Genomic DNA, 56898 nt, shown 5'->3' with positions numbered 1-56898 from the left:
CGTCGTTCCGCGAGGCCGTCGTCGACGTGCTCCTCACGAAGGCGCTCGCCGCGTGCCGGGACACCGGTGTCGACCGCCTGCTGCTCGGGGGTGGGGTCGTCGCGAACGCACGGTTGCGCGCCGTCGCCGAGGAACGCTGCGCTGCCGCCGGGGTCGCGCTGCGGATCCCACCGTTCGACCTCTGCACCGACAACGGGGCCATGATCGCCGCGGTCGGTGCGCGCCTGGTGGCAGAGGGGCACGCGCCGAGCGACCTCGGCATCGCGGCGGACTCCACGCTGCCGGTGACGACCGTCCAGGTCTGAGTCGCGCGGCCGGGTGGCGCACGCCGACGCCTGAACCGGCTCCCGGCCCGTGTGGGAGGATGCTCAGCAGGCACCGACCGACCGGGTGCCGGGAGGGGTGGACGGTGTCCGATCAGAACCAGTGGCCGAAGCCGGGCGAGTCGAGCGGGGGAGACGACGGCCGGCAGCAGCAGGACGGGCAGTCGGGCAGCCAGCAGCCCGCGAACCCCTCCGCGCAGCCGTCGCAGGGCACCCCGTACGGCCAGGGCCAGCAGGCGTCGGGCGCCCCGTACGGTCAGGGCCAGCAGCCGTCGGGCAACCCGTACGCGCAGCAGTCCCAGCAGGGCAACCCGCACGCGGCCTCGGGGCCCCAGCACAACCCGTACGCACCGCAGTCGCAGCAGGGCAACCCCTACGCGCAGCAGTCCCAGCAGGGCAACCCGTACGCGCAGCAGTCGCAGCAGGGCAACCCGTACGCGCAGCAGTCGCACCAGGGCAACCCGTACGCGGCCTCGAGCCCCCAGCAGAACCCCTACGCGCCGCAGCAGGGCGGGAACCCCTACGCGTCGCCGTACGCCACGAGCGGGTACCAGCCGTACGCCCAGCGCCCGAAGACGAACACCCTGGCGATCCTGTCGATCGTGTTCGCGTTCGCCGGGGTCGTCATCTGGCCGATCGTGATCCTCACGAGCCCCGCCGGCGCGATCATGGGGCACATCGCCCTCGGGAAGATCAAGCAGACGGGTGAGGGTGGCCGTGGACTGGCCCTCGCCGGGGTCATCGGCGGGTGGGTGCTGACCGGGCTCTACGTGCTCTTCGCGGTGATCTTCATCATCGCGATCGCGTCGAGCCACTCGTCCTCCGACCCGTACGGCTACGACTCGGGCGCCTTCATCCGCTGACCCGCGCCGCGCTGCACGGCTCCGTTCCGCGAGATCGACAGACCCCCGCCGATGTTCGGCGGGGGTCTGTCGCTGCCGCGGACGTGAACACGACAGCGACAGCGACAGCGACAGCGAGAGCGCCTCGCGCCGACCGCCCGCGCAGCCTCGTGCCCCGCTACCGCCCCGCTACCGCCCCGCGGCCGAGCCGGCCACGTCGGTGAGGCGCTCGCACAGGAGCGCGGTGTGCCGTCCCTCCAGACGGGTGAGCACGAGCGTCACCGACCGCCGCCCCCGCAGCCGCAACCGCTTCCGGAACTGCGCCGGGTCGACGTCGACGCCGCGCTTCTTGATCTCGACGGTGCCGACGTCCTCCGCCGCCAGGCGTGCCGACAGCTGCTTCACGTCGAGGGGCATCGTGTCCAGCACCCGGAACCCCTGCGCGAACGGCGTCGTCACGGCACGGTCCGACGTGACGTACGCGATGCCCTCGGAGAGCATCCGGCCTCCGATGGACCGCGCCAGGTCACCGATCAACCGCCCACGGATGACGGCGCCGTCCGGCTCGTACAGGTAGGCGCCGACGGGACCGACCTCGACGTCCTCGGCGTCCGCCGGGCCGGTGAGCTCGGCGATGCCGTGACCGCCGATGACGGTGGCCGCGCGCCGGACGCCGTCACGGGCGAGGGGCCCGGACCACAGGACGAGCTCGACGACCTCGCGGTCGACGGACACCCACTGCGCCTCGAGCGTGTCCGGGATCAGGTCGCGGTCGATGCCCGGGCCGAGCTTCACGCCCGTCGGGGTCGTCGTCGCGGCGGCGAACACGGTGTCGAGCGACGGCGACCAGTCGTCCGGGTCGGCCAGGCGCCTCGTGTTCGCGTGCCCGGCCGTGCGTCGCGCGGGGTCCATCCAGACGCCGTCGACCCGGGACAGGTCGAAGGCGGCCGCGTCGCCGAGCTCGACCCGGGCGTTCGGCCAGAGCGCGAGGTTGTGCGTCGCGACCGCCGCGGTCACCTCGTCGCGGTCGACGGCGATGACGTCGAGGTCGAGCGCGGCCATCGCCATGGCGTCGCCACCGATCCCGCAGCCGAGGTCCGCGACCCGGGTCAGACCGGCGGCGGCGAAGCGACCGGCGTGCTGCGCGGCGACCTGCAGTCGGGTGGCCTGTTCGAGGCCGGCCTCGGTGAAGAGCATCCGCGCGGCGAAGTCCCCGAACTTCGCGCGGGCCTTCTGGCGGAGCTTCGCCTGGGTCAGCACGGCTGCCACGAGCCCCGGGTCGTGTCCCTCGCCACGGAGCCGGGAGACCACCCGGACGATCTCGCCCCCGTCCGAGACGCCGGGGGTACGGTCGAGCAGGGCCATCCCCTCGGGGGTCAGCAGCTGGGCGAGGTCGGCGGCTTCCACCCGTCGATCCTCCCAGGTCGCCGGGGAGGCCCGACACGTGCTGGCACTCGGATTGACCGAGTGCCAGACTGTCCCTAGAGTTGTGGTTGGCACTCTCCTGTGCGTAGTGCCAACCGGTTCCCATCTGTACCGAGTCAGTACCGAGAAAGAAGAGGTCACCGTGGCCGTCACCATCAAGCCGCTCGAGGATCGCATCGTCATCCGCCAGGTCGAGGCGGAGCAGACCACCGCTTCCGGTCTCGTCATCCCGGACACCGCGAAGGAGAAGCCCCAGGAGGGCGAGGTCGTCGCCGTGGGTCCGGGTCGCATCGACGACAACGGCAACCGCGTGCCGCTCGACGTCGCCGTCGGCGACAAGGTCATCTACTCGAAGTACGGCGGCACCGAGGTCAAGTACTCCGGCGAGGACCTGCTCGTCCTCTCGGCGCGCGACGTCCTCGCGGTCATCGAGCACTGAGACCAGCAGCTCTCGTCACGAACGCCCCGTCCGGCTCGCAGCCGGCGGGGCGTTCGTGCGTCCGGGCGCGTGTCGCTGCGGCGCTCCCGGCCCGTCCCGGTGGTCGGCTTGGAGGCGCGCTGTCCGCCCGCAGCGTCCGCGCCCCTTCCTAGGATGGTTCCGTGAGTGAAGCGACCCCGGCTCGTCCGGCACGCAGCGAGGCATCCGTCGGCGTCGTGCAGGCGATCGTCGCGTACGGACTCTGGGGACTGATGCCCCTGCTCTTCGCCGCGATGGCCCCCGCCGGCGCGTTCGAGATCGTCGCCTGGCGGATCGTCTTCGGCCTGGTCTTCTGCGCGGTGGCGATCGCCGTCACCCGGTCGTGGCTCCGCACCCGCTCCCTGCTCGCCCAGCGCCGGGTGATGCTCGTGATGGGACTCGCGGCCGTGCTCATCCTGGTGAACTGGACCGTGTACGTCGCCGCGACGACGACGGGCCACACGGTCGAGGCGGCGCTCGGGTACTTCATCAACCCGCTCGTCACGATCGCCCTCGGCGTGGTCGTCCTCCGCGAGCGCCTGCGTGCGGCGCAGTGGGCGGCCGTCGGCATCAGCGTCGTCGCGGTCGTCGTCATCGCGGTCGGCTACGGGCAGGTGCCGTGGATCTCGCTCGCGCTGGCCTTCTCGTTCGGGTGCTACGGCCTGGTGAAGAAGCGGGTCGGGGGCACCGTCGACGCGCTGAGCGGCCTGACGATCGAGACCGTCTGGCTGGTCCCGATCGCCGTGGGGGCGCTCGTCGTGCTCGGCGTCACGGGTCTCGGCGGCGGGGTGACCTTCACGAGCGAGGGGTGGCCGCACGTCCTCGTCACGGTGCTCACCGGGCCCGCGACCGCGGTGCCGCTGCTGCTCTTCGCGTCGTCCGCCCGGCGGGTGTCCCTGTCGACGCTCGGCCTGACGCAGTACCTCGCGCCGGTGATGCAGCTCCTGGTCGGCGTGGTCGTGCAGCACGAGGCGATGCCGCCCGCGCGGTGGATCGGCTTCGGGATCGTCTGGGTCGCGCTCGTGGTCCTGACGGTCGACAGCTTCGTGGCGGCCCGGGCCGCGCGGCGGCGGACGCTCGCCCCTGCGGCGGCCGAGCCGGCCTGACGGGCGCGAGCCGCGCCTCCCGTCCGGGTCGCATCATCTGCGGACCGGTGCGCTGTGCCGAGGCTCGGCGATGCGGACAGTTCCGCAGCCCCGCGCCCGCGGAACTGTCCGCGGACGCGAGTCTCGCGGGGACGACGTCGGCCCCGGACCTGCATGAGGTCCGGGGCCGACGTCGCGTGCTGCGTGTTACTTCGAGACCGAGCCCTGGATGGCGGTCTGGTACACGGGCTTGTTGTCGCCGTCGAACTTGTAGATGCCGATGTAGGCGCTCGACGGGTCGTTCTTGCTGTCGAACGGACCGATGCCGGACGGGCCGGTGTACTGGATGTCCTCACCCTTGTCGAGCAGGTCCTTGCACGCCTTGAACGTCTCGCACTTCGTGCCGCCGTCCGCACCGGACACCGCGGCCATGTTGGCCTGGATGGTGCCCGAGTCGGTGCCCTTGCCCTTCACCGCGGCCAGCGCAGCGAGGGTCGTGGCGTCGTAGGACTCGGCAGCGTACGAGTAGTCAGCCAGCTCCTTGCCCGAGGACTGCTTGTAGAAGTCCGACAGGCGCTGCTTCAGCTCGTCCTTCGGGCTGGCGCCGGGGATGGTGCCCTGCGCGCCCTCGAGGGTGCCCGGGTCGAAGTCCTTCGAGTAGTCCGCGGTGTTGCCGTCGGACATGTAGATCTTCGACATGTCGGCGTTCTGCGACTTGAGCTCCGGGATGATCGACTTCGTCTCGTCGAAGGCGAGCACCACGATGGCGTCCGGCTTCGCGGCGAGCGCAGCGGTGACCTCGGACGAGAACGTCGTCTGTCCGGGCGGGAACTCCTGACCCTTGCCCTTGCCGCCGTAGACGACCTGGCCGCCCGAGTCCTCGATCGCCTGCTGCACGGTGTCGCGGAGGCCCGTCCCGTAGGTGTCGTTGAAGACCAGGAACGCGACCTTGGCGTTGCCGTCGCCCGTGACGAGCTGGCCGAGGGCCGAGCCCTGCACCGAGTCCGGCGGCGCGGTCCGGTAGTAGTGCGACGAGTACCCGGACAGGTCGGTCGCGGTGTTCGCCGGCGAGATCTGCACGATGCAGTTGCTCGTCAGCTGGTCGATGACGTTGAGCGTGACGCTCGACGACTCGGCGCCGATGACGACCGGCACCTTGGCGTTGACGAGTTTCGTCGCGGCCGAGCTCGACACGGTCATGTCGTTGCTGTCGCCCGAGTCGGTCGCGGGGTCGATGCTGACGTCCTTGTCGAGCACGCCTCCGGCCGAGTTGATGTCCTCGACCGCGAGGCCGACGCCGGACTCGGCGGGCGGGTTGAGGTACGACAGGGTGCCCGTCAGCGGGAGGATCGTGCCGATCTTCAGCGCGTCGGTACCGGGGGTGTCGGGGGCCTTGCAGCTCGCCGCCGGGTCCTTCTTCGCACCGCCGGCGGAGGCGGAGGAAGTGGTCTCGGCGCTGCCGCTGGTGGAACACGCGGCGAGGAGGAGCGCTGCCGCTCCCGCCACTGCCAGTGCCGTGGTGGCACGGGTGGTTCTGGTCATCCGTGGAGCCCTTTCTCTGCGCGGAGGCCCAACCGCATCGGGTCGAGCGCGGTCTCCTCCACGTGGGTTGCCGAGAAAACTAGGGCCGAAGTGTTTCGCGTGTGTGTCCGAGATCATCACCTGGACGTTTCGTTACACACCCGTGACGAAACTGCGGAGGTGCACGGGAACCCCTGATGAGGAGTCCGTCCGGACGGTCCTCGCGCTCGCCGAGGCCCGTGCGGACCGTTCGGGATCGGCTGGAGCGCTCCCGCGCGGGCTCGTCCGCGTCGTTCTGTGCAGGGGGCGCGGACCCGGGGGAGCACTGCGGCGGTCGCGCGTACGGTCCGGCCCATGAGCGACGCAGCTTCCACCACCACCTTCCGTCCCACGCGCGCGATCGTCACCGGCGCCGAGTCCGGCATCGGCAAGGCCACCGCGGTGGCGCTCGCTGCCGCCGGCATGGACGTCGGCATCACCTACCTGTCCGAGCCCGAGCGCGCCGAGGAGACCGCCGCCGAGGTCCGACAGGCCGGACGGCAGGCCTTCGTCGAGCAGATCGACGTGACGCAGCTCGACCTGGCGGGCGCCGTGATCGACCGCCTCGTGGCGCAGCTCGGCGGCGTGGACGTGATCGTCGCCGATGCGGGCACGGGCGACAACGCGCCGTTCCTGGACATCACGCTCGAGCAGTGGCGGCACACCGTCGCCACCGACCTCGACGGGGCGTTCGTCACGATCCAGGCAGCAGCGCGGCACATGGTCGGACAGGGCACCGGCGGGCGGATCATCGGCATCACGAGCGTCCACGAGCACCAGCCCCGGTACGGGTCGAGCGCGTACGACGCAGCGAAGCACGGGCTCGGTGGGCTCCTGAAGACGATCGCGATCGAGCTCGCTCCGTCCGGGATCACGGCCAACGCCGTCGCGCCGGGCGAGATCGCGACCCGGATGACCGGTGCCGAGGACGAGGACCCGCACACGATCTCCCGGCCGGGGGTCCCGCTCGGCCGGCCGGGCAACGCGTGGGAGATCGCAGCCGCGGTGGCGTTCCTGGCCAGCCCCGCGTCGTCGTACATCACGGGGGTGTCCCTGCCCGTCGACGGCGGCATGCTCCAGATGGGCCCCCACGGCGGCAGCCACATCACCTCCGACGACTGGCGGAGCGCGTAGGCGGCGGGGGCGGCTCCCCGTCGCGGCCCGGGACGCCGTCATTGGCTCGAGACGCCCTGAACACGCTGAGACGCCCTGAACACGCTGAGACGCCCGCGAATCCGACGGTGTCTCGGCAGTTCGGCGGCGTCTCGGGTGGACACCGGCGTCTCGAGGAGCCACAACGCCCTCCAGACGGTGGCGTCTCGGCGACGGAGCGCCGAGGGACTCGATCACCGCGACCGCTCGGCCCAGCCGCGCCCGAGCGGGAGGCCCGCCGCGAGCAGCACGGGCGCCAGGAGCCCCGGGTCGAGCGCTTCGCGCATGCCCCACCGTGCGAAGCCCCTCACCTCGGGTAGTCGTCGCAGTGCGTCCTCGCGGCGCTTCTCCGTCCACAAGGCCTCACGGTCGTCGTACTTGACCCGGCCGTCGAACTCGCCGACGACGCCGGCGTCAGGCCACCAGAAGTCCACCCGGAAGCGTCCGGCGTCGGTGTCGAACTCCCGCTGCAGTACCGGTGGAGCGACTCGGAGTTCCCGCATCGCCACCCTGCTGACCGATTCGCCCGGGGACTCGGCGGCGCCGTCCGCGAACTCGAGCGCCGTCCGGGCCACACGCGAACCACGTGTCCCCGCACGGGCCGCGAGAGCACGCTCGAGGTCCGGGAGCGACGCGGCCCCGTCGTGCAGCACGTGGTCGAGCACGAGGACCGCGTGTGCCAGGGGTGCGACGTGCACGATGTCGACCACCGTCCGGAGCAGGCACGTCACCGGGACCCCGGCTGCATCGGCGACGTCGCCCTCCGACAGGTCACCGGTGTGCCGCACGACGCCTCGGCCGACGTGCGTCTTCCGGAGCGCAGGGTCGATCACGTGCAGGCGCCAGTCCCAGCGCCCGAGTTCGGGGAAGCCCCACAGCGCCCCGGCGGACCGGTGCGAGACGACCGCTGGACGGTGCAGCGCCGCGGCCCGGGTGCGCACCACGAGTCGCCGGCGTCCACGTTCGTCCAGACCGTCCCACGCCTCGCGCTCGACCGCCGCGCCGTGGAACAGGCGCACCGGGTCGCGGAGGTCCGCCGGACGACCGGCGAGGACGGGAGACGGCGTGACTGACATGCGCGGCAGTCTCGCGTGACCACGTGGCGGAAGAGCGGCGACAGCGTGCGTTGTGGAGGGCCTCCCGGCCGTCACCCTCGGTGCAGGAGCGAGCGAGACGCCACCGTCAACGCGAAACGCCCCCGGATCGCCGAGACGCCGCCGGATTCGGCGGCGTCTCGACGCAACGGGGGCGTCTCGCGCAGAAGCGCGAGAGGGGAGGAGTCCGGGGTCAGCCGCGGTAGTTCGGGGCCTCGACGACCATCTTGATGTCGTGCGGGTGGGACTCCTTGAGCCCGGCCGCGGTGATGCGGACGAACTTGCCGCGGGCCTTGAGCTCCGGCACCGTGCGGCCACCGACGTAGAACATCGACTGCCGCAGTCCGCCGACGAGCTGGTAGACGGCGTTCGCCACCGAGCCGCGGTAGGGGACCTGGCCCTCGATGCCCTCGGGGATGAGCTTCTCGTCCGAGGGGACGTCGGCCTGGAAGTAGCGGTCCTTCGAGTACGAGGTCTTCTCGCCGCGGGTCTGCAGTGCGCCGAGGGAGCCCATCCCGCGGTACGCCTTGTACTGCTTGCCGCCGACGAAGACGAGCTCGCCCGGGCTCTCGTCGGTGCCCGCGAGGAGCGACCCGAGCATGACGGTGTCAGCACCGGCGACCAGGGCCTTCGCGATGTCGCCCGAGTACTGCAGACCGCCGTCGGCGATGACCGGCACGCCGGCCTCACGCGCGGCGAGCGACGCCTCGTACACGGCGGTGACCTGCGGGACGCCGACGCCGGCGACCACGCGGGTGGTGCAGATCGAGCCCGGCCCGACGCCGACCTTGACGGCGTCCACGCCGGCGTCGATGAGCGCCTGCGCGCCCTGTCGGGTCGCCACGTTGCCACCGATGACGTCGATGCCGGCGAACGACGGGTCGGCCTTCAGGCGGCGGACCATGTCGAGCACGCCCTCGCTCTCGCCGTTGGCGGTGTCGACGACGAGCACGTCCACGCCCGCGTCGCGCAGGGCCTCGGCGCGCTGCCAGGCGTCGCCGAAGAAGCCGATCGCGGCGCCGACGCGCAGGCGGCCCTCGTCGTCCTTCGTGGCGTCCGGGTACTTCTCGCTCTTGTCGAAGTCCTTGACGGTGATGAGGCCGCGGAGCTTGCCGTCGGCGTCGACGAGCGGGAGCTTCTCGATCTTGTGCTGCGCGAAGATCGCGACCGCGTCCTCGGGGTCGATGCCCTCGGGCGCGGTGATGAGGGGCGCCTTGGTCATGACGTCGCGGACGAGGGTGGTCGCCGTCTCGAACGGTGCGACGAAGCGCATGTCACGGTTCGTGATGATGCCGACGAGGGTGCCGTCCGACTCGACGACCGGCAGCCCGGAGACGCGGAACTGCCCGCAGACGGCGTCGACCTCGGCCACGGTCGCGTCCGGGGTCGTCGTCACGGGGTTGGTGATCATGCCGGACTCGGACCGCTTGACCTTGTCGACGTACGCGGCCTGGTCCGCGATGGACATGTTGCGGTGGAGGATGCCGATGCCGCCCTGACGGGCCATCGCGATCGCCATGCGCGCCTCGGTCACGGTGTCCATCGCAGCCGACAGCAGCGGGACGTGCACGTCGATGCGCTTCGTGAGCCGGGACGTCGTGGACGCCTCGCTCGGGATGACGTCGGTGTGCCCGGGCAGGAGCATGACGTCGTCGTACGTGAGTCCGATGAATCCGAACGGATCCGGCTGGTCCATGGTTCCCCTTCGTGGGCGAGGTGAAGTGGTGGCACCGGGGCGCGTCGTCGGGTTCCCGATGGGCCATGGTAACGCGCGGGACACTCCCGCCATTCCGTCGTCCCCCGACCGTCCGGGCACGGCGGGCGCCGCGCGCGGGCCGACAGCGGTCCGACGACCCGTTCCTGAGAGTCCTGTACCGGCTGGACGGGCGGATTTCCGCGGATCGACGGGGTCTCGGTCACGAATGCAGCACGATTTGTGCAGGAGACGTGCTGGAAACACGGGGGACACAAAAAATCCCTATGGTCCTCGACTATCCGAACGAGAGGCTCATCCGTGGGTTCCATCACTCCGCCGGGGTCAGCGCTCATGCGCCGATTCCGCCGTGGGGCACCAGGTCGCAACCGCCTGGTCCTCGCCGCAGTACTCTTCCTCGCTTTCCTCGCCACCTTCGCGGTCGACTGGGCAGTGTCGCCCGCAGCCGACGCGGCGACGAGCAGTCCCTCCGCCAGCAGCAGCCCGAGCACCGGCGCACCGGCGAGCTCCGGCCCCTGCACGGTCAGCCCCACGAACGGCTGCATCCGGGGCACCATCCTCGACTCCGAGCGGAAGCCCGCGACCGGGGTCGACGTCGACGTCGCCGGGGCCGGCGGGTTCGCGCAGACCGCGACCACCGACGACGCCGGGCGCTGGTCGGTGTCCGTGACCACGGCGGGGCAGTACACCGTCAGCGTCGACCAGGACTCGCTGCCGAAGGGGCAGTACCTGACGAACGCCGCCGACGCCGAGCGCAAGGTGAACGCCACGCTCAACGCCAACGTCGGCCAGATCTTCCAGCTGTCCGACCAGCAGGGCGCCACCACCAGCGACGACACGAGCAGCGTCAGCGCCGCACGCGCCTGGCAGCAGCTCGCGTCGGGCATCCGGCTCGGGCTCCTCATCGCCCTCGCGTCGGTCGGCCTGTCGCTCATCTACGGCACCACCGGCCTGTCGAGCTTCTCGCACGGTGAGCAGGTGACCCTCGGTGGTCTCCTCGCCTACGTCTTCGCGAACCAGCTCGGCTGGAACATCTGGGTGACCGGCATCGTCGTCACGCTGCTCTGTGCGGCGACCGGGTACCTGCAGGACGCCGCGATCTGGAGGCCACTGCGCCGCCGTCGGATCAGCCTCACCCAGCTCATGATCGTCACGATCGGTCTGTCGATCGCCGCGCAGTACGCCTTCCAGTACTTCTTCGGCGCCTCGACCGTCCGCATCCAGCAGGGCAACCCCGAGACGGTGACCTTCGCCGGTCTCACGCTGACCGTGCAGTCCTACGTCGCGATGGGCATCGCGCTCGTCGTCCTCGTCGGCACCGGCCTGTTCCTGGCCAAGACCCGCTTCGGCCGTGCCACCCGCGCCGTGTCGGACAACCCGGCGCTCGCCGCGGCGTCCGGCATCGACGTCGACCGCGTCATCCGCTTCGTGTGGACGCTCGCCGCCGGCCTCGCGGGCCTGTCCGGCGTGATGCTCGGCCTGGTGCTCAACGGCGTGAACTGGCAGACCGGCCTCCAGCTGCTGCTGCTCATGTTCGCGTCCGTCACGCTCGGCGGTCTCGGCACCGCGTACGGCGCCCTCGTCGGCTCGATGATCATCGGCATCGTCGTCGAGCTCACGAACCTCGTGCTGCCGGGTGACTTCAAGTACGCCACGGCCCTCGTGATCCTCATCCTCATCCTGCTGTTCCGGCCGCAGGGCATCTTCGGTCGCGCCGAGCGCATCGGCTAAGGGAGCACCGACATGGACTACATCCTGAACCTGCTGTCCTCGCTGACGCAGGAGGCCCTCGCCCCCACCACGGCGGCGTTCGCCCTGGCCGCGATCGGCCTCAACGTGCACTTCGGTCTGACCGGACTGATCAACATGGGCCAGGCGGCGTTCCTGCTGCTCGGCGCCTACGGCTTCGCGATCTCGATCACGAACGGCCTGCCCTTCGTCATGGCGGTGCTCGTCGCCCTGGCGGTCGCGATCGTGTTCGCGGTCATCCTCGGCATCCCGACCCTGCGGTTGCGCGGCGACTACCTGGCGATCGTGACGATCTCCGGCGCCGAGATCATCCGCATGGTCGGACGCTCCAGCCTGCTGACGAACACCACCGGCGGCTCGAACGGCATCGCCGGGTCGAGCTACCGCGACCCGTTCAACGCCCTCAGCCCGCTGCCCGACGGCACCACGAGCATCCTGTGGTTCACGTACTCGAACAACGGCGTCAACGGCTGGTGGATCCGCATCGCGGCCTGGGGCCTCGTGGCGCTCTTCACCCTCGTGCTCTTCCTGCTCATGCGCAGCCCGTGGGGTCGCGTCGTGAAGGCCATCCGCGAGGACGAGGACGCCGTGCGGTCCCTCGGCAAGAACGTCTACTCGTACAAGATGCAGGCGCTCGTGTTCGGCGGCGCGCTCGGTGCGCTCGCCGGGGTGATCTACGTGCTGCCGAGTTCCGTGCAGCCGGACGCGATGGGCCGTTCCATGACGTTCTTCATCTGGACCGCGCTGATCCTCGGCGGTGCCGCGACCGTGTTCGGTCCGGTGCTCGGGGCGATCCTGTTCTTCGTCGTGCGGCTCTTCGTCCGCACCCTCGCCGGGGACTTCATCCCCGACTCGATCATGAACGCGCAGCAGGCGGAGCAGTTCTCCTACGTGCTCGTCGGCGTCGCGCTCATGCTCCTCATCGTGTTCCGGCCACAGGGACTCCTGGGCAACAAGAAGGAGCTGTCGTTCAGTGTCTGAGACCTACACCCACACGAAGTCCGACCCGATCCTGACGGTCGACGGCGTCACCCGGCACTTCGGCGGCATGACCGCGGTCGACGTCGACCACCTCGAGGTGCAGCGCGGCACCATCACCGCCCTGATCGGCCCGAACGGTGCCGGCAAGACGACGTTCTTCAACCTGCTGACCGGCTTCGACAAGCCGAGCCCCGGCGCGACGACCCGCTTCAACGGCGACACGCTGCAGAAGACGAGCGCGACGCACATCGCCAACAAGGGCATGGTCCGCACGTTCCAGCTCACGAAGGCGCTGAGCCGCCTCACCGTGATGCAGAACATGCTGCTCGGCGCCCGCGACCAGCCGGGCGAGAACTTCTTCGTCGGCCTCGTCCCGGCGCTGTGGCGGAAGCGCGAGCGCGAGATCACCGCCAAGGCCGAGGACCTGCTCGCCCGCTTCAAGCTCCTCGAGAAGCAGGACGACTACGCAGGTTCCCTGTCGGGCGGGCAGCGGAAGCTCCTCGAGATGGCCCGCGCACTGATGTCCGACCCGACGATGATCATGCTCGACGAGCCGATGGCGGGCGTGAACCCCGCGCTCACCCAGTCGCTGCTCGGACACATCCAGTCGCTGCGCGACGACGGCATGACCGTGCTCTTCGTGGAGCACGACATGCACATGGTCCGGCACATCTCCGACTGGGTGGTCGTGATGGCCGAGGGCAAGGTCGTCGCCGAGGGCCCGGCCGACACGGTGATGGACGACCGCGCCGTCATCGACGCGTACCTCGGTGCGCACCACGACACCGACCTGGGCGACGACTCGCTCCTCACCGAGGAGACCTACGAGGAGCTGGCCGACGAGGTGGCCGAAGAGGAAGCAGCGGACGACCACCCGAAGGCGGACGACCGCAAGCAGGACGAGCAGGAGGCGACCCGATGACCGACGCAACGAACGCAGCTGACGCGGGCCGCGCCTCCAGTCCGACGACGGGTGCGACGAGCGCGACGAGCGCAACCGCGACGATCGACCGCGGCGAGCCCGTCCTGACCGCGAAGAACCTCGTCGCGGGGTACCTGCCGGGCGTGAACATCCTCAACGGCTGCGACCTCGACTGCTACCCGGGCGAGCTCATCGGCATCATCGGTCCGAACGGTGCCGGCAAGTCGACGCTCCTCAAGGCGCTGTTCGGCCTGGTGTCGATCCGCGAGGGCTCGGTCTCCCTGCAGGGCGAGGACATCACGAACCTCAAGGCGAACAAGCTCGTCCAGGCCGGCGTCGGCTTCGTGCCGCAGACGAACAACGTGTTCCCCTCGCTCTCGATCGAGGAGAACCTGCAGATGGGCCTGTACCTGCGCCCGAAGAAGTTCGCCGAGCGGCTCGAGGTCATCTACGACCTGTTCCCGGTCCTCGGACAGCGGCGGACCCAGCGGGCGGGCTCGCTGTCGGGAGGTGAGCGGCAGTCGGTCGCGATGGCCCGCGCGCTGATGATGGACCCGAAGGTGCTGCTGCTCGACGAGCCCTCCGCGGGCCTGTCGCCGGTGCGCCAGGACGAGACGTTCATCCGCACGCGCCGGATCAACAAGGCCGGGGTGTCGATCATCATGGTCGAGCAGAACGCGCGACGCTGTCTGCAGATCTGCGATCGTGGGTACGTGCTCGACCAGGGGAGGAACGCGTACTCGGGCACCGGGCGTGAGCTCGCCGACGACCCGAAGGTCATCGAGCTCTACCTGGGGACGCTCGCCAAGGACGTCGACTCCGCTCGCTGAGCGGGGTCGACCCGCGGGTACTGCTGTGGGGGTGGTACCCGCACCCCGACGGGGCCGCGCAGGCTGCTGATGCGCCGCGCGGCCCCGTCCTCACGTCCCGGGCGTCGTCAGGCTCGGGGCGGCGCCGTGGTCGTCGCGGACGTGGCGGTCGTGGTGGTCGTGGTGGTCGTCGCGGTCGTCGTGGTCGTCGCGCCGAGACGCCGGCGTGTCAGCGAGACGCCGCGGACCCACCGAGACGCCGCCGGATCCGGGTGCGTCTCGCGTCGACGCCGGCGTCCGGCGTCTCGCGTCGACCGAGGCGTCTCGCGTCCGGCGTCTCGCCGCCGCCACCTGCGTCCGGCTCGGCCGGGAGGCGCGACCCACCCCCGCCCCGCCGGCCCGGCCCGAGCACGCCGGCTCCCCGTCCTTCGGCTAGCGTGACGCACGTGCGGACCCCCGGCCCCCTCGTGCTCGACGCCCTCGTCTGGGTCGTCTTCGCCGTGCTCTTCGTCGGCGCCGCACTGCTGGTGAAGGTCGCCGCCGCCCTGCTCGCGGTGCTCGTCGTGCTCGCGCTCCTGCTCGGCCTGGTCCTCCGGGCCCTGCGGAAGCGACGGACACGACCGCGACGCTGAGCAGCACCAGCACCAGCACCAGCACCCGCACCAGCCCCAGCACCCGCACCAGCCCCAGCACCGTGCCCCCACCGGTACGGCGTCGCCCTGCACCGTCCACCCGTCCCACTCCGGGACCCCGCCCGCTAGGCTTGCCCGGTGACTGAAGTCGAGATCGGTGCAGGCAAGCGCGGCCGTCGGGCGTACGCGTTCGACGACATCGCGGTGGTCCCCTCGCGGCGCACCCGCGACCCGCACGACGTGAGCGTGCAGTGGTCGATCGACGCGTTCACCTTCGCGTCGCCGATCCTCTCGGCGCCGATGGACTCGGTGTCCTCGCCCGCGACGGTCATCCAGATGGGCGAGCTCGGCATCCTCGGCGTGCTCGACCTCGAGGGCCTGTGGACCCGGTACGAGGACCCGACGCCGTACTACGAGGAGATCAAGACCCTCACGGACGGCAACGTCACGAAGCGCATGCAGGAGATCTACTCCGAGCCGGTCAAGGCCGAGCTGATCACCGCGCGCCTGGCCGAGATCCGTGCCGCCGGGGTGCCGGTCGCCGGTTCGCTCAGCCCGCAGCGCACGCAGGAGTTCTCGCAGACCGTCGTCGACGCCGGTGTCGACCTGTTCGTCATCCGCGGCACGACGGTCTCGGCGGAGCACGTCTCCCAGAACCAGGAGCCGCTCAACCTCAAGAAGTTCATCTACGAGCTCGACGTGCCGGTCATCGTGGGCGGTGCCTCGACGTACACGTCGGCGCTGCACCTCATGCGCACCGGTGCCGCGGGCGTGCTCGTCGGCTTCGGCGGCGGAGCGGCCTCGACGACCCGCGCCGCCCTCGGCATCCACGCGCCGATGGCGACCGCGGTGGCCGACGTCGCCGGTGCCCGACGCGACTACATGGACGAGTCCGGCGGCCGCTACGTGCACGTCATCGCGGACGGCGGGCTCGACACCGCCGGCGACATCGTCAAGGCGATCGCCGTCGGCGCCGACGCCGTCATGCTCGGCACCGCACTGGCCCGCGCGACCGAGGCCCCGGGTGGTGGCTTCCACTGGGGTGCCGAGGCACACCACGCCGAGCTGCCCCGCGGTCGTCGGGTCGAGGTCGGGCAGATCGCCCCGCTCGAGAACGTGCTGAACGGGCCGACGCCGTCGTGGGACGGCCGCGCGAACCTGGTCGGGGCGCTCCGTCGGTCGATGGCCACCACCGGATACTCCGACGTCAAGGAGTTCCAGCGAGTAGAAGTGGTCGTGGCGCCGTACCACCAGCAGTGACGGTGGCACCCGTGCTCCCGCACGGGTGACGCCTCGGCGCTCCCGTGCGCGGAGGCCGGCTCCGTGCGCGCAACCCGCACGGAGGCCGGCTCCGTGCGCGCAACCCGTACGGAGGCGACGATGGCCAAGCCAGCCAGCAGCACCACGCAGACCAGCACGGACGCGACGAGCGCAGGTGCCGAGAGCACCGTCGAGGACGCCCGGCGTGCCACGGCAGCGAGCGCGAGCGTCGGCTTCGACCCGGCGGCCAAGCTCGGTCCGGAGGAGCGCGCCGCCGCGATCGAGGCGATGAAGACCCGGGAGCTCGACGTCCTGGTGGTCGGCGGCGGCATCGTCGGCGGTGGCAGCGCGCTCGACGCCGTCACCCGCGGCCTGAGCGTCGGCATCGTCGAGGCACGCGACTGGGGCTCGGGGACGTCGAGCCGCTCGTCGAAGCTCGTGCACGGCGGCATCCGCTACCTCGAGCAGCTGAACTTCGCGCTCGTCCGCGAGGCCCTGATCGAACGCGGCCTGCTGCTGCAGCGCATCGCTCCGCACCTGGTGAAGCCCGTTCGCTTCCTCTACCCGCTCAACCACCGCGTGTGGGAGCGCTTCTACATCGGCATCGGCATGGCGATGTACGACGTGTTCAGCTGGTCCGGCGGTCGTCCGCCCGGGGTCCCGCACCACCGGCACCTCAGCCGCAAGCAGGTCCTCAAGAACATGCCCGGCCTGAAGAAGGACGCCTTCGTCGGAGGCATGACCTACTACGACGCCCAGGTCGACGACGCCCGCTACGTCGCGTCGCTCGTGCGCACCGCAGCGTCGTACGGCGCGCACGCGGCGAGCCGGGTCCGCATCGAGGGGTTCATCAAGGTCGGGGAGCGGGTCGTCGGGGCGCACGCGCACGACATCCAGACGGGCGAGAAGTTCGACATCCGGGCGAAGCAGGTCGTGAACGCGACGGGCGTCTGGACCGACGACACCCAGGCGATGGTCGGCACCCGCGGGCAGTTCAAGGTGCGGGCGTCGAAGGGCGTGCACCTCGTGATCCCGCGCGACCGCTTCCAGTCGAACACCGGCATGATCCTCCGCACCGAGAAGAGCGTGCTCTTCGTCATCCCGTGGGGCCGGCACTGGCTCGTCGGCACGACGGACACCGACTGGAACCTCGACAAGGCCCACCCGGCGGCGACCGCGGCGGACATCGACTACATCCTCGAGCACGTCAACAAGGTCCTCGCGGTGCCGCTCACCCGCGAGGACGTCGAGGGCGTCTACGCCGGCCTCCGACCGCTGCTGGCGGGGGAGTCGGACCAGACGTCGCAGCTCAGCCGTGAGCACGTCGTCGCGCACACCGCCCCGGGCCTGGTCGTGGTCGCGGGCGGCAAGTGGACGACCTACCGCGTGATGGGCAAGGACGCCATCGACGAGGCGGTCGCGGCGATGGACGGCAAGATCCCGGCGTCGACGACCGAGGACATCCCGCTGGTCGGTGCCGAGGGCTACCCGGCGGCCTGGAACCGTCGCGGGCGCACCGCTCGGCAGTTCGGCGTGCACAAGGTCCGGATCGAGCACCTGCTCAACCGGTACGGAACCCAGGCCACCGAGGTGCTGCAACTCGTCGAGCAGGACCCGTCGCTCGCCGAGCCGCTGCCGCAGGCGGACGACTACATCGGTGCCGAGGTCGTCTACGCGGCCTCGCACGAGGGCGCCCTGCACCTGGAGGACGTCCTCGCTCGCCGCACCCGCATCTCGATCGAGGCGTGGGACCGCGGAGAAGAGGCGGCCCCGGTCGCCGCCAAGCTCATGGCGGGCGTGCTCGGGTGGGACCAGGAGACGACCGAGCACGAGGTGTCGAACTACCTGAAGCGCGTCGCCGCCGAGCGCGAGTCGCAGCGGCAACCCGACGACGAGTCGGCCGACCGGGTGCGCCTCGAGGCGCCGGACATCGCGTTCGGCTTCGACGAGGACGACGTGGTGGTCGGCGGTGGCCGGTCGAGCGGTGCCGACGGCGCGAAGGCGACGGACGAGCAGGTCGAGGGCGAGAAGACGAGCGAACCGCGGTAGGTCACCGGACGGGAGGCGCGTGGCGGCCCCGCCACGCGCCTCCCGTCCGTCACCTCGCCGCGTCCCTCCCGCGAAACGCAACCTCGGCGGTTCCGCGCAGCGCTACTCCGCTGCGAGCTGTCGCCGACGTTGCGTGTTGCGGGTGCGGGTCGTCGTCGCGACCAGCACGGCCGGGATCGCGATGAGCGCCGCCGTGCTCGTCAGGTACAGCACGCCGGACCAGATCGTGTGCGCGGCGCCGTCGGTCGGCCACGAGTCGGCGACGTCCATGCCGAGCCAGAAGCCCGACTGGAACGCCGCGAGGGCGCCCGCAGCGAGGACGCCGAGGTGCAGCACCGCGATCGTCGTCGCCGGCAGCCGCGACGCGCGTCCGACGACCGCGGCGGTGAGCGCCAGCCCCACACCGATCCCTGCGACCACGAGCACGCCGACGACGTCCTGCGCCACGTCGTTGCCCACGTCCACCCGCGCGTAGATCTGCGCGAGCGAGCGCCCCGGCACCGCGCCGAGCGGATCCAGCACGAGTGCGTTCACGGCCAGCAGCGCCGCGTAGGCCGCGACGACCACCACCCCGACGACGGCGACGACGATGCGGGCAGTGCCCCCGGTGTTCCCCATGCGGCGAGGCTAGCGACGGGTCGGACCGGCACGCGTCCACCGACCGGATGACCCGTGGAATGGGCCGCCGCACCCGGTGGTTATCATCGGGGTACTCACCAAGGGAGCCATCATGGTCGACGTCCATCGCGTCAAACTCCCCGGAGTCGGCGTGCTGCACAGCTTCTACACCGACGACGGTGGCAAGTGCGGTGTCATCACGCACCGGTCGGGGCACTCCGACCTCATCTCGTTCGCCGACGTCTCCGACGGCGCGGACAAGTCGGAGAAGGTCTCGCTCCGCCTGAGCGAGGACGAGGCGCACACCCTCGCCGAACTGCTCGGCGGTACCCGGATCACCGAGGGCCTCGACAAGCTCGACGAGATCCCCGGCCTGTCGATCGACTGGTTCAGCGTCGACTACGAGGACGCCATCGCCGGCAAGCCCCTCGGCGACCTGCACGACTCGGGCTTCATCGGCCTGACCGTCGTCGCCGTGGTCCGCGGCGACAGCGCCAACCCCGCTCCCTCGCCGGACTTCGTCGTGTTCCCCGGTGACACCATCGTCGTCGCCGGCGCTCCCGAGAAGGTCGCCAAGGCGTTCTCCTTCTACCGCAGCGGACAGCTGGCGGCGGCTGCCGCCGAGGCGCCGCCCGGGAGCTGACCCGTGCACCTCGGCGGCGAACTGCTCACCATCGGTGTGCTCTTCGTCATCGCCTACGTGCTCGGGCGCCTGGGCAAGACGATCGGTCTGCCCGCCATCCCGATCTACATGGTGGTCGGGCTCATCGCGAGCCCGCACACCCCGTGGATCGGCCTCAACGTCGAGTCGCACACGATCGAGCTCATCGCGACCTTCGGGCTCATCCTCCTGCTCTTCAACCTCGGGCTGGAGTTCGACCAGGAGGAGTTCTACGGCAACGCCGGGAAGCTCCTGGTCTCCGGCGGCACGTACGTCGCCATCAACATGGGCGTCGGGTTCGCCTTCGGGTTCTCGCTCGGCTGGGGCACGCGAGAGGCCCTGATCATCGCGGGCATGACGGCCACGTCGTCGAGTGCGATCGTCACGAAGCTGCTCATCGAGCTGCGGCGCCTGGCGAACGACGAGACCCCGATGATCCTGGGCGTCACCGTCATCGAGGACGTCTTCATCGCCATCTACCTGGCGATCGTCTCCGTGGTGCTCTCCGGCGACACGAACCTCTGGGCCGTGGTCGGCAAGCTCGCGCTCGCGTTCGGCTTCCTCATCGTCATGTTCACGCTCGCCCGGTTCGCCGGCAAGTGGGTGTCGAAGATCTTCGCCACCCGCGACGACGAGCTGTTCACGGTGTTGTTCTTCGGGCTCGCGGTGATGTTCGGCGGCATCGGTGACCTGCTCGGCGTGACCGACGCCATCGGTGCGTTCGTGATCGGCCTGCTCTGCGGTGCGACCCGGTACCGGGACCGCATCGAGCAGCTGGCGCTCCCGATGCGCGACGTGTTCGCGGCGTTCTTCTTCGTGAACTTCGGCCTCGGACTCGACCTGTCGACCTTCGGCGAGGTGCTCTGGCCCGTCCTCGGCGCGATCGGCATGACCATCGTGCTGAACGCCGTCGCCGGACAGCTCGTCGCCCGCATGAACGGCTTCAACGTCCAGCAGGGGATCAACACCGCGGTGATCCTGGTCAACCGCGGCGAGTTCGCGCTGATCCTCGCGACGCTGTCGGCTGCCGCCGGCCTGGAGGCGCGGATCACCGCGTTCGCGGGCCTCTACGTCCTCGTGATGGCCGTCCTGGGTCCGCTGCTCGCCGTCAACTCGGACCGGATCGGCCGCCTCGTGGTGCGTCCCGCCCGGGTGGCGCGGCTGCGCCAGCGCCTGCGCGACCGGCTCGGCCGCGGCACGGGCCGCTCGGGAACGGACGGCGCTGCCGGCGCTGCCGGTGTCGGGATCCCGGCCGGACCGGCCCTCGACGAGGCGATCGACACCGCCGCCGAGGCCGGCGTCGCCGACCAGGACGCGGCGGCCGCCGCGCGTCGTGCCGAGCGGGACCGGCAGTTCGCCGAGGAGTTCGCCCTCGTGGAGGCTGCGGGCAGGGAAGAGCGCGAGAATGGGTCAACGGAGCCGACGACGAGCGAACCCGTGACGTCGCCGGTGGACGTCCCTGCCGAGCGCCCGAAGCGCCCGGTCCGCCAGCGCGATCCGGAGTACTGATACAGATGTGGGCCGTAGCCCGACGACCGAGGTGGATCGCACTGCTCCTGCTGGCGCTCGTGCTCGCCGGGACCTTCGCGGGCCTCGGCAAGTGGCAGCTCGAGCGGAGCATCGCGAACGGCAAGCCCCTGCCGGCGACGACCGAGACCCGCAAGGCCCTCGACGACGTCACCGAGCCCGGCCGTGCGGCGTCGGAGTCCATCGCCGGGCAGCGCATCTCCGTCACGGGCACGTTCGTCGCGGGTGACACGACGATCCTGACCGGGCGGTCCGGCGGCGGCACCTACCAGGCCATCGGACACCTCGTCGACACGGAGACCGGTGCGAGCCTGCCGGTCGTGATCGGCTGGTCCGACCAGCGGCGACAGGCCGAGGCCGGGGGCGAGCGCCTCACCGACGGCCAGGAGCTCACGGTGCAGGGGCGCTACTACCCGGCAGAGTCCCCGGACCAGGACTCCTACAGCAAGGGTGAGTACTCGGCCGTGGCCCCGGCCCGGTTCGTGAACACCTGGAAGGCCTTCGACGACCGGATGTACATCGGGTACGTCGTCGCCGACGGCACCACCGCGAAGGCCGCCGACCTCGGCACCATCGCCGACCGTGCTCCGACGCGCGAGGTCCGCTTCGACTGGCTCAACCTCTTCTACGCGATCGAGTGGGTCGTGTTCGCCGGGTTCGCCGTGTTCCTCTGGTACCGGTTCGTGAAGGACGCCTGGGAGCGCGAGCAGGAGGACGCCCGCGAGGCCGCGGCCGCGGACACCGACGCCGCCGGGAGCCCGGGGGAGCCCGCCGAGCCCGCCCGGTCGCACCGGTAGGATCGACCCATGGCCCTGACCGTCCGCACGCGTGACATCCCGAAGATCCCGGGCGCGGTGAAGTGGTACCGCGTCTCCGCGTACATCACCGGCGTGCTGCTGCTCGCGCTCGTGATCGAGGTCGTCATCAAGTACACGCCGCTGCAGCTCGAGATGCAGCTCGGCAACGGCCCGTTCTTCGTGCCGAACGGCACCGCGGGCGAAGCCCCCGGCACGTTCAACCTGTCGATCGCGATCCTCATCGCGCACGGCTGGCTCTACGTGCTGTACCTGTTCACGGACTTCCGCCTGTGGAGCATCATGCGCTGGAGGCCGTCGCGCTTCCTGCTCATCGCCCTCGGCGGCATCATCCCGTTCATGTCCTTCGTGGTGGAGCACCGCATGCAGCAGAAGGCCATGGACACCTACCACGAGCTGACCGCTGCCCAGCAGCGTGAGAAGGAGGCCGCTCGGTGAGCGAGACCGAACAGCGCCCCGTCCTGGTCGTCGACTTCGGCGCGCAGTACGCCCAGCTGATCGCACGGCGCGTGCGTGAGGCGAACGTCTACAGCGAGATCGTCCCGCACTCGATCACGGCGGACGAGGTCCGCGAGAAGGACCCGGCGGCCATCGTGCTCTCCGGTGGTCCGTCGTCCGTGTACGAGGACGGTGCGCCGTCCCTCGACGGCGAGATCCTCGACCTCGGCGTGCCCGTGCTCGGCATCTGCTACGGCTTCCAGGCCATGGCGAAGTCGCTCGGCGGCGAGGTCGCGCACACCGGCCTCCGCGAGTACGGTGCCACCGACGTGACCGTGTCGGGCACCGACAGCGTGCTGCTCGGTGACCAGCCCGAGTCCCAGGTCACGTGGATGTCGCACGGCGACTCCGTGGCGAAGGCGCCGGAGGGCTTCGCGGTCCTCGCGTCGAGCGCCTCGACCCCGGTCGCCGCGTTCGCCTCCGACGAGCGCAAGCTCTACGGCGTGCAGTGGCACCCCGAGGTGAAGCACTCCGCGTACGGCCAGGCCGTGCTCGAGAACTTCCTGCACCGCGCCGCAGGCCTCCCCGGTGACTGGAACTCCGCGAACGTCATCGAGGAGCAGGTCGAGCGGATCCGCGCACAGGTGGGCTCCGCACGGGTCATCGCCGGGCTCTCGGGCGGTGTCGACTCCGCCGTCGCCGCGGCCCTGGTGCACAGGGCCGTCGGTGACCAGCTCACCTGCGTCTTCGTCGACCACGGGCTCCTGCGCGCCGACGAGCGCAAGCAGGTGGAGGAGGACTACGTCGCCTCGACCGGTGTCCGCCTGGTCACGGTCGACGCCGAGCAGCAGTTCCTCGACGCCCTCGCCGGCGTCAGCGACCCCGAGCAGAAGCGCAAGATCATCGGGCGCGAGTTCATCCGCACGTTCGAGGCGGCGGCCGAGGCCCTCGTGCTCGAGGCGCGCGGCGACGACGACGCCGGAGAGGTCAAGTTCCTCGTCCAGGGCACGCTCTACCCCGACGTGGTCGAGTCCGGCGGCGGCTCCGGTACCGCGAACATCAAGTCGCACCACAACGTCGGGGGCCTGCCCGAGGACATGACGTTCGAGCTCGTCGAGCCGCTGCGCACCCTGTTCAAGGACGAGGTGCGAGCCGTCGGCCGCGAGCTCGGGCTGCCCGAGGTCATCGTCGGCCGCCAGCCGTTCCCCGGCCCCGGGCTCGGCATCCGCATCGTCGGCGAGGTCACGAAGGACCGCCTCGAGCTGCTCCGGGCCGCGGACAAGATCGCGCGCGAGGAGCTCACCGCGGCCGGCCTCGACGAGGAGATCTGGCAGTGCCCGGTCGTCCTGCTCGCCGACGTCCGTTCCGTGGGCGTCCAGGGTGACGGTCGTACCTACGGCCACCCGATCGTGCTCCGTCCGGTCTCGTCGGAGGACGCCATGACCGCCGACTGGACGCGCCTGCCGTACGACACCCTGGCGAAGATCTCGAACCGCATCACGAACGAGGTTCCCGACGTGAACCGCGTCGTGCTCGACGTCACGTCGAAGCCGCCGGGGACGATCGAGTGGGAGTGACCACTCCCTGACGCCCCGAGGGCCCGGTACGCACTGCGTGCCGGGCCCTCGCCGCGTGTCCGTGCCGCTTTCAGCCCGTCCGGGTCGCCCGGTTGGTCCGCCCCGGTCGCACGACGTGCCGCCAGCGGACGTGCCGGTCGCACGACATGCCGCTCGTGCGAGAGGTGAGCGGCAGGTCATGCGACGAGAACATGTCGGGGCGGGCGCCGACCTCCCGACACACGACGAAGGGCCCCGGCGTGTGCCGGGGCCCTTCGTGTCGATCAGGTGCGCGCTACTCGCGGTTGCTCGCCAGGATCGCGAGGATGCGCAGGATCTCGATGTACAGCCACACCAGGGTGACGATGAGGCCGAACGCCGCGGTCCAGGCGTAGATGCGGGGAGCGCCGCGCTGGACGCCGGTCTTGATCTGGTCGAAGTCGAGCACCAGCGAGTACGCCGCCATGAGCACCACGAAGATGCCGATGATGACGCCCAGCGGGATGCCGAAGATCTCGAAGCTCCGGAGACCGAACGCGGAGTTCGTCACGCCGGTCCACATGAGCACGAGGTTCACGAGCGAGAAGACCAGGTAGCCGACCATCGCGACGAGGAAGAACCGGGTCGCCTTCGGCGTCGCGCGCACCTTGCCGGACGTGAAGAGCAGCAGCGTGACCGCGAAGACACCGAGGGTGCCGAACACGGCCTGCGTGACGATGCCGTCGAACTGGCTGTTGAACATCGCCGAGATGCCGCCGACGAACAGGCCCTCGAAGAACGCGTACGCCAGGACGAGCCCCGGCGACGGCTTCTTCTTGAACGTGTTGACGAGCGCGAGCCCGAACCCGACGATCGCGCCGACGATCCAGACGATCGGCGGCAGGTTCCAGCCGGCGACGGCACCGACGAGGAGCACGCCGAACGCGAGCAGCGTCTTGACGATGGTGTCTTCGTACGACATGCGGTCGGTGTCGACCGGGCTCGCCGTCGGGCGGTCGTACATGTACTGCAGCTGCTCGGGCGTCATGCCGCCCTGCTGCGGGTACTGTCCCTGCTGTGGGGTGCGTCCCCAGCCCGCCTGCTGCTGACCAGCGCCGGCGCCCCAGGCGCCACGGCCCTGGTCGTTGAAGGCGGGGGACTGGTCGAAACCGGGCTTGAAGGCCATGGTGTCCTCTTCCTCGGAGATTTACGTCCTCTCAGCCTAGGGGCGCCTCGTCGCGGAAGGCTGAGGATTCGCGGCGAGCGGAAGCGGGACCCGGTGGTCCCGACACCGGGAGCCTACGGTCGCGGTCTGCGTGGCTGCCCCGAGCTCGTCGTGAGCTGGCCGACCGCCGGACGGGCGCCTGCGGGGCGGTGTCGGGACGTGCCTCCCGGCCGGTCGGTGCCCGCACGTCGTCGGTCGGTGACCGCCGGAGCCGACCGGACCTGCGGGTACAGCCACGAGACCAGCGCGACCGAGACGACCATGAGCAGCAGCCAGGCGACGACCTTCGTCGGTGCGACCGGCTGCCACGCTCCTGCCTGCGCCGGGTAGGACCAGGCGCCGGCCCAGGTCGCGACGTTCTCCGCCAGCCAGATGAACAGCGCGACGAGGGCCATCGCGAGCAGGACCGGCATCCGCAGCGTCGCGCGGTGCACGCGGACGTGCATCGTGGTGCGTGCGAACAGGGCCACGACCAGGGCGAGCAGCACGTACCGCGCGTCCCACACGAAGTGGTGCCCGAAGAAGTTCGCGTAGATGCCCGCCGCGACGAGCACGAGCGACCACTGCCGCGGGTACCGGTCGAAGCGCAGGTCGAACAGCCGCACGACCCGGACCATGAACGACCCGACCGCGCCGTACATGAACCCGGAGAAGAGCGGCACGCCCGCCACCACGAGCCAGCCGTCGCCCGCGTACTCCCACGAGCCGACGTGGGTCTTGAAGACCTCCATCACCGTGCCGACCACGTGGAAGACCAGCACCACCCGGAGCTCCCGGACCGTCTCGAGCCCGAACACGAGCATCGCGACCTGGATCGCCGCCGCGGACATCGTGAGGACGTCGTTCCGGGCCCCGGGCGGCACGGTCAGGTGCACGACGACCATCGTCGCGAGGAGCAGCGCCCCGAACGTGCACGCCCACGCCTGCTTCGCGCCGAACACCAGGAACTCGGTGAGGGCGAGACGGCCCGGGCGGTGCGGCTGGTGCCCGGCGTCGAGCAGGCGGCGCGCCGCGCGGTCGATGCGGGCCTCGACGGCGGTGGAGAGGTGTCGGACGGTCACGGAGCGACCCTCCGCGGGCGGCCTGGGAACGAGGGCCGACGGCTGAACGGATGTGTCCACAGGCACACCGTGGAGACACCTGCGGGCAGGGTCGAGCGGCTACGGTTCGGCGCATGACCCGTGTGATCGCCCACCGTGGCGCCTCCGGCCACCGACCGGAGCACTCCCGGAGTGCCTACGAACTGGCCGTCGGCCTCGGTGCCGACGCGATCGAGCCGGACCTCGTGCCGACGAAGGACGGCGTGCTCGTGCTGCGGCACGAGAACGAGGTGTCCGGCACGACGGACGTCGCCGACCACCCCGAGTTCGCACACCTGCGGACGACGAAGACCGTCGACGGCCAGAGCGTGACGGGCTGGTTCACCGAGGACTTCACGTGGGACGAGCTGCGGACGCTGCGGGTCCGGGAACGGCTGCCCCGGCTGCGTCCGGCCTCGGCCGCGCACGACGGCGAGGACGGCGTCCTGCGACTCGAGGACCTGCTCGCGATCCTCGACGCGGCACCCCGACCGGTCGGGCTCGTCGCCGAGGTCAAGCACGCGCACTTCTTCGAGCAGGCCGGGTTCCCGATGGCGCAGCTGCTCGACGACACGCTCGGGGACGCCGGGTGGCGCGGCGACGACCGGCTGACGATCGAGTCGTTCGAGAAGACGGTGCTCCGTCAGCTCGGCGCACGGGGGACGGGTGGTCGGCTCGTGTACCTCCAGGAGGCCCGTGGCAGTGCCGCGGACGAGGTCGCCGCCCACGGATCGGCGGCTCCCTCGTGGGCGTCGGAGCGCACGGACGCCGCGCTGGCCGGGTTCGCCGCGGAGTTCCACGGCGTCAGCGTCGACCTGAAGACCCTGATGGCGGGGGTCGACAGCGTCGCCGTCGACGACCCGCGCCCGGTCCGGAGCGTCATCGTCGAGCGCGCGCACGCTGCGGGGCTCGCCGTCTACACGTGGACGCTCCGTCCGGAGAACCGGTTCCTGCCGGCGCCACTGCGGCGCGGGGGCGACGTGGCAGCGCACGGCGACTGGGAGCGGTGGTTCACCTCGGTCGTGCGGACCGGGGTGGACGGGGTGTTCGCGGACCACCCGGACCTGGCGGTGCGGGCGCGGTCACTCGTCGACAGCGCCACCGACTGATCCGTCAGCTCCCCGCGTCCGCACGCCGCGGCGTCGTCGTCGCCGCACCGCCGCGGTCGCGCGGGCGGTCCGCCAGGTGGCGATCGCAGCAGCGGCCGCAGCCGAGACCGAGATGAGCAGGCGGAAGGCCGGGAGGGGTGCCCACGCGTGGGACCAGTACGTCTCGAGCACCCAGACGCAGAGCGCCGCCAGGCCGCCGGCGAGCAGTGCGTGCGCGACGACGTGCGCGCCGCGGCGGGCGGAGATCCGGGCGAGCGCCCACCCGAGTGCGTACGTGCAGGGGAGCGCCACGGCCCCGCCCCCGATCGTCACGAGCCCCGCGACGACGGCGAGGAGGACGATCGTGAGGGCGAGAGCGGGCGGGCCCTCGGGGCTCCCGATGCCGCCTTCGGCGAGGAAGGACCAGCCGGCCCCGACCGTGATCGTCACGGGCGTCGTGACGAACGACATCCAGACCCAGCTCCGCTCGACGAGCTCGACGGCGTCACCTGCGGTCCACGTCCTCATGCCCGACAGCCTGTCCGCCGTCGGACCCGATCCCGGTCCTGGTGCGTCGCAGTGTGTCCCGCGGCCCACGGACCGCAGCCGCTGCGCCTGTCGGAGGGCGCGCCTAGACTGACCCGGTCATGACGATCGTGCTCGACCCCTTCGACCAGTCCCCCGAGCCGGGCGCGGGCAACCGCCCCGGCGGGTACGACGACCCCTTCACCGCGGGTCTCAACCCCCAGCAGAAGGAAGCCGTCGAGTACCGCGGCGAGTCCCTGCTCATCGTGGCCGGTGCCGGATCGGGCAAGACGAGCGTGCTCACCCGCCGCATCGCCCTGCTGCTGGCGAACCGCGAGGCCTGGCCGTCGCAGATCCTCGCCATCACGTTCACGAACAAGGCCGCCGCCGAGATGCGCGAACGCGTGCAGGCCCTGGTCGGGCAGGCCGCCGAGGGCATGTGGATCTCGACGTTCCACTCGGCGTGCGTACGGATCCTCCGGCGCGAGGCCGAGCGCTTCGGGTTCCCGCAGTCGTTCACGATCTACGACTCCGCGGACTCCCGCGCGCTCCTCAAGCGGATCATCAAGGAGCTCGAGGCGGACTCCCTCGGGCTGACCGTCGGCGCCGCGTCGTCGAAGATCTCGAAGCTCAAGAACGAGCTGCAGGACGTCGACACCTACGCCCGGAACATCAACGTGAACGACCCGCAGGAGGTCATGTTCACGGAGGTGTTCCGGCGCTACACGAACGAGCTCCGTCGGGCGAACGCCTTCGACTTCGACGACCTGATCGGGCAGACCGTCTTCCTGTTCCGCGCGTTCCCCGAGGTCGCCGCGCTCTACCAGCGCCGCTTCCGGTTCGTCCTGGTCGACGAGTACCAGGACACCAACCACGCGCAGTACGCCCTGATCCGCGAGCTCACCCGCCCGGTGCCCGTCGAGCAGGTCGACAAGCTCGAGGACACCGGACAGCACGTCGCCCGGATGCGCGAGGCCGACGGGTCGATCGCCCCGGCATCGCTCACCGTCGTCGGTGACTCGGACCAGTCGATCTACGCCTTCCGCGGCGCGGACATCCGGAACATCGTCGAGTTCGAGCGGGACTTCCCGAACTCGAAGGTGATCCTGCTCGAGCAGAACTACCGGTCGACGCAGACGATCCTCGACGCTGCGAACGCCGTCATCGCGAACAACTTCGACCGTCAGGCGAAGAACCTGTTCACCGACGTCGGGGCCGGCGACAAGATCGTCGGCTTCACCGGGTACACCGGCCACGACGAGGCACAGTTCGTCGCCGACGAGATCCAGCGCCTGCACGACGAGGGCACGTCGTACCGGGACATGGCCGTGTTCTACCGGACCAACTCGCAGACGCGTGCGCTCGAGGAGATCTTCATCCGCTCGGCGATCCCGTACCGGGTGCTCGGCGGCACGAAGTTCTACGAGCGTGCCGAGATCAAGGACGCCATGGCGTACCTGATCACCGTCGCCAACCCGGCCGATCCGCTGTCGCTCCGGCGCATCCTCAACGTGCCCAAGCGCGGCATCGGTGCCGTGACGGAGACGGCACTGCAGCGCTACGCCGACGAGCACGAGACCTCGATGCGTGACGCCCTGCGGCACGCCGACGAGCTCGGGTTCGGGCCGAAGGTGCGGACCGCGATCACGTCGTTCGCAGCGCTGCTCGACGACGTCGCTTCGCGCGCCGCGACCCAGCCGGTGGTCGACACGCTCACGCAGCTGCTCGACGGCTCCGGGCTGCTCGAGAACCTGCGGAAGTCGCCCGACGCGCAGGACGCGGCGCGTGCGGACAACATCGACGAGCTCGTGGCGGTGACGCGGGAGTTCCAGAAGAACAACCCCGAGGGCACCCTGTCCGACTTCCTGACCGAGGTCTCCCTGGTCGCAGCGGCCGACGAGCTCGACGACTCGTCCGGCACCGTGTCGCTCATGACGCTGCACACGGCGAAGGGCCTGGAGTACGACGCGGTGTTCCTCACCGGCGTCGAGGAGGACCTGCTGCCGCACCGGATGTCCGCGAACGAGCCGGGCGGCCCCGCCGAGGAACGCCGGCTCTTCTACGTCGGCATCACCCGAGCGAAGAAGTCGCTCTTCCTGTCGCTGGCGATGACCCGCGCGCAGTTCGGCGACGTCAACGTGGCGATGCCGTCCCGCTTCCTGCAGGAGATCCCCGAGGGCCTGATCGAGTGGAAGCAGTCGCCCGGCATGGCGAACAGCCGTGGGGGGACCGAACCCCGCGCGCTGAACGCCCGTCGCGGTGGCGGTCCGGGTGGCTTCGGCGGTGCCGGCGGGGGCGGCGGTGGCTACCGCGGCGGTGGCGGCTTCGGCGGGGGTTCCTACGACCGTGCGGCCGCGGCGGCGAAGACCCGTCCGAAGACCGAGTGGGCGAACCGGGTGTCCGGGCAGGTCCGGGACAACGGTGACATGGAACTCGTCGCCGGAGACCGCATCAAGCACGTCGACTTCGGCGAGGGCACGGTGTCCGCGGTGACCGGGCAGGGCGCGAAGCGCATCGCCGAGATCGCCTTCGATGCCGCGGGTCGCAAGAAGTTGCTCATCAAGATCGCGCCGATCGAGAAGCTCTGACGGCAGCGGGCGCGGTGGTGCCGGTCGACCCCGGCGGGTCGACCGGCACCCGGTCAGCTCAGCGATCCACGGGGGACCACTTCCCGTCCATCTCCGAGCGCTCCTCGTCGGTCATGGGTCGGACGTCCTCCGTGCCGTCGGCGTTGCGCGAGACCGCGATGCCGCCCGCTCCGGGGTCCTGTGCGGCGGCAGCCGGGGCGCTCGTCGTGCTCGCAGCGGGGTCGGTCGGTGTCGCGGGCGCGGCGTTCGCGACGGACGTCCCGCAGACGAGGGCTGCGCCCAGCGCGCAGGTGGCGACGGCGGTGGCGAGCAGGTGCTTCGAGGTGGTCATGGTTCCTCCTGGGATCGGGGAGCGGCGGCTGGTCCGGCGCTCCTGAGTCCAGGGAACAGCATGTGATGTGCCAGATCCCACACTCGCAGGTGATCTCTGGACGATGACCACCCGGCGCTCAGCCCGCGTGCTGATCGAGCCGCGCCACGGTCGAGGGCGGTGCTCAGCGCACCATCCGGACCGCATCGAGCCCGTGCGGGCCGATCGGTTCGTGCTTGACGGTGCCGTCCCGCTCGAAGCCGTTCCGCCGGTAGAAGGCTTCGGCACGCGGGTTGCCGTCGGCGACCCAGAGGAATGCGGGCACCGTGCCGATCACAGCGTCGAGCAACGCCTGTCCGACGCCCGCTCCGTGCTGCGCAGCGAGGACGTAGATGCCCTCGAGCTCGCGGTCCCGTGGGGCCTCGCCGCGACCGGGCCCCGCGGACGCCCAGCCGACGATCGCGTCGCCGACGGTGGCGACGAGCACGTCGACACCGGGCTCGGCGATGATCCCGCGCCATCGTGCCGCGCGGGCATCGACGTCGAGGGCCGCGAGGAACTCCGCCGGCAGGAGGTGGGCGTAGGCCTCGCGCCACGCCTGCACGTGCACGGCGGCGATCGCGTCGGCGTCCCGCACGTCGGCCGGTCGGACGGTGAGCGCGTGCGTGGTCCCCATCCGACGACGGTACCGCTGGCCCTGCCGTCGGCGTCGAACCACGTTCCCGACGTCGAACCAGCACCGGCGGCTGGTTCGATGTCGGAGTCCTGGTTCGACGTGCCGCTGCACAACGCGGAGCACGTCGCGCCGTGGGGTTCCGTGGCGCGAGGTGCTCACGGTTGTGCGGAACGCAGCGCCGCCCCGCGGCACCGCGACCCCGCGGCACCGCGAGCCCGCGGCACCGCGCCGACCGCGCAGCGCTACGGCTGCAGCCGCGCCACGTCCCAGCCGTCGCCGGCGCGGACGTACTGCAGCCGCCGGTGCATCCGGTCGCGGCTGCCCTGCCAGAACTCCACCACGTCGGGCTCGAGCCGCCACGCCACCCAGCCCTCGGGGCGCGGCACGTCGTCGTCGCTCTCGTCGAGCAGCACGTTCGCGTCGTCGATCAGGTCCTGCAGCGTGCGCGGTTCGAGCACGTCCGACTGGTCGGCGATCGCGGTGGCGGCGCGTGACTTCGGCGAGCGGTCGGCGAACAGCGCGTCGGACTCCTCGTCGGAGAGCTGCACGGCCCGCCCCTCGAAGCGCAGCTGCTGCATGCTCTCGCGCCAGTACACCTGCAGCGCCGCGTGCGGGTTGTCCGCGAGCTGCCGTCCCTTCGGGCTCAGGGTCGAGGTGCCGAACACCAGCCCGCGGTCGTCGAGCCGCTTCACGTCGACGGTGCGGGCGGACACCCGCCCGTCGGTGCCGGCGGTCGCGAGGGTCATCGACATCGGCTCGGACACCTCGCGCTCCGCGGCGCCGTCGAGCCAGGCTCGGGCGACGTCGAACGGGGACGCGGGAGGCGCGTCGAACTCGGGCAGGTGCAGGGAGTCGTCACCGGAGAGCGAACTGGACATGCCCCCACCCAACCGTGCTCAGTCGGTCCACGTCCAGGTCGCCGGGGGACGACCGCCCCGGCCGGTGGACGTCGGGGAGGCATCGGCTCGGACGAGCGCGGGGTTCGTCCGGAGTGCACGGTTGAGGTTGCCGGCATCCGGGGCGGTCCCGTGGAGCGCCGCGTGGAGTACTGCCGCCGCACTCGTCGGGAAGACGTCACCGAGCAGGGCGCGTGTCATCGGGACGTCCCGCCAGAGCCGGGTGCGCACCTGGTCGAGGGCGGCCCGCACGATCGTGTCGTGGTCGAACGGGAGGCCCAGGTCGCCCCCGTCGGTCGACCTCCACACCACGGGCCCGCCGTCCACCGCCGGTGCCACGACCGCCGCGAACGCGATGCTGATCGCGGTCTCCCGCGGGTCGCGGGACGGGCCGTCGAACGCACCGACCTGTGCGAGGTGCCGCACCGCCCCGGTGCCGATGGCGGCCTTGGTGCGCAGGGCGCGCCGTGCACCGTCGGCGAGGCGTTCCGCAGCGTCCAGGAGCACGCCGGGCAGTGCCTCCCGACCGGCGTACGGGTCGTACGCCCGGCGCGCGGTGGCGACCCGCAGACCCTCCGTCACCGTGAACGACACCGGGACGACGTCGATCGCGATGAGCGGCTGGTCGCGGGTCGCCGTGTTGGCGTCGGTCACACCGACGCCCGGCGGGCCGCGCGGGCGGCGCGTTCGGTGCGGAGCGTCTCGCGCACGTCGGCGAACGACTGGTGCACCCGGAAGCGGCCGTCGACCCAGACGGGCTGGAGCAGGCTGGTCGCCTCGTCCTCGGCGGTGGCCTCGTCGGTCTGGCGGATCTCGCCGGTGTCGTCGCGGTGCAGGGCGATGCGGCCCTTCGCGCTCTTCTTGCCGCTGCCGGTCTTCGGGTCCTTCTGGATGTCGACCGGCTGCCCGTCGACGAGGGCCCACGTGGCCTTCACGGCGCTGCCGAGGTTGTCGCGCGTCATGTACTGGTACGTGTACGACCCGATGCCGAGCACGACGTTGTCACTCGCGTAGCCCTTCGCGGCGAGGCGCTCGTAGATGCGACGGGCACGGTCGAGCGTGATGCTGTCGCCGTAGATGACGCCGATGTGCTGGTCGAGCACCTTGAAGCCCCGCTCGTTGACGGTGTGCCCGAACAGCTCGTCGAGGAGCTCGACGACGCCCTTCTCCTCGTGGCTGCGCGACGGGTCGGTCAGCGCTGCCTGGTCGACGCCGTGCACGGTGCCGGTGACGATGTCGACCGGGTCGCCGGAGTCCGGGCGGATGACGAGCTTGCCGTCGCGGGCCGTGATGCGGTCCTCGAGCTGCGGGAGCGTCTCGGTGATCACCTTGAACAGGTCGAAGCCGTCGCTCACCGCCGAGACGATGCCGGTCGGGTACACGTCGAGGATCTGCGCGAACGTCTCGAGCTCGCCGTCGGCGCCGCGGACGCACATCACGCTGTGCTCGGTGGCGGGGACGCTGGCCGCCACCCAGCCGTTGTCGCCCGGGTAGTAGCGGTCGATGAAGTCGAGCGACGGCATCGAGTCGGTGCCGAGGAACGACAGCAGGTGTCCGGCACCGCCCGCGGCGGCGGACTCGATGCTCGTCTGCCCGCGGAACGAGAAGTCGTGGGCGGCGAAGTCGATGCTCGCCGGGTCGGCGCCGGTGCGCTCGGCCCACTCCTCCATGAGGTCCCGGTACTCGAGCGCCTTCGTCGCGACGGTCGAGGGGTGCCAGATCGACGCCGACAGGGCGGTCTCGATGTAGTTCGGCAGCCAGAAGAAGTCGTCGAGGGTGTTCTCGACCGTCAGCGTCGCGACGCCGATCGGGGCGAGGGTGCCCTCGGGGAGCGCCCGGATCTCGAGCGGGAGGTACCCGAGGCGGTGCAGGGCGCGGACGTGGTCGACACCGATGTGGTTCGGGCCGAAGTAGCCCTGCAGCGCCTGCTCGAACAACCGCGCGACCTCGTCCTCGTCGGCGGCGAAGAACGGCGCCCACGCCTCGACCAGGTACCGCTGCACGAACGCCTGCAGCCCGAAGACCACCGCGTGGGTCGACTCGGGCATGTGCGCGTTCGAGCGGTTCGTCCAGTTGATCAGGATCCGGGTCGTGCCCTCGGGGTAGACCTGCCGGTGCGAGTGCTTGTACCCGTCGACCGCCAGCAGCGGGGCGATCGGACTCGGGGTGGTGGTGCGGGGCTCGAGGCCCGTCGTGGTCGTCATCGGATCTCCTTCGTGAGGTACGGGCTGAGCGGGACGGTGCGGAGGCCCGGGACGTCCTGCTGTGCGGGGTAGCTGTCGGTGGTGACGATCTCGCCGAAGTGCTCGGCGAGCTGCGGGGCCCGTCCGGAGAAGACGCCGTGCGAGACCCAGAGGCCCAGGCGCTCCGCCGGCAGGCCGGTCGAGCCGGCGAGGCCCGCGAAGGTGCCGCCGCCGTCGCAGATGTCGTCGACGACGAGCAGCCGACCGGTCTCGGGGAGCGGCTCGCACGAGAACCCGTCGAGCTTGCCGGTGTCCGGGTTGCGGTGCTTCTCGGCGCGGAACAGGGGAAGACCGGCTGCCTCGGCGACGAGCGCCGCCCGGGCGACCGCGCCCTTGTCCGGGGCGATGATGCCGCTGTAGTCGGACCCGGCGAGGACCGTGTCGTGCACGACCCGCTCGCTCGGCACCACGGTGAGGCGCTCGACCAGCCCGACGATCACGGGCGAGTGGGGGTCGAAGGCGATCACCTGGTCGATGGCGAAGCCGTTCAGGACGTCCGCGTAGACCTTCGCGCCGAAGGGGAGTCCGCGGTCCTGCCGCGCTCCGGGCAGGTACGGGACGAGCGCCACCGAGCGTGCCCCGCGCTGTCGGACCGCGTCCGCCCACATGCCGAGCATCACCAGGTCGTCGCCGCCGGTGCCGCGCAGGGTCGCGATCTCGGTGGTCGCCCCCGCGTCGGCGTCGTCCCGGACCTTGACGTGTGCCTCGCCCGCGGGGAACCGCATCGTGGAGAACGTCGGTGTCGTCGGTGTGCCCTGGGCGTCCCAGGTGCTGAGTTCGACTGCCATGGTCCGACCGTACCACTGTTCTTGTCGCCATGACAAGAACTTGTCGGGATCAGTGGGCGTACCGCGCGGCGATCCGGTGCATGGCCCGCAGCAGCAGCGGCCCCGGGAGTCGGAGCGCCCACCCCGGCACGAGGCTCCGCACGCGCCGGACGAGCGCGACGGTGCGCCGGAAGCGCCGCTGCTCGCGCGGCCCCCAGGCGAAGCCGTACGCGGTCCGCAGGGCGTCCGGCAGCATGCCGACGGTGACGATCCGGACGAGCGGCATCGCGGAGCGGACCCACAGCGGTGCGAAGCGGGGGTGCAGGAGGTCGCGCACGATCCCGCGCGCATCGTCGGTGACGTGCAGGGTGGGCATGGTCGCACCCCAGTACGCGTCGAACGCGGCCACCGAGTCGAACCAGCAGTCGGCGGGCACGCGCAGGGACGTCGCAATCGGGGCGTAGGCCACCAGGACACGCTCGGCGTCGTCGGGCGACAGGGGGTCGCCGAACAGCTCGTGTGCCCGTCGTGCGGAGTCGAACAGCGTCGCCGCCACCCACCGCTGCCGGTCGACGTCGTCGGCACCCTCGACCGGTCGGTGCGCCCGGTCCACGAACGCGGTCGCGACGGCAGCGTCGGTCTCGGTCCCGATCACGACGGCGTAGACGAACATCAGGGTGTGGGCCAGTCGCTGCTGCGGTCGGCGGGCGAAGTCGGAGTGCCGTCGGACCCCGGCTGCGACGACCGGGTCCGCGATCTGCAGCAGGATGGCGCGGCCACCGGCCGCGACGGGTGTGCTGTCCGCCAGCCACCGACGCAGGTCGCGGTCGGCGACGTGTCCGTGTGCCGGACGGGAGGCCCGTGGTCCGCCCGTCGCACCGCGTGCGTCCGCCGACCGGTCGCCGTGGCCGGCGGGGCGGGGGTGGGGCGAGCCTCCCGGCCGTCGCGTCACGGGCGTGTCCCGGATCGCCGTGCCCGCCGCAGCGCTGCGGTGTCGAGGAACAGGGCTGCGGCCAGGGCCACTGCGCCGCCGATCAGTGCGCCGACCAGCCACGCGACGCTCACGAGCGTGCCGCCCGCAGCCGCCAGCAGTGTCACGACCAGCCAGATGGCCGGCAGGGGCCACCGGTGCGCCGTCGCGCCGGTGACCAGGGCGAGCACGACACCCGCGACGAGCAGCGGAAGCCAGGCGATCCCGCCGGCGCGGGCACCCGAGTGCGCCGCCGCGGCGACGAGCAGCAGGGACGCCAGCGAGAGGAGCCGGGCCAGCGCGGGCGTCGCACGGACACGGTCGCGGACGCCACGGAGCACGGCCCGATCGTACTGGGCCGTGCTCCGTGGGGGTCGTGCGGGTGTCGTGCTCAGAGCGGCTTCGTGCCGAGGTCGCCGCCGAGGTCCGGACGCTCGGTGTCGTCGTCGTGCTCCCACAGGTCGGGCGAGCCCTCGCGCGGAGCGCCACCGGTGGGGCCGTCGTCGGTTCCGTCGCCCGGCTGGGGCTCGACGGTCTCGCCGGCGACGGCGTCGTTCGTGACGGTCTCGAGGGACTCCTCGGACTCGTCGACCTCGTACGGACCCACGTGCTCGCGGTCCAGGTCGTCGGTGCGGCGCTCCTGGGCGTCGAAGTCGTCGACGGGGCTGATGCCGGGGTCGCTCATGGTGCAGTCCTTCCGTGGGAGGGTCGGGCTCCGGAGCGGGTCGCCGGGGCCGTCGGGCCTTCCTGTGTACGCCGTCCGCCTGATCGGTCGTCCGGTCTGTGGTCGTCCGGTCTGCGCACCCCTCGTCCGGTTTCGCGTCCCGTTCACCTCGGCGTCACCTGCGGTCCACGATCGCGGGTCACACTCGCCGTGCTCGGGGGAGTGGAGCGCGGTCGCCGACGGGTGGTCGAGCGACCGCGCCTTCCCCACCCCGGGTCCGACGCCGGCGCGTCAGACGCGTTCGAGCAGGTGCCGTTCCTCGACGTCGGCCAGCCCGAGGGTCTTGTAGCCGGCGGACTCGAAGAACACCGTCAACCGGTCGTCCTCCGTGCTCATCACCGTCCCTCGACCCCACTGCGCGTGCTCGACGGGCGACTCCGGGGGCCAGGCGTCGTCGTTCGCACCGTCGGCACCGTGGGCGTCCGCGTCCTGGGCGGTCCCGGCCGTGCACGTGTCGCAGTTGCCGCACGGCTCGGCGAGCTCGTCACCGAAGTACCCGAGCAGGAACTGCCGGCGGCAGCCCGAGGTCTCGGCGAACCGGCGCATCATCGCGATGCGCGACTCCTCGATCTCCTCGCGCTCCTTCGCCTGCGCCTTCGCCAGCCCCGCCGCCGCCTCGGCGTCGCGGGGGCCGTCCGGTCGACGGGTGAGACCGTCCTCACCGTCGTCGAGCGCGCCCGCGTCGACGAGGGCGTTGGCGGCACGGCCCGCGGTGCGAGCGGCGAGCCCGGAGCGTTCGGCGAGCTCGGAACGGGCCACCGATCCCTCGGCGGGGACGGCGTCGAACACGGCACGGAGGGTGGCCGGGCGCGGCGAGCCGGACGCGAAGAAGCGTCGGAGGCCGAGGTCCTCGGCGCGGTAGTGCATCGTGGCGAGGCCGACGTCGCCGTCGCGGCCGGCACGGCCCACCTCCTGGTAGTAGGCGTCGACCGACTCGGGGACGTCGGCGTGCACGACGAAGCGCACGTCCGGCTTGTCGATCCCCATGCCGAACGCGCTGGTGGCGACGACGACGTCGAGCTCGCCGTCGAGGAACTCGTGGTGGACCCGCTCGCGGTCCCGCACGCGGAGGCCCGCGTGGTACGCCTTCGCCCGGCGACCGCTCTCCACGAGTTCGTCCGCGTACACCAGGGTCTCGGCGCGGGTGGCGACGTAGACGATGCCGACCCCCTCGAGTCCGACGACCTGCTCCACGACCGCCTCGCGCTTCGACTCGTCGTCGGCGTGCCGGGCGACCTCGAAGCGCAGGTTCGGCCGGTCGAAGCCGGTGGCGACGACCAGCGGGTCCCGCATGCCGAGCCGCTCGACGATCTCGGCGCGGACGGGCGTCGACCCGGTCGCGGTCATCGCGAGCACCGGCGGGCGCCCGAGGCGCTCCACGACCTCGCCGAGCACCAGGTAGTCCGGGCGGAAGTCGTGCCCCCAGCTCGACACGCAGTGCGCCTCGTCGACGGTGACGAGCGCGACGCCGGCGTTCCGCAGCCGCTCGACGACCTCGTCCTTCGCCAGTTGCTCGGGGGCCAGGAACACGTACCGGGCCTCGCCGGACGCCACGGCGTCCCACGCGTCCTCGAGCTGCCGGCTGCCCCTGGTGGCGTTGATCGTGACGGCTCGGGGCGCGTCCGGGTGGTCCTCGATGCCGACGACCTGGTCCTCCTGCAGGGCCACGAGGGGCGAGACGACGACGACCGGGCCGTCCAGGGCGAGCGCTGCGACCTGGTAGATCGCGGACTTCCCCGAGCCGGTGGGCATGAGCGCCAGGGCGTCGCGACCGTCGAGGACGGCGTCGACGACCTGTTCCTGCTCGGGGTGGAGGTCCCAGCCGAAGACGTCGGCGGCGCGGGTACGGAGTTCCTTCTGCACCCGTCGACCGTGCCCCGTACCGCCTGGCCGACCATCCGGCGACTGCGTCCCCCGGCCACCGGGGGCGCGAGGGAGGTGACGGGGGCGGGGTGTGCCTCCCGGCCGGCGTTCCGCGGTGCCGACGCATCCCGCGGCCGAGCGGGCGCGACCGGTGTCCGGACGGACGTGCTCTCCGTCCATGTGGCGGCGCTAGGGTGGTCGCGGCCGTTGTCTCGACATCGAGCGACCCTCGACGTTGAGTGCGCGACCCGATGACCGATGCCGATCGCACGAACCGTGCGGGAAGAAGAACAGCGTGGATCTTTTCGAGTACCAGGCCAGGGACCTCTTCGAGTCCTACGGCGTCCCTGTGCTGCAGGGCATCACCGCCGACACCCCGGAAGAGGCGAGGGCGGCCGCCGAGCGGATCGGCGGCGTGGTCGTCGTCAAGGCGCAGGTGAAGGTCGGCGGTCGCGGCAAGGCCGGCGGCGTCAAGGTCGCGAAGACCCCGGACGAGGCGTACGAGCACGCGAAGGCGATCCTCGGCCTCGACATCAAGGGCCACACCGTGCAGCGCGTGATGGTCGCCCAGGGTGCGGACATCGCCGAGGAGTTCTACTTCTCGGTGCTGCTCGACCGGGCGAACCGCTCGTACCTGTCGCTCGTCAGCGTCGAGGGCGGCATGGAGATCGAGCAGCTCGCGGTCGAGAAGCCCGAGGCGCTCGCGCGCGTCGAGGTGAACCCGCTCACGGGCATCAACAAGGAAGCCGCGCTCGACATCGCGCGCCAGGCGAACTTCCCGTCCGAGCTCCAGGACCAGGTCGCGGACGTCTTCGTGAAGCTCTACGACGTGTTCGCCGGCGAGGACGCCACCCTCGTCGAGGTGAACCCGCTGGTCCGCACCGGCGACGGGCAGATCCTCGCCCTCGACGGCAAGGTGTCGCTCGACGACAACGCCGACTTCCGCCACGAGGGCCACGCGCAGCTCGAGGACACCGCGAGCGAGGACCCGCTCGAGGCCAAGGCGAAGCAGCACGGCCTGAACTACGTGAAGCTCGACGGCGAGGTCGGCGTCATCGGCAACGGCGCAGGGCTCGTCATGTCGACGCTCGACGTCGTCGCGTACGCCGGTGAGCGCCACGGTGGCGTGAAGCCCGCGAACTTCCTCGACATCGGCGGTGGCGCCTCGGCCGAGGTCATGGCGAACGGCCTCGACGTCATCCTCGGCGACCCGCAGGTGAAGAGCGTGTTCGTGAACGTCTTCGGCGGCATCACCGCCTGCGACGCCGTCGCGAACGGCATCGTCGCCGCACTCGGCATCCTCGGCGACTCGGCGACCAAGCCGCTCGTCGTGCGCCTGGACGGCAACAACGTGGACGAGGGTCGCCGGATCCTGGCGGAGGCGGCGCACCCGCTCGTCACCGTCGCCGAGACCATGGACGATGCGGCCGAGCAGGCCGCCGAGCTCGCCGCGGCCGCGGCGTAAGGAGCACCAGAGCAATGTCGATCTTCCTCAACAAGGACTCGAAGGTCATCGTCCAGGGCATCACCGGCGGCGAGGGCACGAAGCACACCGCGCTCATGCTCAAGGCCGGCACGCAGGTCGTCGGCGGCGTGAACGCCCGCAAGGCCGGCACCACCGTCACGCACGGCGACGTCGAGCTCCCCGTGTTCGGCTCGGTGCGTGAAGCCGTCGACACCACCGGTGCCGACGTCTCGATCGTCTTCGTCCCGCCGGCGTTCGCGAAGGACGCGGTCATGGAGGCCATCGACGCCGAGGTCCCGCTCGTCGTCGTCATCACCGAGGGCATCCCCGTGCAGGACTCCGCGGAGTTCTGGGCGCACGCGAAGGCGCTGGGCGGGAAGACCCGGATCATCGGCCCGAACTGCCCCGGCATCATCACCCCGGGGGAGTCGCTCGTCGGCATCACCCCGGCGACGATCACCGGCAAGGGCCCGATCGGTCTCGTGTCGAAGTCCGGCACCCTGACCTACCAGATGATGTACGAGCTGCGTGACCTGGGCTTCTCGACCGCCATCGGCATCGGCGGCGACCCGGTCATCGGCACGACGCACATCGACGCGCTCGCCGCGTTCGAGGCCGACCCGGAGACGACGGCGATCGTCATGATCGGCGAGATCGGCGGCGACGCTGAGGAGCGCGCGGCCGACTACATCAAGGCGCACGTCACGAAGCCGGTCGTCGGCTACGTCGCGGGCTTCACCGCGCCCGAGGGCAAGACCATGGGCCACGCCGGCGCGATCGTCTCCGGTTCCGCCGGGACCGCCGAGGCGAAGAAGCAGGCGCTCGAGGCCGCCGGCGTCAAGGTCGGCAAGACGCCGTCCGAGACGGCCGCGCTGCTGCGCGAGGTGGTCGCCGCCGCGACGGCGTAGCGGTCCGCATGACCCGACGGACGGGAGGCACGGTGCCGGTGGGCACCGTGCCTCCCGTCCTGCTGTGGACGGTCGGCCAGTCTCCACAGGTGCCGCGCGGCTCGCTCGGTGACCGCGGGACGGCACGTACCCTGACCACGATGAACCGCCTGGGAACCGCACTGCTGGCCGCCGTCGAGGCGATCGTGACGGTCGGCGTCGGCGTCGGGATCGCCCTCGTGCCGCTGACGCTGCTCTGGGGCTTCGAGTACGGGCTGCAGGTCGACTGGGACGTCTTCTGGAAGGCCGCGGGCAGCGTCTGGCTCGTCGGCCACGGCGTGGACGTCACGTTCCACCTCGGGACGGCCACGGCCGGCGCGTCCGGCATCGAGGGTGCGGGCGACCCCATCCACGTGACGCTCGCGGCCCTCGGCTTCGCGGTCGTGACCGCCTGGCTCGGGGGGCGGGCCGGTCGGCGGTTCGCCGAGACGGAGCACCGCACGACGGGTCTGCTCGTCGGGACCGCGGGCGTGGCCCTGCTCGGACTCGCCATCGCGTTCTCGTCCACCTCCGCCGCGACCGACCCGGTCGTCTGGCAGTCGATCGTGTTCCCGGCGCTCTGGTTCGCCGTCCCCGCACTCGTGACCGCCGAGGTCTGCCGCATCCGCCGCGGGCTGCCGGCGGACCCGCTCACCGCCCGGTTGCTCGACCAGGTCGGCCGGGTGCCCGTGCTGTGGCGCACCACCGCCGGCTTCGCCCTCCGAGCTGGCACCGCGGTGACCGCCGTCGTGGTCGCGGCCGCCGGGGTGGTCGTCGCCCTCCTGCTCGTCACCTCGTTCGCCGAGGTCATCGCCCTGTACGAGCGTTCGCATGCCGGGGTCATCGGCGGCATCGCGCTCACCGTCGGCCAGCTCGCGTTCCTGCCCGACCTGGTCGGGTGGGCCGTCGCGTGGCTCGTCGGTCCCGGGTTCGCCATCGGCACCGGGTCGAACGTCTCGCCGATCGGCACGGTCCTCGGCCCCATCCCCGGGATCCCGGTCTTCGGCGCCCTGCCCGCCTCCGGCCACACCTTCGGCCTGCTCGGGGTGCTCGTGCCCGTCGTCGCCGGGTTCGTCGTGGCCGGACTGATGCGGCCCGGGCTCGTGCGCGCGCTCGGCTCGTCGGACAGCCCGCTCCGCCGAGCGCTCGCCGGAGCGGCCACCGGTGTCGTGGCGGGCGTGCTGACCGGGGTGGCCACGGCGCTCACGTCGGGGTCCCTCGGCCCGGGCCGACTCACCCAGGCCGGGCCGGACGGCCTGCTCGTCGGCGTGTTCGCGGCCCTCGAGGTCGGCGTGCCGGCGGCGGTGGCGCTCGCCGTGGGGAGCGACCTCGTGCGGCTGCCCGAGCGCTCCCGAGGCCGCGAGCGCTGGATCGAGGCCGACGAGGACGCTGCCGACGACGCCCGCGCCGGCTCGCTCGTCGCCGCACTCGACGAGGCCGGTGCCGGGCGCGCCTCCGCGTCCCACCGGTTCACCGTCGAGGAGGCCCACGACTCGTCGACCCGTGCTGCCGTGCCGTCGTCGGGTGCTGCCGCGGCCGCATCGGACGACCACCCGACGGAGCCGATCGCCGACACCGACACCGACACCGACACAGCGCACGACGGCGGGCGCGAGCCCGTCGCGTCGCAGAAGCCCGAGCCCGAGCACGAGCACGAGCACGAGCCCGTCGTCGCCCGTCGCACACCCGTCGCGGAACCGGACGACGTGCCGCTGCCGGACTGGGCGCGGACCGACGCGGTCGCCGCCGAGCGGGTCGCTCCCGCGCCGGCCGCCCCCGCCCGCAGCGGCATCAGCGGACTGCGGGACCGGCTCCGTGGCGCCGCCGACGACGTCCGCGCGCGTGCCGGCGACCTGCGCGACCGTGCCGGCGTCCTCCGCGGCCGCGTGGGCGGGACCGGCGCGGGCGGCACGAGGGACGACGGACCGCGACCGGCTGACGAGACGCTCCCACACGCGCCCGGCACCGAGCAGCAGCCCGCCTTCCCGTGGAGCACCGAGGAGTTCGTCGCCGGCCGTGACGACGCCGACGAGCCCACCCCGGCGACGAGCGCACCGGCAGCGCCCGCGTCCGGTGGCACCCGCTGGGACCAGACCGACCAGATCGCCGAGGACGAGCTGCCCTGGTGGCGCCGTCCGAAGCACGACGCCTAGCGCTCCTCGGCCGCGCGCCGTCGGACCGGTCAGCGCTGCGCCGCGGGCCGCACGACGATCTCGTTGACGTCCACGTCGGGGCGCTCGGCCACGGCGTACTCCACGGCGCGGGCGATGGCGTCGGCGGAGACGGAGTCGGCGCGGTAGGCCTCCATCGCGGCGGCGGCCGTCGCGTCGGTGATCGTAGAGGCCAGCTCCGACTCGGTCACGCCCGGTGAGATCGTCGTCACCCGGATTCCTCGGGGCGACTCCAGGCGGAGGCCCTCGGTGATCGCCCGTGCCGCGTACTTCGTGCCGCAGTAGACGGCCGCCGTCGGCGTGACGCTGTGGGCACCGATCGACGCCATCGTCACGAAGTGGCCGGCGCCCTGCGCGAGCATCGTCGGGAGGGTCGCCGCGATGCTGTGCAGGAGCCCGCGCACGTTGACGTCGATCATCTGGTCCCACTGCTCGACGAGCCCGGAGGACAGGGGCGAGAGCGGCATCACGCCGGCGTTCGCGACCACCACGTCGATGCGCCCGAACCGTGCGGTGGCCGCGTCGGCGAACGCTTGTGTGGAGGCGAGGTCGGTGACGTCCGTCGGTACCGCCAGGGCCTGGCCGCCCGCGCCCTCGATCTCCGTCACGAGGGATTCGAGACGGTCGACCCGGCGAGCCCCCAGGACGACGGGGTGACCGGCCGAGGCGAGCCGGAGCGCGGTCGCCCTGCCGATACCGCTGGAGGCACCTGTGACGAGCACGATCTTCCGGCGTCGCAGCACCATGCCGCCGTGGTGCAGGACGTCGTCGCGGAAGTCGCCGTCCGCGGTGAAGCCGGTGTCGTCCCGGTACTCGACGTGGGCTCCGGCGACCTCGTAGCCGCCGGTGTACGCGGCCTCGCGGTCACCGCGGGCCTCGACGTACCGGCCTCCGGTGCGGAGCTCGTGACGGACGCGGCCGTCTTCCGTGACCCAGAGGCCGAGGTAGGGGTGGGTGGTGGTGGGAGTGTCGTCGTTCACGGAGCCAGCGTCCGTCTCGTGTGCAGGGCTTCCCGTGCCGGGTCGTTCCGGGGTGTGCCACGACCAGGGAGGCGGTCGCCGTCGGAACTACCCTGTCAGCGTGCCGTCGTCCTCTGCCAACCTTGCCCTGGGCGCGTACCTGCGGGCGATCCGCGGTCGTCTTTCCCCGGAGGCGCTCGGCCTGCCCTCCGGCGGGCTCCGCCGCGTGGCCGGCCTCCGGCGAGAGGAGGTGGCGGTGCTGGGTGGCCTCAGCGTCGACTACTACACGCGCCTCGAACAGGGGCGCGAGATCAGCCCCGGGTCGGCGGTGCTCGACGGCATCGCCGACGGGCTCGAGCTGGAGGGCGACGAGCGCGACCACCTCTTCACCCTCGCCGGGCTCGTCCCGCCGCCGCGGCGGTCCCGCGCACCCGGCTCGGTCTCACCGGCTCTCGGTCAGCTCCTCGACTCGTGGTCCGCGCACCCGGCGTTCGTGATCGACCCGGCCCACGACGTCCTCGCAGCGAATGCCCTCGCCCGCGGCGTCCACGCACCGTTCGCCCGGTTCGACAACCTCGTCCGGATGACCTTCACCGATCCGGTTGCTCGCGACTTCCACGTGGACTGGTCGAGGACCGCGGACTCGACCGTCGCCAGTCTGCGCGCCGCGACCGCCGAGCACGGAGCCGACCCCGGCCTCCTGGCGGTCGTGGCGGAGGTGCGCGGACGCAGCGACGAGTTCGAGGAACGCTGGAGTGCGCAGCGGGTGCAGCGGAAGGCCGTGACGACCAAGCGGTTCGTGCACGGGGAGGTCGGTGGGCTGGAGTTCGACGCGCACACCTTCGCCGTGCAGGGGTCGCCGGGGCTGCAGCTGGTCGTCTACGGCTGCGCCCCGGGGTCCGCGACAGCGCAGGCGCTCCCGCTGCTGGCGATCGGCGGGGCGGTCGTCCGCCGCTAGGCTGGTCACCGTGCTCGAACTGGTCGTCCTGATCTCCGGTACCGGCTCGAACCTCCGAGCCCTGCTCGAGGCGACGACCGACGCCGAGTACCCCGCCCGCGTGGTCGCGATCGGGGCGGACCGCGATGCCGAGGGCCTGGCGCTGGGCGAGGAGTTCGGGGTCCCGACCTTCTCGGTGCCGTTCTCCCGCTTCGCCTCGCGCGACGAGTGGGGCGCCGAGCTCGCCGCCCAGATCCGGCCGTGGTCGCCGGACCTCCTCGTGCTCTCCGGCCTGATGCGCCTGCTCCCGCACGCCGTCGTGTCCGAGTTCGCCCCCGCGATCATCAACACCCACCCCGCGTACCTGCCCGAGTTCCCCGGCGCACACGGGGTCCGTGACGCCCTGGCCGCCGGCGTCGAGCAGACCGGCGCCAGCGTGATCCAGGTCGACGACGGCGTGGACACCGGCCCGATCCTGGCGCAGGAGCGGATCCCGGTGCTGCCGGACGACTCCGAGTCGACGCTGCACGACCGCATCAAGCCGGTCGAGCGCCGCCTGCTCATCCAGACCATCCTCGACATCGCCAACGGCACCACCGACCTGAAGGGCACCCCGAGCGCATGAGCGTGCACGCCGCCGACCCCAGCCTCTACCGCCACCGCGACGTCGTCCCCGTGCGGCGCGCGCTCATCTCGGTGAGCGACAAGTCCGGCCTGCTCGAGCTCGCCGGCGCCCTGGCCGACGCGGGCGTGGAGCTCGTCTCGACGGGCAGCACGGCGCAGACGATCCGCGACGCCGGGTACGCCGTCACCGACGTGTCGAGCGTGACCGGGTTCCCGGAGTCGCTGGACGGCCGCGTCAAGACCCTGCACCCTGCCGTGCACGCGGGGCTCCTCGCCGACCTGCGCCTCGAGTCGCACGAGCAGCAGCTCGCCGAGCTCGGCATCGCGGCGTTCGAGCTCGTCGTCGTCAACCTGTACCCCTTCGTCGAGACCGTCGCCTCGGGTGCCGAGGCCGCGACCGTGGTGGAGAACGTCGACATCGGCGGACCGGCGATGGTCCGCGCCTCGGCGAAGAACCACCCGAACGTCGCGATCGTCGTGTCGCCGTCGTCCTACGCCGAGGTCGTCGAGGCCGTCCGCGCCGGGGGCACCACGCTCGAACTCCGGAAGCGCCTCGCCGCCCAGGCCTTCGCCCACACGGCGTCCTACGACGCCGCCGTCGCGTCGTACTTCGCGACCGACGTCGTCGGGCAGGACGCGGCACACGTCGCCGCCCAGGCCGCCGCTCCCACGGTGACAGGCGACCTCGAGACGCCCGGCTCGTTCGACGAGACGCTCCGGCTCGAGGCCGGGCTGACCGCGACGCTCCGCTACGGCGAGAACGCGCACCAGGCCGCCGCGCTCTACACGACCTCCGGCGGAGCGGGCATCGCCCAGGCGACGCAGCTGCACGGCAAGGAGATGTCGTACAACAACTACGTCGACGCCGACGCCGCCGTCCGGGCCGCGTACGACTTCGACACCCCCGCCGTCGCGATCATCAAGCACGCCAACCCGTGCGGCATCGCCACCGCCCCGGCCGACGCGGTCGACCCGATCGCCTCGGCGCACGCCGCCGCGCACGCCTGCGACCCGCTGTCGGCCTTCGGCGGGGTCATCGCCGCGAACCGCCCGGTCACGAAGCAGATGGCCGAGACCGTGCGCGACATCTTCACCGAGGTCGTCGTGGCCCCGGCCTTCGACCCCGAGGCGCTCGAGATCCTCTCGCAGAAGAAGAACATCCGGCTCCTCACGCTGCCGTCGGACTTCGCGCTCGCGACCCGTGAGGTCAAGCAGGTCTCCGGCGGCTTCCTCGTGCAGGACGCCGACCGCTTCACCGCGTTCGACCAGTCCACCTGGACGCTGGTGTCCGGCGAGCCCGCCGACGCCGCGACCCTCGCCGACCTGGCGTTCGCGTGGAAGGCCAGCCGCGCCGTGAAGTCGAACGCCATCCTGCTCGCCGACCAGGGCGCGAGCGTCGGCGTCGGTATGGGTCAGGTCAACCGGGTGGACTCCTGCCACCTCGCGGTGGACCGCGCCGGGGAGCGTGCCCGTGGCAGCGTCGCGGCGTCGGACGCGTTCTTCCCGTTCGCCGACGGCCTGCAGGTCCTGCTCGACGCCGGTGTCCGTGCCGTCGCGCAGCCGGGCGGCAGCGTCCGTGACGACGAGGTCATCGCGGCGGCGCAGGCGGCCGGCGTGACCATGTACTTCACCGGCGAGCGTCACTTCTTCCACTGAGTCACCGAACACCGAACACCGGTCGCCGGACACCGTCACGCGCTCGGATCGACGGCGTCCAACAACGCCGAGACCATTGCGCAACACCTGCGACTGTGAATAGTCTGTAAGGCTCCGCACCGCACCGGACGATCGCAACCGGATCGGCCGTGCCCGCGGACACAACGGTGACGAAGACGACGACTGGAGTGACGATGGACGCGACGACCGGAACAGTGGCGACGGCTGCCCGGACGGGTCTCGTGTCCCTCGGGGGGACCACTCCCGCCCCGCGACCCCGGACCCGGACGGCACCGCCGCTCCGGTACCCGGGCGCGGCCGCCGTCTAGCCAGGCCCCTCCCACGGCCTCGCGCCCGACGACACCGTCGGCGAGCGCGGACCACCTGCTGAGAACCCGGGGACCCGTGTCCCCGGTGCCCTCCGGCCCGGTCGACGTCACGCGAGTGGCGGCGACGGCGCGCGACCACGCGCCCGGCCGACGACCACCGCACTGCCACGCCGCGCCTCCCGGCCGGACCGCCACCCACCGACGCGACCCGTCGGCGGGCCGGACGACCCGACCGAGCGGACGCCGCACGACGCACGAGGACGCAACCGCATGTCCACAACGCCCGACCAGGCGACCCCCTCCACCGACCGCCCCTCGACCCTGCGCGCCATCGGGCGCATCTGGCCCTACGTCAGGCCGTACCGCTGGCGACTGTTCGGCGGCATGGCCGCGGCGATGGGCGCCTCGCTCGTCGCCCTGGTGATCCCGTACGTGCTCCAGTGGCTCGTCGACGGACCGCTGTCCTCGCGCGACGCCGCGCTCATCTGGCCCGCCGGACTCGGCGTGCTCGCACTCGGCGCCCTCGAGGCCTTCTTCATCGCATCCCGCCGACGGCTCGTGATGCGCCCGTCGACGCGCATCGAGACGAGCATGCGCAACGCGCTCTACGCCAAGCTCCAGGACCTGCCGGTGGCCTTCCACGACCGCTGGGAGTCCGGGCAGCTGCTGTCCCGTTCGGTGTCCGACCTGTCGCTCATCCGCCGATGGCTGGCGTTCGGCGTCGTGCTGCTCGTGGTGAACATCGTCACGATCGCGGTCGGCTTCGTCGTGCTCTTCACCTTCGGGTGGCTGCTCGGACTGATCTTCCTCGTGGCGTCGATCCCGCTGTGGATCAACGGCCTGCTGTTCGAGCGGAAGTACTCCGTCGTCGCGCGGCGCAGCCAGGACCAGGTCGGCGACCTCGCCACGAGCGTCGAGCAGTCGGTGCACGGCATCCGCGTGCTCAAGGCGTTCGGCCGCGGTCGCTTCAAGCTCGACGAGTTCAGTGAGCAGGCCGAGGCGCTCCGCGGCACCGAGATCGAGAAGGCGAAGGCCATCGCGAGCATCTGGCTGTGGCTGCTGCTCGTGCCGGACGTCGCGTTCGCGCTGTGCCTGCTCGCCGGCATCTGGCTGGCGTCGCAGGGCGAGCTGACGGTCGGACAGCTGTTCGCGTTCTTCGCGACGGCGACCGTGCTGCGGTTCCCGATCGAGTCGATCGGGTTCTTCCTGTCGATGACGTTCGACACCCGGACCGCGGTCGACCGGTTCTTCGAGGTCATGGACTCCGAGAACACGATCCAGGACCCGGCGTCACCGAGGACCATCGACGAGCCGCACGGTGCGCTGTCGTTCAACGCCGTGCACTTCCGGTACCAGGACGCGACGGACGAGTACCCGGACCTGGTGGACGGCGTCGAGCTGCAGCTGCACCCGGGCGAGACCATGGCGCTCGTCGGCCTGACCGGCAGCGGCAAGACGACGCTGCTGTCCCTGGTGCCGCGGCTGTACGACGTGACCGGCGGCTCGATCACGATCGACGGCGTCGACGTCCGCGACCTCACCCGCGCGGACCTCCGTCGGCACGTCGGTGTCGCCTTCGAGGACGCCACGCTGTTCTCGACGAGCGTCCGCGACAACGTGCTGCTCGGCCGGCCCGACCTCGAGGGCGCCGAGGCCGAGCGCATCATGCGCGAGGCGCTCGACATCGCGCAGGCGTCCTTCGTCGACGACCTGCCCGAGGGTGTCGACACCCGCGTCGGCGAGGAGGGGCTGTCGCTCTCCGGCGGCCAGCGGCAGCGTCTGGCGCTCGCCCGCGCGATCGCCGCGCGGCCGTCGGTCCTGGTGCTCGACGACCCGCTGTCGGCGCTCGACGTCGACACCGAGGCGCGGGTCGAGGCCGGGCTCCGCCGCGTGCTGGCCGACACCACGTCGCTCATCGTCGCCCACCGCCCCTCGACCGTGACGCTGGCCGACCGGGTGGCGCTCATGGAGGGCGGACGCATCACCGCCGTCGGCACCCACTCGGAGCTGATGGCCACCAACGAGCACTACCGCTACGTCATCTCCTCGCTCGACGAGGACGACGCACCCGCCCGAGAGGAGGCGATGGCATGAGCCAGCAGGACCAGGTACCGCCCGTGGACACGGCAGCCGGGCCGGGAGGCCCCGATCCCGTCCTCGACGACGTCGCGGACACGAAGGCGGCCGGCCCCGTCACCGCCGCGGTCACCACGCTCGGCGTGCGCGGCGAGGAGCGCGAGGACTTCAGCAAGGCGGAGAGCAAGCGCCTGCGGCGTCGCTCCCTCGCCCTGCTCGGGTCGCTCGCGGCTCCGCTGAAGGCACGCCTCGTGCTGCTCGGCGTCGTCGTGGTGGTCTCCACCGCGGGGACCGTCGCGGGTCCCGCGCTCATCGCGTGGGGCATCGACAACGCCCTGCCCCGGGTGATGGACGAGAACGACTGGGTGCCGGCGTTCGGCGTCGTTTCGACGTACATCGTCGTCGCGGTGCTCGGCGCGGTCCTCACCGCCTGGTACACCGTGCTCGCGGCGCGGATCAGCCAGGCGATCCTGTTCGACCTGCGGAAGCGCGTGTTCCTGCACACCCAGCGGCTGTCGCTCGAGTTCCACGAGACGTACACGTCCGGCCGGATCATCTCCCGCCAGACGAGCGACCTGGACTCGATCCGCGAGCTGCTCGACTCCGGCTTGAACCAGCTCATCCAGGGCGTGCTCTACATGGTGTTCACGGGCATCGCGCTCGTGCTGCTCGACCCGACCTCCGGGCTCGTGCTCGCGGTGTCGCTCGTGCCGCTGTGGTTCCTGATCCGCTGGTTCCAGACGAACTCGCAGACCCTGTTCCGGGCCACCCGTGTGACCTCGGCGCGCGTCATCGTGCACTTCGTCGAGACCATGACCGGCATCCGGGCGGTGCAGGCGTTCCGGAAGGAGTCCCGCAACCGCGACGAGTACGGCGGCTACGTCGAGGACTACCGGGTGGCGAACACGAAGGTCTTCAACCTGTTCGGCACGTTCGACCCCGTGCTCGTCCTCATCGGCAACGCCACGCTCGCGGCCGTCGTCATCGTCGGCGGCTTCCGGATCGTGGGGGGCTCGCTCGAGGTCGGCGCGCTGCTCGCGGTCGCGCTGTACGCCAAGCGGTTCTTCGACCCGGCCCAGGAACTCGCGATGTTCTACAACGGGTACCAGTCGGCCTCGGCGGCGATGGAGAAGATCTCCGGCGTCCTCGAGGAACGCCCGTCGGTGCCCGACCCCGCGAAGCCCGTGCGGCTGCCGGACGCCACCGGTGCGATGGACTTCGACGACGTCGAGTTCGCGTACAACGCGGAGAAGGTCGTGCTCCCCGAGTTCGACCTGCACATCCCGGCGGGGCAGACCATCGCGCTCGTCGGGTCGACCGGTGCCGGGAAGTCGACGCTCGCGAAGCTCATGGCGCGGTTCTACGACCCGTCGAAGGGTTCCGTGCGGCTCGACGGCGTGGACCTGCGGGACATCGACCCGAAGGACATGCGCCGCGCGATCGTCATGGTCACGCAGGAGGCGTACCTGTTCTCCGGCTCCGTCGCGGACAACATCGCGCTCGGCAAGCCCGGGGCGACGCGGGACGAGATCGTGCGCGCGGCGGAGGCGGTCGGGGCGGACGCGTTCATCGAGGCCCTGCCCGACGGGTACGACACCGACGTGAACAAGCGCGGTGGCCGGGTGTCGGCCGGGCAGCGGCAGCTCCTGTCGTTCGCCCGGGCGTTCATCGCCGACCCGAAGGTGCTCATCCTCGACGAGGCCACGGCGTCGCTGGACATCCCGTCCGAGCGGCTCGTGCAGGAGGGCCTCGAGACCCTGCTCGCGGACCGCACCGCCGTGATCATCGCGCACCGCCTGTCGACCGTCGCGATCGCCCACCGGGTGCTCGTGATGGAGTACGGGCGGATCGTCGAGGACGGCACGCCGGACGACCTGATCGCGGGGACCGGGCGGTTCGCCCAGCTGCACGCCGCCTGGCGGGACTCGCTCGTCTGACGGACCGGGCTGCACGTGGTTTGCTGACTCCATGAGCAACGACAGCGTGCAGCCCGGCGGCGTCGCCCTGCGCGACCCCTTCTACGGGGCACCCTTCGCCGAGGCGGTCCGACGGTTCTGGCGGAAGTACACCGTGTTCACCGGACGGGCCTCGCGCGCGGAGTCCTGGTGGTGGTGGCTGACGTCGTTCGTGATCGGGCTCGTGCTCCAGCTCGTCCCGCAGGTGTTCACGCCCGGGACCCCGGTGCTCGAGAACCCGGTCGGCTCGTACCTGTTCGTGCTCTGGGGCCTGGCCACACTGATCGGGTCGCTCGCCCTCGGTGCCCGTCGGCTGCACGACGCGAACCTGTCCGGCTTCTGGCAGTTCCTGCACGTGGTCGTCGGCATCGGCTCGCTCGTGCTGCTGGTGATGTTCCTGCTGCCGCCGAACCCGAAGGGCTCGCGCTTCGACTGAGCGCTCAGAACGGGTCGTCGGCGTCCGTGGCGGGTGACCAGCGCGCCCGACGCACGTCGATCCTCCAGGCCGACGAGCCCGACGCAGCCGACGACCGCTCAACGAGCGGCGTGCCCTCGGCACGGTAGTGCTCGAGGGCCCGCGCCTCGTGCCGGACGGGCGGCAGTCCGCCGGCGCGCACCACGCGCCACCACGGCAGATCGGCACCCTCGCGGGCCATCACCGTGCCGACGGCGCGAGCGGCCCGCGACCCGAGGACGGCGGCGACGTCGCCGTACGTCATGACGTGTCCCGCCGGGATCAGCCGGACCACCTCGGCGACGGCGGCCCCGAAGTCCGGCTCGGCCCCGGAGTCCGGCTCGGGTCCGGACTCGGCTCCGTCCACGCCCGGTCAGAGCGCGAGGACGGCGTAGTGGTCGCCGTACTGCGTCTCACGCACGACCTCGAACCCGAGGGCGCGGAAGAACGCCTCGGGGCCGCCGTGGCCGCCCGGCTCGTACACGACCGTGAGCCGCTCGAACCCGCGGCTCCGGGCCTCGTCCGCGAGACCGTGCACCGCGAAGCGGCCGACACCGCGGCCCTGCGCGTCGGCGGCGACGTTGACGCGCCAGATCGCGCTGCGGAGCTCTTCCTCGTTGTTGTCCTCGTCGAAGGTGCCGATGATCATCCCGACCACGCGGTCCCCGTTGAGCACCACGCGGGTCCACGCCGAGCTCGGCTTCACGTCGGACTCGGCGACGCCGTACGTCGTCGGCTGGACGAACTGCTCCTGCCCGGGCTTGAGCGTCAGCGAGTTGGCCGCGGCGGCGGTCGACGCGGAGAGGGCTTCGAGGCGGAGGTCCGTCATGCCGCTCAGGGTAGCGGTGCACCCCGTCCGGGTGCCAGGACGACGTGCGAAGCGTTGCAGCACCGTTGCGTGCGCACGGGCGGCGGTAGGGTCGCGGCATGGCGGAGCATCGGCGCGGGGCGAACCTGCCGTCGATCGGCGGCTTCAACCGCACCGTCGTGCTCGACGCCGTCCGCCGCTCGCCCGACGGGCTGAGCCGTGTGGAGCTCGCCGCGAGCACGGGCCTGAGCGCCCAGACGGTGTCGAACGTCACGCGCTTCCTGATCGAGGCCGGCATGATCGTCGAGTCCGGCACCGTGGTCGCCGGCCGTGGGAAGCCCCGGACGATCCTGCGGCTCGAGGCGACGAGTCGGTACGCGGTCGGTGTGCACGTCGACCCCGCGGTCGTGACGTACGTGCTCCTCGACCTCGCCGGCAGCGTGGTCGCCGAGACCACCACGTCGACGCCCTCCGCGGACGACCCCGCCGAGGTCGTCCGGACCATCGCGACCGCCGTCGACGGCCTCGTCGCGGACGCCGGTGTCGCAGCGGAGAGCGTGCTCGGCGTCGGCATCGCGAGCCCCGGGCCGATCGACGTCGACGCCGGCGTCGTGCTCGACCCGCCGTTCCTGCCCCGCTGGCGGGACGTGCCGCTGCGCGACGCGCTCGCCGAGGCGACCGGCTTCCCGGTGCTGCTCGAGAAGGACGTCACCGCGGCGGTCGTCGGCGAGATGTTCCTGGCGGGGGAGTCCTCGGCGCGGAACTTCGCCTTCGTCTACTTCGGCACGGGCTTCGGCGTCGGGCTCGTCGTCGACCACGAACCCGTCCGCGGTACCGGCTCGAACGCGGGCGACGCCGGGCACATCATGGTCGACCAGGGGGCGCTCGCCGGGACCCCCGACGGCTCCGGTCCGCGGGGTGAGGTCGGGGCCGCGGTCGCCCCGGCACGGCTGGTCGAGGTCGCGCGCGGACGCGGGCTCCGGCTGCCCGGCGCTGCTCGGGCGGACGACGTCACCGCCGTGCAGCGGGCCTGGGACTCCCTCGGCGAGGCGATCGCGTCCGGCGACGAGGTCGCCTCGGGACTCGCGGCGGACGCCGGGACCGTCATGGGCCGGGCCGTCGTGGTCATCGTCAACCTGCTCGACGTCGACCGCGTGGTCTTCGGTGGACCGTTCTGGTCGCGCATCGCCCCGGTCGCCCTGCCGGCGGCGCGGGCCGCGATCACGGGGTCGCCGCTGCTCGTCCCGAAGCACCCGATCGCGGTCGTGGACAGCGGGCGGGGTGCGGACGTGGCGGCCGTCGGCGCCGCGTGCCTCGTGCTCGACGCGGCGCTGTCACCGCGCGCGAGCGCGCTGCTCATCCGCCGCTGACCCGTCGACGCGGGTCGACAGGAGCGGCTGGCCGACGACCCGCCGGTGACCGCGTGCCGGACGGGAGGCCCCGGTCGGGCCCGCCCCGCGCCTCCCGTCCGGTCGTCCGTCGACCGGGAGGCACGGTGACGGTCCGCCCCGCGCCTCCCGTCCGACGATGGGCCGTCAGGCCGCGCCGAGCACCCTCCGCCACGCCGCCGTGAGCGTGTCGTACTCCTCGTCCGTCAGGAGGTCGCGGACGCCGGTGGCGAGGACCGCCGAGCGGACCGCTTCCTCGGCCCCGGCGCGGTCGCGGAGGTGTGCACCGCCGTGCTTGACGGCCTTGCCGGCCTCCTGCGCCGCCTCGATCTCGTCGACGCGACCGGCCTCGCCGGCGGCGTCGAGTGCGTGCTTCCACGCGGCCAGCAGGTCGGCGTTCGTCACCATCCGGCCGTCGGCGCCGCCCTGGATCGCGAGCGAGGCGCTCGCCTCCGGCACCACGATCTGCTCGTCGGCCTTCCAGACGACGTCGAGCGCCTCGGCCTCCTCGGCGGTGATCTGCCCGGCACGCTCGATCATCGACTGCAGTGCGGTGTTGCTGGTGTCGTCCGTCACGGTTCCCTCTCCGACCGAACGCGCTCGCGTGGTCGCTCCCATCCTCCTGACGCCTGCTGGGAGGACGCGGCACCGGTCGTTCACCCGGCAGCCACCGGCCGGACGCCGGGATGCTGAACAGTCGTGCAGGTCCCCCTGACCTCCCCGAGAAGGATCCTGCATGCACACCCCCGCCCTGCGGCTCGGTGCCGGCCTCGCGACGGGCATCGCCCTCGCCGCCGGCGTGCTGACCGCGACCCCCGCCGTCGCCGCGGTCGGTGACGACGACCCGACCGTCGGCGCCCGCGTCACCACCGGCCCCGCCGCCGGGCTCGCGATCAACGAGGTGGAGTCGAACGCCGACGACACCGACTGGGTCGAGCTGGTGAACACCTCGTCCGCCGCGATCGACCTGAGCGGCTGGCGCTTCCTCGACTCCGACTCGTCGCACACGGCGTACACGCTGCCGCAGGGCTCGACGATCGCCGCCGGCGGGTACCTCGTCGTCGACCAGGAGACCACCACCCGGTCGGGCTTCGACTTCGGGCTCGGCGGTGCCGACTCGGTGCGGCTGTACGACGCCTCCGGCACGCTGACGCTGCGGTACGCGTGGACGACGCACGCCGCCGTGACGTACGGCAGCTGCCCGGACGGCTCCGGCACGCTCGTGGACACGACCGCGTCGACGAAGGGCGGACCGAACGACTGCTCGTCGCCCGTCCGCATCAACGAGGTCGAGTCGCAGGGCGGCACCCCGGGTGACTGGGTGGAGCTGACGAACGTCGGGACGACCACGGTCGACCTCGGCGGGTACGTGCTGCGGGACAGCGAGGACGACCACGCCTGGACGGTCCCCGCCGGCACCACCGTCGCGCCGGGCGGGTTCACCGTGCTCGACGAGGCGCAGGCCGGTGCGGACTCCGGTACCGCTCCGGGGGCCGGGACCGGGACCGGGACCGGGGCCGGGGCCGGGTTCGGCTTCGGGCTCGGGAAGGCCGACCGTGTGCGGCTCTCGGACGCCCGCGGCGTCCTGGTCGACGAGTACTCGTGGACCGCGCACGCCGCGACCACGTACGGCCGGAACCCCGACGGCACCGGCGCGTTCGCCGAGACGGCCGAGCCGACGAAGGGCTCGACGAACCGCTTCGCCGGCGTCGTCACCGCCGAGGCGTGGCCCGGCGGCCCGGACGAGACCGTCCTGGACGCCGAGGACACCTTCACCGGTGACCTGAGCGGCCTCGACTGGACGTCCTCCGCCTCCTCGCAGGACGGGCAGCTCTGGGCCGTGCAGAACGGGGACGGGCTGCTGTACCACCTCGTCCCGGACGGCCGGGGCGGCTGGGCGCCGACGAACACCGCGGGCGTCGACCTGCGGTACGCCGACGGCACCGGGACGCCCGACGCCGAGGGCGTCACCGTCACGGCCGACGACCCCGGCGCGGTGTACGTGTCGACCGAGCGCGACAACGACGTGTCGAAGGTGAGCCGCCCCGCCGTGCTGCGCTTCGCGACCACGGACGGCTCCGAGTCGGTCCTGCGCGCCACGGACGAGTGGGACCTCGCCGCGGACTTCCCGGGCCTGGGCGCGAACGCCGGGCTCGAGGGCGTGACCTGGGTGCCCGACGCGTGGCTGACGTCCCGCGGGTTCGTCGACCAGCACACCGGTGCGACCTACGCGCCCGCCGCGTACCCGGGGCACGGCGAGGGACTCTTCCTCGTCGGCGTCGAGGGCACGGCGAGCGTGTACGCCTACGCGCTGATGGACGACGGCTCGTCCCAGCGCGTGGCCACGATCGCGGCGCCGTTCTCGCTCGTGGCCGAGGTGCAGTTCGACCCGACGCTCGACGCGCTCTGGGTCGTGTGCGACGAGGCGTGCTCCGGCCGCACCGCGCTGTTCGACGTGCAGGACGGGGCGTTCACGCTCGCGACGCTGTACGAGGCCCCGGCGAACGCCGACCGGACGCTCGCCAACGAGGGCTTCGCGATCTCGGGG

At 71.9% G+C, this 56898-nt stretch carries 52 protein-coding genes (2 of these 52 only partly in view); 30 read left to right on the top strand and 22 right to left on the bottom strand.

The features are described 5' to 3' along the window. Positions 1-305: the 3' end of a tRNA (adenosine(37)-N6)-threonylcarbamoyltransferase complex transferase subunit TsaD gene (gene tsaD, locus Q9R28_RS14295; protein WP_200884118.1), read on the top strand. 751 nt of this gene lie to the left of the window's left edge; 305 of the gene's 1056 nt are visible here — the last part of the coding sequence; the start codon falls outside the window, past its left edge; it ends in the stop codon at positions 303-305. A gap of 104 nt (positions 306-409) precedes the next feature. Next, positions 410-1186 (top strand): DUF4190 domain-containing protein, encoded by a 777-nt coding sequence (locus Q9R28_RS14290; RefSeq protein WP_066656948.1) that lies wholly within the window; start codon positions 410-412, stop codon positions 1184-1186. A gap of 168 nt (positions 1187-1354) precedes the next feature. Here Q9R28_RS14290 and Q9R28_RS14285 read toward each other — a convergent pair whose 3' ends face one another. Then, the gene (locus tag Q9R28_RS14285; protein WP_311206418.1) at positions 1355-2572 is read right to left on the bottom strand and encodes a class I SAM-dependent methyltransferase; all 1218 of its coding nucleotides are present in this window, start codon (positions 2570-2572) and stop codon (positions 1355-1357) included. A gap of 160 nt (positions 2573-2732) precedes the next feature. Here Q9R28_RS14285 and groES point away from each other — a divergent pair, with 160 nt between their 5' ends. After that, positions 2733-3029, top strand: a complete 297-nt coding sequence (gene groES / locus Q9R28_RS14280; protein WP_056121496.1) for a co-chaperone GroES — start codon at positions 2733-2735, stop codon at positions 3027-3029. A gap of 161 nt (positions 3030-3190) precedes the next feature. Continuing rightward, complete coding sequence (gene rarD / locus Q9R28_RS14275) at positions 3191-4153, top strand: EamA family transporter RarD (protein WP_066656944.1); 963 nt, start codon at positions 3191-3193, stop codon at positions 4151-4153. A 186-nt stretch (positions 4154-4339) separates the two neighbouring features. On the opposite strand, the gene Q9R28_RS14270 is transcribed toward rarD, so the two are convergent. Beyond that, the gene (locus Q9R28_RS14270; RefSeq protein ID WP_066656937.1) at positions 4340-5674 is read right to left on the bottom strand and encodes an ABC transporter substrate-binding protein; all 1335 of its coding nucleotides are present in this window, start codon (positions 5672-5674) and stop codon (positions 4340-4342) included. A gap of 333 nt (positions 5675-6007) precedes the next feature. Between Q9R28_RS14270 and Q9R28_RS14265 the strand changes: the two genes are divergently transcribed. Then, positions 6008-6826 carry an SDR family oxidoreductase gene (locus tag Q9R28_RS14265; protein WP_311206417.1) on the top strand — a complete coding sequence of 273 codons (819 nt, stop codon included), beginning with the start codon at positions 6008-6010 and terminating at the stop codon, positions 6824-6826. Between the two features lie 212 nt (positions 6827-7038). Here Q9R28_RS14265 and Q9R28_RS14260 read toward each other — a convergent pair whose 3' ends face one another. Next, positions 7039-7920 (bottom strand): hypothetical protein, encoded by an 882-nt coding sequence (locus Q9R28_RS14260; RefSeq protein WP_311206416.1) that lies wholly within the window; start codon positions 7918-7920, stop codon positions 7039-7041. Between the two features lie 211 nt (positions 7921-8131). Then, positions 8132-9634 carry an IMP dehydrogenase gene (gene guaB / locus Q9R28_RS14255; protein ID WP_066656935.1) on the bottom strand — a complete coding sequence of 501 codons (1503 nt, stop codon included), beginning with the start codon at positions 9632-9634 and terminating at the stop codon, positions 8132-8134. A gap of 318 nt (positions 9635-9952) precedes the next feature. On the opposite strand from guaB, the gene Q9R28_RS14250 reads away from it, so the two are divergent. The 7 genes from Q9R28_RS14250 to Q9R28_RS14220 all read left to right on the top strand — a co-directional run bounded on the left by Q9R28_RS14250 (position 9953) and on the right by Q9R28_RS14220 (position 18054). Continuing rightward, on the top strand, positions 9953-11383 hold the full coding sequence (locus tag Q9R28_RS14250) for a branched-chain amino acid ABC transporter permease (RefSeq protein ID WP_251155212.1): 1431 nt from the start codon (positions 9953-9955) through the stop codon (positions 11381-11383). 12 nt (positions 11384-11395) lie between these two features. After that, complete coding sequence (locus Q9R28_RS14245) at positions 11396-12382, top strand: branched-chain amino acid ABC transporter permease (protein ID WP_066656933.1); 987 nt, start codon at positions 11396-11398, stop codon at positions 12380-12382. Beyond that, entirely contained in the window at positions 12375-13304 is a 930-nt protein-coding gene (locus tag Q9R28_RS14240) for an ABC transporter ATP-binding protein (RefSeq protein ID WP_066656931.1), read from the top strand. Before Q9R28_RS14245 ends, Q9R28_RS14240 begins: the two co-directional genes overlap by 8 nt. Further along, positions 13301-14134, top strand: coding sequence for an ABC transporter ATP-binding protein (locus Q9R28_RS14235; RefSeq protein ID WP_245172344.1), 834 nt, complete (start codon positions 13301-13303; stop codon positions 14132-14134). Before Q9R28_RS14240 ends, Q9R28_RS14235 begins: the two co-directional genes overlap by 4 nt. A gap of 425 nt (positions 14135-14559) precedes the next feature. Further along, positions 14560-14745 carry a hypothetical protein gene (locus tag Q9R28_RS14230; RefSeq protein ID WP_144411388.1) on the top strand — a complete coding sequence of 62 codons (186 nt, stop codon included), beginning with the start codon at positions 14560-14562 and terminating at the stop codon, positions 14743-14745. Between the two features lie 138 nt (positions 14746-14883). Further along, on the top strand, positions 14884-16005 hold the full coding sequence (locus Q9R28_RS14225; protein WP_066656924.1) for a GuaB3 family IMP dehydrogenase-related protein: 1122 nt from the start codon (positions 14884-14886) through the stop codon (positions 16003-16005). A 288-nt stretch (positions 16006-16293) separates the two neighbouring features. Beyond that, positions 16294-18054 (top strand): glycerol-3-phosphate dehydrogenase/oxidase, encoded by a 1761-nt coding sequence (locus Q9R28_RS14220; RefSeq protein WP_251155282.1) that lies wholly within the window; start codon positions 16294-16296, stop codon positions 18052-18054. Between the two features lie 102 nt (positions 18055-18156). On the opposite strand, the gene Q9R28_RS14215 is transcribed toward Q9R28_RS14220, so the two are convergent. Further along, a complete protein-coding gene (locus Q9R28_RS14215; RefSeq protein ID WP_311206415.1) occupies positions 18157-18672 on the bottom strand; it encodes a hypothetical protein in 516 nt (171 codons plus the stop codon). 112 nt (positions 18673-18784) lie between these two features. Between Q9R28_RS14215 and Q9R28_RS14210 the strand changes: the two genes are divergently transcribed. Genes Q9R28_RS14210 through guaA form a run of 5 tightly spaced genes read left to right on the top strand, consistent with a single transcriptional unit; the run spans position 18785 to position 23690 of the window. Then, positions 18785-19315 (top strand): cation:proton antiporter regulatory subunit, encoded by a 531-nt coding sequence (locus Q9R28_RS14210; protein ID WP_058728934.1) that lies wholly within the window; start codon positions 18785-18787, stop codon positions 19313-19315. A gap of 3 nt (positions 19316-19318) precedes the next feature. After that, positions 19319-20842 carry a cation:proton antiporter gene (locus tag Q9R28_RS14205; protein WP_311206414.1) on the top strand — a complete coding sequence of 508 codons (1524 nt, stop codon included), beginning with the start codon at positions 19319-19321 and terminating at the stop codon, positions 20840-20842. A 5-nt stretch (positions 20843-20847) separates the two neighbouring features. Next, the gene (locus Q9R28_RS14200) at positions 20848-21657 is read left to right on the top strand and encodes an SURF1 family cytochrome oxidase biogenesis protein (protein WP_311206413.1); all 810 of its coding nucleotides are present in this window, start codon (positions 20848-20850) and stop codon (positions 21655-21657) included. Positions 21658-21666: 9 nt separating this feature from the next. Continuing rightward, entirely contained in the window at positions 21667-22113 is a 447-nt protein-coding gene (locus Q9R28_RS14195; RefSeq protein ID WP_066656914.1) for a DUF3817 domain-containing protein, read from the top strand. Continuing rightward, positions 22110-23690 carry a glutamine-hydrolyzing GMP synthase gene (guaA, locus tag Q9R28_RS14190; protein WP_066656912.1) on the top strand — a complete coding sequence of 527 codons (1581 nt, stop codon included), beginning with the start codon at positions 22110-22112 and terminating at the stop codon, positions 23688-23690. The genes Q9R28_RS14195 and guaA overlap by 4 nt, the downstream gene beginning before the upstream one ends. Before the next feature lie 274 nt (positions 23691-23964). Here the strand turns inward: guaA and Q9R28_RS14185 are convergent, their stop codons facing one another. Beyond that, entirely contained in the window at positions 23965-24834 is an 870-nt protein-coding gene (locus Q9R28_RS14185; RefSeq protein ID WP_311206412.1) for a Bax inhibitor-1/YccA family protein, read from the bottom strand. Positions 24835-24947: 113 nt separating this feature from the next. Beyond that, a complete protein-coding gene (locus tag Q9R28_RS14180; protein WP_311206411.1) occupies positions 24948-25934 on the bottom strand; it encodes a DUF817 domain-containing protein in 987 nt (328 codons plus the stop codon). Between the two features lie 113 nt (positions 25935-26047). Between Q9R28_RS14180 and Q9R28_RS14175 the strand changes: the two genes are divergently transcribed. Continuing rightward, positions 26048-27061, top strand: a complete 1014-nt coding sequence (locus Q9R28_RS14175; protein WP_311206410.1) for a glycerophosphodiester phosphodiesterase family protein — start codon at positions 26048-26050, stop codon at positions 27059-27061. Here the strand turns inward: Q9R28_RS14175 and Q9R28_RS14170 are convergent. Then, positions 27035-27568: a hypothetical protein gene (locus tag Q9R28_RS14170; RefSeq protein WP_311206409.1), complete on the bottom strand. Its 534-nt coding sequence runs from the start codon at positions 27566-27568 to the stop codon at positions 27035-27037. The genes Q9R28_RS14175 and Q9R28_RS14170 overlap by 27 nt on opposite strands. A gap of 119 nt (positions 27569-27687) precedes the next feature. Between Q9R28_RS14170 and Q9R28_RS14165 the strand changes: the two genes are divergently transcribed. Next, positions 27688-30153, top strand: a complete 2466-nt coding sequence (locus Q9R28_RS14165; RefSeq protein WP_311206408.1) for a UvrD-helicase domain-containing protein — start codon at positions 27688-27690, stop codon at positions 30151-30153. 58 nt (positions 30154-30211) lie between these two features. Here the strand turns inward: Q9R28_RS14165 and Q9R28_RS14160 are convergent, their stop codons facing one another. The 10 genes from Q9R28_RS14160 to Q9R28_RS14115 form a co-directional block, all read right to left on the bottom strand. Next, positions 30212-30484 carry a hypothetical protein gene (locus tag Q9R28_RS14160; protein WP_209685324.1) on the bottom strand — a complete coding sequence of 91 codons (273 nt, stop codon included), beginning with the start codon at positions 30482-30484 and terminating at the stop codon, positions 30212-30214. Between the two features lie 163 nt (positions 30485-30647). Then, positions 30648-31139 (bottom strand): GNAT family N-acetyltransferase, encoded by a 492-nt coding sequence (locus Q9R28_RS14155; protein ID WP_066656892.1) that lies wholly within the window; start codon positions 31137-31139, stop codon positions 30648-30650. Between the two features lie 242 nt (positions 31140-31381). Then, positions 31382-32017: a pyridoxal 5'-phosphate synthase gene (locus tag Q9R28_RS14150; protein ID WP_066656890.1), complete on the bottom strand. Its 636-nt coding sequence runs from the start codon at positions 32015-32017 to the stop codon at positions 31382-31384. Positions 32018-32035: 18 nt separating this feature from the next. Next, the gene (locus Q9R28_RS14145) at positions 32036-32689 is read right to left on the bottom strand and encodes a hypothetical protein (protein WP_311206407.1); all 654 of its coding nucleotides are present in this window, start codon (positions 32687-32689) and stop codon (positions 32036-32038) included. Then, the gene (locus Q9R28_RS14140) at positions 32686-34239 is read right to left on the bottom strand and encodes a nicotinate phosphoribosyltransferase (protein ID WP_311206406.1); all 1554 of its coding nucleotides are present in this window, start codon (positions 34237-34239) and stop codon (positions 32686-32688) included. Before Q9R28_RS14140 ends, Q9R28_RS14145 begins: the two co-directional genes overlap by 4 nt. Continuing rightward, positions 34236-35066 (bottom strand): ribose-phosphate pyrophosphokinase, encoded by an 831-nt coding sequence (locus tag Q9R28_RS14135; protein ID WP_311206405.1) that lies wholly within the window; start codon positions 35064-35066, stop codon positions 34236-34238. Before Q9R28_RS14135 ends, Q9R28_RS14140 begins: the two co-directional genes overlap by 4 nt. Before the next feature lie 49 nt (positions 35067-35115). Further along, on the bottom strand, positions 35116-35997 hold the full coding sequence (locus tag Q9R28_RS14130) for an oxygenase MpaB family protein (RefSeq protein WP_311206404.1): 882 nt from the start codon (positions 35995-35997) through the stop codon (positions 35116-35118). Beyond that, on the bottom strand, positions 35994-36356 hold the full coding sequence (locus Q9R28_RS14125; RefSeq protein WP_311206403.1) for a hypothetical protein: 363 nt from the start codon (positions 36354-36356) through the stop codon (positions 35994-35996). Before Q9R28_RS14125 ends, Q9R28_RS14130 begins: the two co-directional genes overlap by 4 nt. Positions 36357-36406: 50 nt before the next feature. After that, positions 36407-36700, bottom strand: a complete 294-nt coding sequence (locus Q9R28_RS14120; protein ID WP_066656863.1) for a hypothetical protein — start codon at positions 36698-36700, stop codon at positions 36407-36409. Positions 36701-36970: 270 nt separating this feature from the next. Further along, positions 36971-38602 carry a RecQ family ATP-dependent DNA helicase gene (locus Q9R28_RS14115; protein ID WP_311206402.1) on the bottom strand — a complete coding sequence of 544 codons (1632 nt, stop codon included), beginning with the start codon at positions 38600-38602 and terminating at the stop codon, positions 36971-36973. A gap of 295 nt (positions 38603-38897) precedes the next feature. Here Q9R28_RS14115 and sucC point away from each other — a divergent pair, with 295 nt between their 5' ends. From sucC to Q9R28_RS14100, 3 genes are all read left to right on the top strand, one after another. Further along, entirely contained in the window at positions 38898-40067 is a 1170-nt protein-coding gene (gene sucC, locus Q9R28_RS14110; RefSeq protein ID WP_311206401.1) for an ADP-forming succinate--CoA ligase subunit beta, read from the top strand. Positions 40068-40081: 14 nt separating this feature from the next. After that, positions 40082-40975 (top strand): succinate--CoA ligase subunit alpha, encoded by an 894-nt coding sequence (gene sucD, locus Q9R28_RS14105; RefSeq protein WP_066656854.1) that lies wholly within the window; start codon positions 40082-40084, stop codon positions 40973-40975. Positions 40976-41115: 140 nt separating this feature from the next. Continuing rightward, positions 41116-43146, top strand: coding sequence for a DUF6350 family protein (locus Q9R28_RS14100; RefSeq protein WP_311206400.1), 2031 nt, complete (start codon positions 41116-41118; stop codon positions 43144-43146). A gap of 29 nt (positions 43147-43175) precedes the next feature. On the opposite strand, the gene Q9R28_RS14095 is transcribed toward Q9R28_RS14100, so the two are convergent. Continuing rightward, positions 43176-44144 carry an SDR family NAD(P)-dependent oxidoreductase gene (locus Q9R28_RS14095; RefSeq protein WP_311206399.1) on the bottom strand — a complete coding sequence of 323 codons (969 nt, stop codon included), beginning with the start codon at positions 44142-44144 and terminating at the stop codon, positions 43176-43178. A gap of 100 nt (positions 44145-44244) precedes the next feature. Between Q9R28_RS14095 and Q9R28_RS14090 the strand changes: the two genes are divergently transcribed. From Q9R28_RS14090 to Q9R28_RS14065, 6 genes are all read left to right on the top strand, one after another. Further along, entirely contained in the window at positions 44245-45081 is an 837-nt protein-coding gene (locus Q9R28_RS14090; protein ID WP_311206398.1) for a helix-turn-helix transcriptional regulator, read from the top strand. Positions 45082-45091: 10 nt separating this feature from the next. Beyond that, positions 45092-45685: a phosphoribosylglycinamide formyltransferase gene (purN, locus tag Q9R28_RS14085; RefSeq protein WP_251155224.1), complete on the top strand. Its 594-nt coding sequence runs from the start codon at positions 45092-45094 to the stop codon at positions 45683-45685. Continuing rightward, on the top strand, positions 45682-47340 hold the full coding sequence (purH, locus tag Q9R28_RS14080; protein WP_311206397.1) for a bifunctional phosphoribosylaminoimidazolecarboxamide formyltransferase/IMP cyclohydrolase: 1659 nt from the start codon (positions 45682-45684) through the stop codon (positions 47338-47340). The genes purN and purH overlap by 4 nt, the downstream gene beginning before the upstream one ends. 599 nt (positions 47341-47939) lie before the next feature. Further along, entirely contained in the window at positions 47940-49763 is a 1824-nt protein-coding gene (locus Q9R28_RS14075; protein WP_066656843.1) for an ABC transporter ATP-binding protein, read from the top strand. Further along, positions 49760-51682: an ABC transporter ATP-binding protein gene (locus Q9R28_RS14070; RefSeq protein ID WP_311206396.1), complete on the top strand. Its 1923-nt coding sequence runs from the start codon at positions 49760-49762 to the stop codon at positions 51680-51682. The genes Q9R28_RS14075 and Q9R28_RS14070 overlap by 4 nt, the downstream gene beginning before the upstream one ends. Before the next feature lie 31 nt (positions 51683-51713). Next, positions 51714-52136: a DUF805 domain-containing protein gene (locus Q9R28_RS14065; RefSeq protein ID WP_311206395.1), complete on the top strand. Its 423-nt coding sequence runs from the start codon at positions 51714-51716 to the stop codon at positions 52134-52136. Positions 52137-52140: 4 nt separating this feature from the next. On the opposite strand, the gene Q9R28_RS14060 is transcribed toward Q9R28_RS14065, so the two are convergent. Together Q9R28_RS14060 and Q9R28_RS14055 are read right to left on the bottom strand one after the other, a co-directional pair. Then, a complete protein-coding gene (locus Q9R28_RS14060; RefSeq protein ID WP_066656839.1) occupies positions 52141-52521 on the bottom strand; it encodes an MGMT family protein in 381 nt (126 codons plus the stop codon). A gap of 6 nt (positions 52522-52527) precedes the next feature. Then, the gene (locus Q9R28_RS14055) at positions 52528-52983 is read right to left on the bottom strand and encodes a GNAT family N-acetyltransferase (protein ID WP_311206394.1); all 456 of its coding nucleotides are present in this window, start codon (positions 52981-52983) and stop codon (positions 52528-52530) included. Between the two features lie 98 nt (positions 52984-53081). On the opposite strand from Q9R28_RS14055, the gene Q9R28_RS14050 reads away from it, so the two are divergent. Then, positions 53082-54332, top strand: coding sequence for an ROK family protein (locus Q9R28_RS14050; protein ID WP_311206393.1), 1251 nt, complete (start codon positions 53082-53084; stop codon positions 54330-54332). 165 nt (positions 54333-54497) lie between these two features. Here the strand turns inward: Q9R28_RS14050 and Q9R28_RS14045 are convergent, their stop codons facing one another. Continuing rightward, positions 54498-54926: a hypothetical protein gene (locus Q9R28_RS14045; protein WP_209685343.1), complete on the bottom strand. Its 429-nt coding sequence runs from the start codon at positions 54924-54926 to the stop codon at positions 54498-54500. Positions 54927-55086: 160 nt separating this feature from the next. Here Q9R28_RS14045 and Q9R28_RS14040 point away from each other — a divergent pair, with 160 nt between their 5' ends. Then, a protein-coding gene (locus Q9R28_RS14040; RefSeq protein WP_311206392.1) for a lamin tail domain-containing protein crosses the window boundary here: on the top strand, positions 55087-56898 show its 5' portion. 753 nt of this gene lie beyond the right edge of the window; only the first 1812 of its 2565 coding nucleotides appear in the window; the start codon lies at positions 55087-55089; its stop codon lies off the right edge, out of view.

The organism is Curtobacterium sp. BRD11 (genome assembly GCF_031844345.1).
Classification (GTDB): Bacteria; Actinomycetota; Actinomycetes; order Actinomycetales; family Microbacteriaceae; genus Curtobacterium.
Note: the sequence above shows the minus strand (reverse complement) of the source record. Positions and strands in the feature narration are given on the sequence as shown.

What these genes read in the sequence shown, in the direction of transcription:
- Q9R28_RS14140 (WP_311206406.1), bottom strand. Translation starts at nt 34,239, where the DNA reads ATGACGACCACGACGGGCCTCGAGCCCCGCACCACCACCCCGAGTCCG.
- Q9R28_RS14235 (WP_245172344.1), top strand. Translation starts at nt 13,301, where the DNA reads ATGACCGACGCAACGAACGCAGCTGACGCGGGCCGCGCCTCCAGTCCG.
- Q9R28_RS14170 (WP_311206409.1), bottom strand. Translation starts at nt 27,568, where the DNA reads ATGAGGACGTGGACCGCAGGTGACGCCGTCGAGCTCGTCGAGCGGAGC.
- Q9R28_RS14120 (WP_066656863.1), bottom strand. Translation starts at nt 36,700, where the DNA reads ATGAGCGACCCCGGCATCAGCCCCGTCGACGACTTCGACGCCCAGGAG.
- Q9R28_RS14245 (WP_066656933.1), top strand. Translation starts at nt 11,396, where the DNA reads ATGGACTACATCCTGAACCTGCTGTCCTCGCTGACGCAGGAGGCCCTC.
- Q9R28_RS14270 (WP_066656937.1), bottom strand. Translation starts at nt 5,674, where the DNA reads ATGACCAGAACCACCCGTGCCACCACGGCACTGGCAGTGGCGGGAGCG.
- Q9R28_RS14265 (WP_311206417.1), top strand. Translation starts at nt 6,008, where the DNA reads ATGAGCGACGCAGCTTCCACCACCACCTTCCGTCCCACGCGCGCGATC.
- Q9R28_RS14200 (WP_311206413.1), top strand. Translation starts at nt 20,848, where the DNA reads ATGTGGGCCGTAGCCCGACGACCGAGGTGGATCGCACTGCTCCTGCTG.
- Q9R28_RS14050 (WP_311206393.1), top strand. Translation starts at nt 53,082, where the DNA reads ATGGCGGAGCATCGGCGCGGGGCGAACCTGCCGTCGATCGGCGGCTTC.
- Q9R28_RS14075 (WP_066656843.1), top strand. Translation starts at nt 47,940, where the DNA reads ATGTCCACAACGCCCGACCAGGCGACCCCCTCCACCGACCGCCCCTCG.
- Q9R28_RS14185 (WP_311206412.1), bottom strand. Translation starts at nt 24,834, where the DNA reads ATGGCCTTCAAGCCCGGTTTCGACCAGTCCCCCGCCTTCAACGACCAG.
- Q9R28_RS14165 (WP_311206408.1), top strand. Translation starts at nt 27,688, where the DNA reads ATGACGATCGTGCTCGACCCCTTCGACCAGTCCCCCGAGCCGGGCGCG.
- Q9R28_RS14070 (WP_311206396.1), top strand. Translation starts at nt 49,760, where the DNA reads ATGAGCCAGCAGGACCAGGTACCGCCCGTGGACACGGCAGCCGGGCCG.
- Q9R28_RS14215 (WP_311206415.1), bottom strand. Translation starts at nt 18,672, where the DNA reads ATGGGGAACACCGGGGGCACTGCCCGCATCGTCGTCGCCGTCGTCGGG.
- Q9R28_RS14155 (WP_066656892.1), bottom strand. Translation starts at nt 31,139, where the DNA reads ATGGGGACCACGCACGCGCTCACCGTCCGACCGGCCGACGTGCGGGAC.
- Q9R28_RS14195 (WP_066656914.1), top strand. Translation starts at nt 21,667, where the DNA reads ATGGCCCTGACCGTCCGCACGCGTGACATCCCGAAGATCCCGGGCGCG.
- Q9R28_RS14055 (WP_311206394.1), bottom strand. Translation starts at nt 52,983, where the DNA reads ATGACGGACCTCCGCCTCGAAGCCCTCTCCGCGTCGACCGCCGCCGCG.
- Q9R28_RS14150 (WP_066656890.1), bottom strand. Translation starts at nt 32,017, where the DNA reads ATGTCCAGTTCGCTCTCCGGTGACGACTCCCTGCACCTGCCCGAGTTC.
- sucD (WP_066656854.1), top strand. Translation starts at nt 40,082, where the DNA reads ATGTCGATCTTCCTCAACAAGGACTCGAAGGTCATCGTCCAGGGCATC.
- Q9R28_RS14210 (WP_058728934.1), top strand. Translation starts at nt 18,785, where the DNA reads ATGGTCGACGTCCATCGCGTCAAACTCCCCGGAGTCGGCGTGCTGCAC.
- Q9R28_RS14135 (WP_311206405.1), bottom strand. Translation starts at nt 35,066, where the DNA reads ATGGCAGTCGAACTCAGCACCTGGGACGCCCAGGGCACACCGACGACA.
- guaB (WP_066656935.1), bottom strand. Translation starts at nt 9,634, where the DNA reads ATGGACCAGCCGGATCCGTTCGGATTCATCGGACTCACGTACGACGAC.
- purH (WP_311206397.1), top strand. Translation starts at nt 45,682, where the DNA reads ATGAGCGTGCACGCCGCCGACCCCAGCCTCTACCGCCACCGCGACGTC.
- Q9R28_RS14175 (WP_311206410.1), top strand. Translation starts at nt 26,048, where the DNA reads ATGACCCGTGTGATCGCCCACCGTGGCGCCTCCGGCCACCGACCGGAG.
- Q9R28_RS14100 (WP_311206400.1), top strand. Translation starts at nt 41,116, where the DNA reads ATGAACCGCCTGGGAACCGCACTGCTGGCCGCCGTCGAGGCGATCGTG.
- Q9R28_RS14065 (WP_311206395.1), top strand. Translation starts at nt 51,714, where the DNA reads ATGAGCAACGACAGCGTGCAGCCCGGCGGCGTCGCCCTGCGCGACCCC.
- Q9R28_RS14160 (WP_209685324.1), bottom strand. Translation starts at nt 30,484, where the DNA reads ATGACCACCTCGAAGCACCTGCTCGCCACCGCCGTCGCCACCTGCGCG.
- Q9R28_RS14220 (WP_251155282.1), top strand. Translation starts at nt 16,294, where the DNA reads ATGAAGACCCGGGAGCTCGACGTCCTGGTGGTCGGCGGCGGCATCGTC.
- Q9R28_RS14260 (WP_311206416.1), bottom strand. Translation starts at nt 7,920, where the DNA reads ATGTCAGTCACGCCGTCTCCCGTCCTCGCCGGTCGTCCGGCGGACCTC.